The organism is Acidiphilium iwatense, assembly GCF_021556475.1.
GTDB classification, from domain to species: Bacteria; Pseudomonadota; Alphaproteobacteria; order Acetobacterales; family Acetobacteraceae; genus Acidiphilium; species Acidiphilium iwatense.
In genome coordinates this window covers 55,390-113,060 of record NZ_JAKGBZ010000007.1, presented here as the reverse complement: position 1 = coordinate 113,060, position 57,671 = coordinate 55,390, and the positions used below count along the sequence as shown (strand labels likewise).

47 protein-coding genes and 2 tRNA genes (1 of these 49 running past the window's edge) are annotated in these 57,671 nt (G+C 63.7%); 24 read left to right on the top strand and 25 right to left on the bottom strand.

Annotated features, from left to right (window positions below; genetic code table 11):
* Nucleotides 1-211: 211 nt before the first annotated feature.
* Complete coding sequence (locus tag L2A60_RS05680) at nt 212-1,744, top strand: acetolactate synthase large subunit (RefSeq protein WP_235703401.1); 1,533 nt, start codon at nt 212-214, stop codon at nt 1,742-1,744.
* A gap of 194 nt (nt 1,745-1,938) precedes the next feature.
* A complete protein-coding gene (locus tag L2A60_RS05675; RefSeq protein ID WP_235703400.1) occupies nt 1,939-3,759 on the top strand; it encodes a chloride channel protein in 1,821 nt (606 codons plus the stop codon).
* On the opposite strand, the gene L2A60_RS05670 is transcribed toward L2A60_RS05675, so the two are convergent.
* Nucleotides 3,729-4,178 carry a MerR family transcriptional regulator gene (locus L2A60_RS05670; RefSeq protein WP_235703399.1) on the bottom strand — a complete coding sequence of 150 codons (450 nt, stop codon included), beginning with the start codon at nt 4,176-4,178 and terminating at the stop codon, nt 3,729-3,731. The genes L2A60_RS05675 and L2A60_RS05670 overlap by 31 nt on opposite strands.
* 54 nt (nt 4,179-4,232) lie before the next feature.
* Between L2A60_RS05670 and L2A60_RS05665 the strand changes: the two genes are divergently transcribed.
* Complete coding sequence (locus tag L2A60_RS05665) at nt 4,233-4,637, top strand: mercuric transporter MerT family protein (RefSeq protein ID WP_329603556.1); 405 nt, start codon at nt 4,233-4,235, stop codon at nt 4,635-4,637.
* Nucleotides 4,634-4,849 (top strand): GDCCVxC domain-containing (seleno)protein, encoded by a 216-nt coding sequence (locus L2A60_RS05660; RefSeq protein ID WP_235703397.1) that lies wholly within the window; start codon nt 4,634-4,636, stop codon nt 4,847-4,849. Before L2A60_RS05665 ends, L2A60_RS05660 begins: the two co-directional genes overlap by 4 nt.
* A gap of 1 nt (nt 4,850) precedes the next feature.
* Here the strand turns inward: L2A60_RS05660 and dnaE are convergent, their stop codons facing one another.
* The 15 genes from dnaE to L2A60_RS05585 form a co-directional block, all read right to left on the bottom strand.
* Complete coding sequence (dnaE, locus tag L2A60_RS05655) at nt 4,851-8,270, bottom strand: DNA polymerase III subunit alpha (RefSeq protein WP_235703396.1); 3,420 nt, start codon at nt 8,268-8,270, stop codon at nt 4,851-4,853.
* A 25-nt stretch (nt 8,271-8,295) separates the two neighbouring features.
* A complete protein-coding gene (treY, locus tag L2A60_RS05650; protein WP_235703395.1) occupies nt 8,296-11,076 on the bottom strand; it encodes a malto-oligosyltrehalose synthase in 2,781 nt (926 codons plus the stop codon).
* Nucleotides 11,073-13,064: a 4-alpha-glucanotransferase gene (gene malQ / locus L2A60_RS05645; RefSeq protein ID WP_235703394.1), complete on the bottom strand. Its 1,992-nt coding sequence runs from the start codon at nt 13,062-13,064 to the stop codon at nt 11,073-11,075. Before malQ ends, treY begins: the two co-directional genes overlap by 4 nt.
* Nucleotides 13,061-14,800, bottom strand: a complete 1,740-nt coding sequence (treZ, locus tag L2A60_RS05640) for a malto-oligosyltrehalose trehalohydrolase (RefSeq protein ID WP_235703393.1) — start codon at nt 14,798-14,800, stop codon at nt 13,061-13,063. Before treZ ends, malQ begins: the two co-directional genes overlap by 4 nt.
* 41 nt (nt 14,801-14,841) lie before the next feature.
* On the bottom strand, nt 14,842-16,950 hold the full coding sequence (gene glgX, locus L2A60_RS05635; RefSeq protein WP_235703392.1) for a glycogen debranching protein GlgX: 2,109 nt from the start codon (nt 16,948-16,950) through the stop codon (nt 14,842-14,844).
* A complete protein-coding gene (gene glgB / locus L2A60_RS05630) occupies nt 16,950-19,118 on the bottom strand; it encodes a 1,4-alpha-glucan branching protein GlgB (RefSeq protein WP_235703391.1) in 2,169 nt (722 codons plus the stop codon). The genes glgX and glgB overlap by 1 nt, the downstream gene beginning before the upstream one ends.
* Entirely contained in the window at nt 19,105-22,431 is a 3,327-nt protein-coding gene (gene treS, locus L2A60_RS05625; protein ID WP_235703390.1) for a maltose alpha-D-glucosyltransferase, read from the bottom strand. Before treS ends, glgB begins: the two co-directional genes overlap by 14 nt.
* Entirely contained in the window at nt 22,422-25,640 is a 3,219-nt protein-coding gene (locus L2A60_RS05620) for a maltotransferase domain-containing protein (protein WP_235703389.1), read from the bottom strand. The genes treS and L2A60_RS05620 overlap by 10 nt, the downstream gene beginning before the upstream one ends.
* 205 nt (nt 25,641-25,845) lie before the next feature.
* Complete coding sequence (locus tag L2A60_RS05615) at nt 25,846-27,330, bottom strand: amidase (protein ID WP_235703388.1); 1,485 nt, start codon at nt 27,328-27,330, stop codon at nt 25,846-25,848.
* A 7-nt stretch (nt 27,331-27,337) separates the two neighbouring features.
* Nucleotides 27,338-28,273, bottom strand: coding sequence for a branched-chain amino acid ABC transporter permease (locus L2A60_RS05610; RefSeq protein WP_235703387.1), 936 nt, complete (start codon nt 28,271-28,273; stop codon nt 27,338-27,340).
* Nucleotides 28,273-29,160 carry a branched-chain amino acid ABC transporter permease gene (locus tag L2A60_RS05605; RefSeq protein WP_235703386.1) on the bottom strand — a complete coding sequence of 296 codons (888 nt, stop codon included), beginning with the start codon at nt 29,158-29,160 and terminating at the stop codon, nt 28,273-28,275. The genes L2A60_RS05610 and L2A60_RS05605 overlap by 1 nt, the downstream gene beginning before the upstream one ends.
* Nucleotides 29,161-29,173: 13 nt before the next feature.
* A complete protein-coding gene (locus L2A60_RS05600; protein WP_235703385.1) occupies nt 29,174-30,406 on the bottom strand; it encodes an ABC transporter substrate-binding protein in 1,233 nt (410 codons plus the stop codon).
* Between the two features lie 23 nt (nt 30,407-30,429).
* Entirely contained in the window at nt 30,430-31,122 is a 693-nt protein-coding gene (locus tag L2A60_RS05595; RefSeq protein ID WP_407932523.1) for an ABC transporter ATP-binding protein, read from the bottom strand.
* A 7-nt stretch (nt 31,123-31,129) separates the two neighbouring features.
* Nucleotides 31,130-31,888 (bottom strand): ABC transporter ATP-binding protein, encoded by a 759-nt coding sequence (locus L2A60_RS05590; RefSeq protein WP_235703383.1) that lies wholly within the window; start codon nt 31,886-31,888, stop codon nt 31,130-31,132.
* 161 nt (nt 31,889-32,049) lie between these two features.
* On the bottom strand, nt 32,050-33,054 hold the full coding sequence (locus L2A60_RS05585) for an NADP-dependent oxidoreductase (protein ID WP_235703382.1): 1,005 nt from the start codon (nt 33,052-33,054) through the stop codon (nt 32,050-32,052).
* 148 nt (nt 33,055-33,202) lie between these two features.
* Here L2A60_RS05585 and L2A60_RS05580 point away from each other — a divergent pair, with 148 nt between their 5' ends.
* The 3 genes from L2A60_RS05580 to L2A60_RS05570 all read left to right on the top strand — a co-directional run bounded on the left by L2A60_RS05580 (nt 33,203) and on the right by L2A60_RS05570 (nt 35,571).
* A complete protein-coding gene (locus tag L2A60_RS05580; RefSeq protein ID WP_235703381.1) occupies nt 33,203-33,613 on the top strand; it encodes a ketosteroid isomerase-related protein in 411 nt (136 codons plus the stop codon).
* A 94-nt stretch (nt 33,614-33,707) separates the two neighbouring features.
* Entirely contained in the window at nt 33,708-34,535 is an 828-nt protein-coding gene (locus tag L2A60_RS05575; protein ID WP_235703380.1) for a UDP-2,3-diacylglucosamine diphosphatase, read from the top strand.
* Nucleotides 34,519-35,571: a glycosyltransferase family 4 protein gene (locus L2A60_RS05570; RefSeq protein WP_235703379.1), complete on the top strand. Its 1,053-nt coding sequence runs from the start codon at nt 34,519-34,521 to the stop codon at nt 35,569-35,571. The genes L2A60_RS05575 and L2A60_RS05570 overlap by 17 nt, the downstream gene beginning before the upstream one ends.
* Before the next feature lie 10 nt (nt 35,572-35,581).
* Here the strand turns inward: L2A60_RS05570 and rplT are convergent, their stop codons facing one another.
* Nucleotides 35,582-35,938 (bottom strand): 50S ribosomal protein L20, encoded by a 357-nt coding sequence (rplT, locus tag L2A60_RS05565; RefSeq protein WP_235703378.1) that lies wholly within the window; start codon nt 35,936-35,938, stop codon nt 35,582-35,584.
* 12 nt (nt 35,939-35,950) lie between these two features.
* On the bottom strand, nt 35,951-36,154 hold the full coding sequence (gene rpmI, locus L2A60_RS05560) for a 50S ribosomal protein L35 (protein ID WP_235703377.1): 204 nt from the start codon (nt 36,152-36,154) through the stop codon (nt 35,951-35,953).
* A gap of 367 nt (nt 36,155-36,521) precedes the next feature.
* On the opposite strand from rpmI, the gene L2A60_RS05555 reads away from it, so the two are divergent.
* Nucleotides 36,522-39,266 (top strand): glycosyltransferase family 2 protein, encoded by a 2,745-nt coding sequence (locus L2A60_RS05555; RefSeq protein WP_235703376.1) that lies wholly within the window; start codon nt 36,522-36,524, stop codon nt 39,264-39,266.
* Between the two features lie 4 nt (nt 39,267-39,270).
* On the opposite strand, the gene L2A60_RS05550 is transcribed toward L2A60_RS05555, so the two are convergent.
* Nucleotides 39,271-39,354: transfer RNA gene (locus tag L2A60_RS05550), tRNA-Leu, on the bottom strand.
* Nucleotides 39,355-39,476: 122 nt separating this feature from the next.
* Here L2A60_RS05550 and L2A60_RS05545 point away from each other — a divergent pair.
* The 12 genes from L2A60_RS05545 (at nt 39,477) to tolB (ending at nt 49,273) form a co-directional block, all read left to right on the top strand.
* Nucleotides 39,477-39,552 (top strand) — tRNA-Asn (locus L2A60_RS05545).
* A 161-nt stretch (nt 39,553-39,713) separates the two neighbouring features.
* Nucleotides 39,714-40,901, top strand: coding sequence for an MFS transporter (locus L2A60_RS05540; protein ID WP_235703375.1), 1,188 nt, complete (start codon nt 39,714-39,716; stop codon nt 40,899-40,901).
* Nucleotides 40,902-41,051: 150 nt separating this feature from the next.
* Nucleotides 41,052-42,206 carry a glycosyltransferase gene (locus L2A60_RS05535; RefSeq protein WP_235703374.1) on the top strand — a complete coding sequence of 385 codons (1,155 nt, stop codon included), beginning with the start codon at nt 41,052-41,054 and terminating at the stop codon, nt 42,204-42,206.
* A 69-nt stretch (nt 42,207-42,275) separates the two neighbouring features.
* The gene (locus tag L2A60_RS05530; RefSeq protein ID WP_235703373.1) at nt 42,276-43,025 is read left to right on the top strand and encodes a YebC/PmpR family DNA-binding transcriptional regulator; all 750 of its coding nucleotides are present in this window, start codon (nt 42,276-42,278) and stop codon (nt 43,023-43,025) included.
* Between the two features lie 14 nt (nt 43,026-43,039).
* On the top strand, nt 43,040-43,546 hold the full coding sequence (gene ruvC, locus L2A60_RS05525) for a crossover junction endodeoxyribonuclease RuvC (protein ID WP_235703372.1): 507 nt from the start codon (nt 43,040-43,042) through the stop codon (nt 43,544-43,546).
* Nucleotides 43,543-44,154 carry a Holliday junction branch migration protein RuvA gene (gene ruvA / locus L2A60_RS05520; RefSeq protein WP_235703371.1) on the top strand — a complete coding sequence of 204 codons (612 nt, stop codon included), beginning with the start codon at nt 43,543-43,545 and terminating at the stop codon, nt 44,152-44,154. Before ruvC ends, ruvA begins: the two co-directional genes overlap by 4 nt.
* Nucleotides 44,151-45,191 (top strand): Holliday junction branch migration DNA helicase RuvB, encoded by a 1,041-nt coding sequence (ruvB, locus tag L2A60_RS05515; protein ID WP_235703370.1) that lies wholly within the window; start codon nt 44,151-44,153, stop codon nt 45,189-45,191. Before ruvA ends, ruvB begins: the two co-directional genes overlap by 4 nt.
* Before the next feature lie 5 nt (nt 45,192-45,196).
* The gene (ybgC, locus tag L2A60_RS05510) at nt 45,197-45,664 is read left to right on the top strand and encodes a tol-pal system-associated acyl-CoA thioesterase (RefSeq protein WP_235703369.1); all 468 of its coding nucleotides are present in this window, start codon (nt 45,197-45,199) and stop codon (nt 45,662-45,664) included.
* A gap of 2 nt (nt 45,665-45,666) precedes the next feature.
* Nucleotides 45,667-46,383: a protein TolQ gene (tolQ, locus tag L2A60_RS05505; RefSeq protein ID WP_235703368.1), complete on the top strand. Its 717-nt coding sequence runs from the start codon at nt 45,667-45,669 to the stop codon at nt 46,381-46,383.
* A gap of 1 nt (nt 46,384) precedes the next feature.
* Nucleotides 46,385-46,828 (top strand): protein TolR, encoded by a 444-nt coding sequence (gene tolR, locus L2A60_RS05500; RefSeq protein ID WP_235703367.1) that lies wholly within the window; start codon nt 46,385-46,387, stop codon nt 46,826-46,828.
* 35 nt (nt 46,829-46,863) lie between these two features.
* Nucleotides 46,864-47,826, top strand: coding sequence for a cell envelope integrity protein TolA (locus L2A60_RS05495; RefSeq protein ID WP_235703418.1), 963 nt, complete (start codon nt 46,864-46,866; stop codon nt 47,824-47,826).
* Between the two features lie 31 nt (nt 47,827-47,857).
* Nucleotides 47,858-49,273 (top strand): Tol-Pal system beta propeller repeat protein TolB, encoded by a 1,416-nt coding sequence (tolB, locus tag L2A60_RS05490; RefSeq protein WP_235703366.1) that lies wholly within the window; start codon nt 47,858-47,860, stop codon nt 49,271-49,273.
* 7 nt (nt 49,274-49,280) lie between these two features.
* Here tolB and L2A60_RS05485 read toward each other — a convergent pair whose 3' ends face one another.
* On the bottom strand, nt 49,281-50,123 hold the full coding sequence (locus tag L2A60_RS05485) for a lytic transglycosylase domain-containing protein (protein WP_235703365.1): 843 nt from the start codon (nt 50,121-50,123) through the stop codon (nt 49,281-49,283).
* 354 nt (nt 50,124-50,477) lie between these two features.
* Here L2A60_RS05485 and L2A60_RS05480 point away from each other — a divergent pair, with 354 nt between their 5' ends.
* From L2A60_RS05480 to L2A60_RS05465, 4 genes are read left to right on the top strand one after another with little or no spacing between them, the layout of a single operon-like run.
* Nucleotides 50,478-51,902, top strand: a complete 1,425-nt coding sequence (locus L2A60_RS05480; protein WP_235703364.1) for a lactate utilization protein B — start codon at nt 50,478-50,480, stop codon at nt 51,900-51,902.
* A complete protein-coding gene (locus tag L2A60_RS05475) occupies nt 51,899-52,609 on the top strand; it encodes a LutC/YkgG family protein (protein ID WP_235703363.1) in 711 nt (236 codons plus the stop codon). Before L2A60_RS05480 ends, L2A60_RS05475 begins: the two co-directional genes overlap by 4 nt.
* A complete protein-coding gene (locus L2A60_RS05470; RefSeq protein ID WP_235703362.1) occupies nt 52,593-53,132 on the top strand; it encodes a Smr/MutS family protein in 540 nt (179 codons plus the stop codon). The genes L2A60_RS05475 and L2A60_RS05470 overlap by 17 nt, the downstream gene beginning before the upstream one ends.
* Nucleotides 53,129-53,530, top strand: coding sequence for a helix-turn-helix domain-containing protein (locus tag L2A60_RS05465; protein ID WP_235703361.1), 402 nt, complete (start codon nt 53,129-53,131; stop codon nt 53,528-53,530). Before L2A60_RS05470 ends, L2A60_RS05465 begins: the two co-directional genes overlap by 4 nt.
* Before the next feature lie 114 nt (nt 53,531-53,644).
* Here L2A60_RS05465 and L2A60_RS05460 read toward each other — a convergent pair whose 3' ends face one another.
* The 5 genes in view from L2A60_RS05460 to L2A60_RS05440 are tightly spaced (at most 6 nt apart) and all read right to left on the bottom strand, a layout consistent with a single transcriptional unit that may run on beyond the window.
* Nucleotides 53,645-54,715 (bottom strand): threonine aldolase family protein, encoded by a 1,071-nt coding sequence (locus L2A60_RS05460; protein WP_235703360.1) that lies wholly within the window; start codon nt 54,713-54,715, stop codon nt 53,645-53,647.
* A gap of 2 nt (nt 54,716-54,717) precedes the next feature.
* The gene (locus tag L2A60_RS05455; protein WP_235703359.1) at nt 54,718-55,182 is read right to left on the bottom strand and encodes a type II toxin-antitoxin system RatA family toxin; all 465 of its coding nucleotides are present in this window, start codon (nt 55,180-55,182) and stop codon (nt 54,718-54,720) included.
* A 2-nt stretch (nt 55,183-55,184) separates the two neighbouring features.
* Nucleotides 55,185-56,156, bottom strand: a complete 972-nt coding sequence (lipA, locus tag L2A60_RS05450) for a lipoyl synthase (RefSeq protein ID WP_235703358.1) — start codon at nt 56,154-56,156, stop codon at nt 55,185-55,187.
* Between the two features lie 6 nt (nt 56,157-56,162).
* Nucleotides 56,163-57,560, bottom strand: a complete 1,398-nt coding sequence (gene lpdA, locus L2A60_RS05445; RefSeq protein WP_235703357.1) for a dihydrolipoyl dehydrogenase — start codon at nt 57,558-57,560, stop codon at nt 56,163-56,165.
* A 3-nt stretch (nt 57,561-57,563) separates the two neighbouring features.
* Nucleotides 57,564-57,671 carry the 3' portion of a GNAT family N-acetyltransferase gene (locus L2A60_RS05440; RefSeq protein ID WP_235703356.1) on the bottom strand. Its footprint extends 387 nt past the window's final position, so the window shows 108 of its 495 coding nt (coding positions 388-495); the start codon falls outside the window, past its right edge; its stop codon occupies nt 57,564-57,566.

The following is a 57,671-nucleotide window of genomic DNA, read 5'->3' as shown; positions in this document are numbered from 1 at the left end:
GGGAGCGATAGACTCGGAAACTACTCATGCCGGCGGCATGAGGATAAACAGGCCGGCCCATTATTCGGGTCGTTGGTATCATCACGGTGCTTCGCTTCAGGGAGTGGCGGTGTCGCGCGGGGCCGTGATCGCCAATCGTCCACCCTTGCCGCTTTGGGCGAGACCGGGCAGGGTTGGCGACATGGTTCAGGGCGCGGAGGGGAACAAAATCATGAACGGTGCGGAGAGTCTGGTCCATACGCTGATCGCGTGCGGCATCGACACGGTGTTCGCCAATCCGGGCACCAGCGAGATGCATTTCGTCGCCGCGCTCGACCGGATTCCGGGGATCAATTGCGTGCTGTGCCTGGACGAGACCGTGGCATCGGGCGCGGCGGACGGATATTGGCGGGTGACCGGGCGGCCGGCGGCGACCCTGTTTCATTGCGGGCCGGGGCTCGCGAACGGGCTCGCCAATCTGCACAATGCGCGGCGGGCGCGCTCGGGGATTTTGAACATCGTCGGTGATCAGGCGACCTATCACCGGCCGCTCGATGCGCCGCTGACCGCCGACACCGAGGGATGGGCGCGGCCGGTCTCGGGCTTCGTACGCACCGCCAAGAGCGCCGCGACGGTGGGCAGGGATGCCGCCGAGGCGATCGCCGCGGCGCGGAGCGGGACGATCGCCACGCTGATCCTTCCCGCCGACACCGCCTGGACCGAAGGCGGCGTGGCCGGCGAGACGTGCGAGGTCCCGGCACGGGCGATGCCGGACGATGAGGCGATCGCCTCGGCGGTGGAGGTGCTGCGCTCGGGCGAGCCGGCGATGCTGCTGCTCGGCGGGCGGACGCTGCGCGACGCAACGCTGCGGCAGGCGACGGCGATTGCCGCCGCGACCGGCTGCAAGCTGCTGTCCGAGATGTTCAACGCAAGGATGGAGCGCGGCCAGGGCCGTCCGCCGATCGAGCGGATTCCGTATTTCATCGATGCGGCGATCCATACGCTTTCGGGGATCAAGCATTTGATTCTGGTCGAGGCGAAGCCGCCGGTGGGATTTTTCGCCTATCCGGGCAAACCGGGGCGGCTGTGGCCGGAGGATTGCACGCTGCATACGCTCGCAGCGATCGACCAGGACGGCAGCGCGGCGCTGACGGCGCTGGCTCAGGCGATCGAAGGCGCGGAGCCGGAGATTCCGGCCACGCCGCGCCCCGCGCCTTCGACGGGCGCGATCGAGCCGGAGACGGTCGCGACGACGATCGCGGCACTTCTGCCCGATCAGGCCATCGTGATCGACGAGGGGATTTCGTTCGGACGCGGCTTCTCGCGCTTCACCCATGGCGCGGCGCCGCATCTGTGGCTGCAGGTGCCGGGCGGGGCGATCGGCGGCGGGCTGCCGACCGCGGTGGGCGCCGCGGTATCGGCGCCGGGGCGGCGGGTGGTCGCGATCCAGGCCGACGGCTCGGCGATGTACAGTATCGCGGCGCTATGGACGGCGGCGCGGCAGAACCTGGACATCACCGTCATTCTGCTCGCCAACCGGAAATACGCGATCCTGCTCCATGAATTCGTCGGGGTGGGCGCCAATCCGGGGCCGACCGCGCTGGGGATGCTGGATCTGGGCAACCCGGATCTCAATTTCGTGAAACTCGCCGAGGGCATGGGGGTCGCGGCGGCGCAGGCGCCGACCATGGCGCGGCTGAACGAGTTGCTGGCGTCGAGCGTGGAGCACAAGGGGCCGTTCCTGATCGAGTTGCTGACCGGGTGAGACAATGGTGTGTCCCCGATCTGCCACAGTGATCGATTCAATCGCACAGTATGTTGAGTTCGGCGATTGACCGGGGATTTTTCGTGCGGCAACAGTGATACGGCCATGATGCTGACACAGATAGACGGCATCTGACCGCCGGGCGGGCGGTCCGTCCCTCTTGAATATCGATTTCCCCGAGTCCGGGACGCGTTATGGCCAGTTCCACCGTTCGCCGCGATTCCTCGCCAGCCTTCATCCAAGCATTGCGCCGCCGGCTGAGCGCGGTGACGATCGATGCGCCGATGCATCTGCGCGCCCTGGTGCGCACCGACGAGCTGTGGCTGGCGGCGCTGGCGATCCTGGTGGGGGTGCTGGCCGGCATTGCCGTTTTCCTGATGGATTTCTTCAGCCATCATTTCCATTTCTGGTTTTTCGACCTCGCGCATCTGGGCGAGGGCCTGTCGCAGCAGGAGCATATCGAGCCGATCCGCGCGATTTTCGTGCCGATTCTGGGCGGGGCGGTGCTGGGCTCGGTTTCCTGGCTGCTGGCGAAATACCGGCCGGGCAATTTCGTCGATCCGGTCGAGGCGAACGCGCTGTATGGCGGGAAATTGTCGCTGCGCGATTCGGTGATCGTCGCGGCGCAGACGGTGATGTCGAACGGAGTCGGCGGCTCGGTGGGAATGGAGGCCGGCTATGCCCAGTTCGGCGGCGGGCTGGCGAGCTGGGTGGGGCGGCAGTTTCGGCTGCGGCGCAACGATTTGCGGATTCTGGTTGGGTGCGGCGCGGGGGCGGCGATCGGCGCCGCGTTCAACGCCCCGCTGTGCGGCGCGTTCTATGGCATCGAGCTGGTGATCGGCACCTATTCGATGACCAGCCTGCCGCTGATCATCGTCTCGACGCTTACCGGCACGCTGGTTGCCGAGAAGCTGCTGCATGGCGGGGTCAAGCCGCTCGATGTCGTGCTGCCCAATGTGGTTCCGGGCTATGCCTATCCGCTCGCGATTCTGCTGGGGGTGACGGCGGGGTTCACCGGCATCGCGATCATGCGCGGGGTGACCACGATCGAGGCAGGGTTCCGGCGCACCGGCGTGCCGATCTGGCTGCGGCCGATCCTGGGCGGGGTGGTGGTCGGGCTGCTCGGCAGCATCACGCCGAAGGTGATGGCATCGGGCAATTCATCGCTGCACACCCAGCTTGCGGTGGTCTATCCGTTCCTGCTCGCGATGGCGCTTCTGCTGATGAAATCGACCGCGTCGGCGTTCTCGATCGGGTCGGGGTTTCGCGGCGGGTTGTTTTTCGCGGCATTGTTCATGGGTTCGCTGCTCGGCCGGGCCTATGGCGATCTCGCGATCATGCTGCCCTTCGCGCATGGCGTGCCGATCGGCTTCTACGCGGTGGTGGGGATGGCGGCGCTCGCGGTCGCGATCGTCGGCGGGCCAATGACCATGACCTTCCTAGCCCTCGAAAGCACCAATAATTTCAGCATCACCGTCGCGGTGCTGGCCGCCGCGATCGCGGCGTCGCTGACGGTGCGGCGCGTCTTCGGCTATTCCTTCACCACCTGGCGCTTTCATTTGCGCGGCGAGAGCATTCGCAGTGCGGTGGATATCGGCTGGATCCATAATCTGACGGTCGGGCGGATGATGCGGCGGCCCCAGTACAGCGTGCGCGACGATACCGAGATCGCGACGTTCAAGACCGAATATCCGCTCGGGCGGACGCAATATGTCGTCGCGGTCGATGCCGAGGAGCGGTATGTCGGCCTCGCCTACCCCTCCGAGGCGCATGCGCCGGGCGAGGAAGACCCGCACACGATCCATGATTTGGTGCGACATCAGAATGATTTTCTGCTGCCGCAGGCGACGGTGAAGGAGGCGATCCGCGCCTTCGAGCGGGCGGAATGCGACGTGCTTGCGGTGCTGGACGGACCCGAGACGCGTCATGTTCTCGGCGTGCTGACCGAGCAATACGCGCTGCGCCGCTACAGCGAGGAGCTGGATCAGCGCCGGCGCGAGCTTTCGGGCGAGTAGATGAGCGGGACTCGTTGCGAAAGCACCTCGATCAACGGACAGGCTGCATCGTTTCCGAACTCGCAACGCGTGATCGTCTCGGCGAGCACATGTTCCATTGCCGCAAGATCGGCGATGCGGGCGCGAATGTCGGCGAGGCGAATTTCGGCGATCATCTGCATGTTGGCGCAGGTTTCCGAACCACTGGCGGCAAGGCGCAACAGCGCGCGAATGGCGTCGAGACCGAAGCCAAGCTCGCGGGCACGGCGGATGAAGCCGAGACGAGCGAGATCCTCCGGCCGATAAGCACGATATTTACCGTTCCGAGGCGGAGGCGCCACCAAGCCAATACGCTCGTAGTAGCGAATGGTCTCGATCGGGCAGGCGGTGCGCCTGGCCGCTTCGCTGATCGTGACATCGCCCTTGTCGTATCGAACCATGATGCCGTCTCCGTGATCGTAACGCCCCTTGAGTCTGGAGTTGCTACGGACCGTATGCTCCGCAACGGTTTTGGAAAAGGAGCCCTGATGAGCGGGACGAAATTATCAAGCCGGACGACCGACGTCGCGGGAACTGGTAGCGCGGTCCTTACCGTCGGCGGAATAATTGCCGCTTTTGGTGCCGCATCGTGTTGCGGTCTACCTTTTTTGCTGGCGACAGCGGGACTGGGTTCGGCTTGGCTGACCGGAATTGCTTTGCTCGCCGCACCGAATCGGTTGATTCTGCTGCTGGTCGCCTCAGTGTGTCTCGGCGCGGGTGCCGTGCTGTTCGCGTGGCAACAACACCCCAGAGCTTGTGAACGCGGCACGTGGTGCGCCCGGCCGCAGGTGCGCTGGCTGATGATCGTCGGATTCGTTCTGGGATTCGGGCTGCTCTATCTCGGGTATCGGTTCAGATGAACGCGATCGTGAGCGCCAGCGTCATCACCTGCCCGCATTGCGGCACGGCGAAGCGTGAAACCATGCCGAGCGACGCGTGCCAGTATTTCTACGACTGCAGCGGATGCCGCGCGCTGCTTCGGCCAAAGCCCGGCGATTGCTGCGTGTTCTGCTCTTACGGTTCGGTGCCCTGCCCGCCGGTTCAGCAGGATCGCACGGCGTGCCGCGACTGATTTACAGTTCGGCGACCTCGGCGACGCCCTGGATCATTTTCATCGCCTGGGCGAGGCGCGGCGAAACGTTGAAGCCGCCGGGCAAGGCGATGTCGAGTTTCGCGCCGGTGCCGAGGCGCGGGGCGAGCAGGATGCGGCCCTTGCCGCGGCCTTCGCGGTCGAGCAGGGCGCGGAGCGACGGCAGGGCTTCGGCGCGCTCGACCACGATGCGCAGGCCGGAGCCGGCATTGGCCGCGGCACGGTCGAGCGGTTCGGCATCGAGTGCGGTGATGCGCAGGCTTTCGCCGTCCATGCGGAGTTCGGCGGTGACGAGCAGCATGGTGCCCTCGGCGAGAAGATCGCGCGCGCGGGCGAGGATTTCGGAGAACAGCGTGACCTCAAAACCACCTGCCTGATCGGAAAGCTGCACCCAGGCCATGCGGCTGCCGGTGCGGGTGGTGCGCTCTTTGCGCCCGACCACGGCACCGGCGAGCTTGGCACGGCCGATTCCAGCACGGCCGCGCTGTTCGATCTGGTTCGACGGAATGACGCCGAGGCGTTTCAGCACCCCGGCATAGGCATCGAGCGGGTGGGCGGTGAGGTGATAGCCGATGGCCTCGGCCTCGAAGGCGAGGCGATCGAATTGCGGCCAGTCCGGCGTTTCGGGCAAATGCAGGGACTCGGGTGAGCCGGCATCGCCGAACAGGTTGATCTGGCCGGACGTGCGGCCCTCCGCCTCGCTCTGGGCGCGGCGGATCAGGGTTTCGGCACCCGCCATGACGCGCGCGCGGTTGCCATCGAGCGTGTCGAACGCGCCGGCCTTGGCGAGCTGCTCGATCTGGGCGCGGTTGAGGGATTTCGGATCGACCCGCGTTGCGAAATCGGCGAGATCGGTGAATTTGGTGCTGCCGCGAGCGGCGACGACATCGCGCATCGCCCCCTCGCCCACCCGCTTGATCGCGGCGAGGGCGTAGCGGATCGCGAGCGTGCCGTCCGGCGTGCGTTCCACGGTGAAATCCGCCGACGAGGCGTTGATGTCGGGCGGCAGAACCGGGATGCCGAGGCGCACGGCGTCCTGCTTGAGCGAGGCGAGCTTTTCGTGGTTGGCGTGCGACAGGCTCATGCAGGCAGCGATGAACACGGCGGGGTGGTTGGCGCGCAACCAGGCGGTCTGGTAGGAGACCAGGGCGTAGGCGGCGGCGTGGGATTTGTTGAAGCCGTAATCGGCGAATTTCGCCATCAAGTCGAACACTTCGACCGCCTTCGCCTCGGAAAACCCCTTGGCCTGCGCGCCGTCGACGAAGATTTTGCGCTGTGCGTCCATCTCCGAGCGAATTTTCTTGCCCATCGCGCGGCGCAGCAGATCGGCGCCGCCGAGGCTGTAGCCCGCCATGCGCTGGGCGATCTGCATGACCTGTTCCTGATAGACCAGAATGCCGTAGGTTTCCGTCAGGATGTCGTCGATCGCGGGGTCCGGCGAGTCCCAGGCCTCGCCATGCTTGCGCGCGCAATAGGCGGGGATATTGGCCATCGGGCCGGGCCGGTTGAGCGCCTGGGCGGCCACGAGGTCCTCGAAACGATCGGGGCGCATCTGGCGCAACACGTCGCGGAAGCCCTGGGTTTCGAAGGTGAACACGCCGCCGCAATCGCCCTTGGAGAGCATCTCATAGGTTTTCGCATCGTCGAGCGGAATGCGCGCGAGATCGAGTTCGATGCCGAGACCGTGCAGGAATTTTACCGCACGATCGAGAATCGTCAGGGTGGTCAGGCCGAGGAAATCGAATTTGACCAGGCCGGCGCTTTCGACATGCTTCATCGAATACTGGGTGATCAGCATGTCGGAGCGCGGGTCGCGATAGAGCGGCACCAGATCGGCGAGCGGGCGGTCGCCGATCACCACGCCCGCCGCATGGGTGCTGGCGTGGCGATAGAGGCCCTCGACCTGGACCGCGATTTCGAGCAGCCGGCGCACCGATTCATCGGAATCGCGCAGCTCGCGCAGGCGCGGTTCGGACTCGATCGCTTCGGCGAGCGGAATCGGCTTGGCCGGATTGTTAGGGGTGATTTCGGCGACCTTGTTGACCTGGCCATAGGGCATGCCGAGCACGCGGCCGACGTCGCGCACCGCGGCGCGGGCCTGGAGCTTGCCGAAGGTGATGATCTGGGCAACGCGATCGGTGCCGTATTCGCGCTTGACGTAGTCGATCACTTCGTCGCGGCGTTCCTGGCAGAAATCGATGTCGAAATCGGGCATCGAGACGCGTTCGGGGTTGAGGAAGCGCTCGAACAGCAGATTGAACGGAATCGGGTCGATATCGGTGATCGAGAGCGCGTAGGCGGCGAGCGAGCCGGCACCCGAGCCGCGGCCGGGGCCAACGGGAATTCCCTGCGATTTCGCCCATTGGATGAAATCGGCCACGATCATGAAATAGCCGGGGAAGCCCATCTGTTCGATAACGTCGAGTTCGAATTCCAGACGTTCGCGATAGAGCCTGCCGGTCGGTTCATCGGCGGTGATCGCGGCGAGGCGGAGCGCGAGCCCCTCGCGCGCCATCGCCCGGAGGGTTTCCGCCTCGGTCGCGCCGTCGCGCACTTTCGGGCAGATCGGCAGCAGCGGCTTGCGCGTGGGAGCGGCGATGGCGCAGCGGCGGGCGATTTCCAGCGTGTTGTCGCACGCCTCCGGCAAATCGGCGAACAATGCGCGCATGGCTTTCGCCGGCTTGAACCAGTGTTCCTGGGTGACGCGGCGGCGTTCGGCTTCGGAGAGCAGGCGTCCTTCAGCGATGCAGAGCAGCGCGTCGTGCGCTTCGTGCATTTCCGGCTTGGCGAAAAAGCATTCGTTGGTGGCGACGAGTGGGATGTTCGCCGCGTCGGCCAGGGCGATCAGGCCCGGTTCGATCGCTCGTTCGGCGGGCAGGCCGTGGCGTTCGAGTTCGACGGCGATCCGGTCTCCGAAGGATTCGGCGAGAGACGCGAGCAGGGATTCGGCTTCGGACCGCTGGCCTTCACCAAGCATCCGGCCGAGCGGACCGAATCGGCCGCCAGTGAGGAGCAGAAGCCCGTCATGGTGGGCGCGGAGCGTATCGAGGGTGATTTGCGGGCGGCTTCCCGGTTCGATGTCGAGAAAGCCCGCCGAGGACAGTTTCGAGAGATTATCGAATCCTTCGGCATCCTTGGCGAGCAGGACCAGGGGATCCGGCGGCAGGCGCAGCTGATCCGCGCGCGCGAGGAACAACTGGCAGCCGATGATCGGCTGCACGCCGCGCGCGATGCAGGCCTGGGAGAATTCGATGGCGCCGAACAGGTTGGAGGTATCGGCGATCGCGACGGCAGGCATCGCCTGATCCTGTGCCAGGGCGGCGATTTTGTCGGGCTTGATCGCGCCCTCGGACAAGGAATAGGCGGAGTGGACGCGGAGATGGACGAAATCGGCGTGCGGCATTTTTTTAGTTTAGCAGGATTCGCGCTCAGCCTGCCAGCACCGCAACCGGCAGAGCGGCGAACAGGGTTTTAAGCTTGAACCCATCGCCCGTGGGAGCGATCTGGCGATCGGCGAGCACGTCGCGCCACGGGGCTGTATCATCACCGCCCAGCCTCATGCGCGTATCCTGCCAGGATGCGGCGGGCACGAGAGGCGTTTCGGCGGTGCCAAGGAGCGGTATGGCGAGGCGGGCGACCGCGACGATCAGGCGCTGCGAGCCGTGGCTGCGCTGGAACGCGAGGGCGTGGACGGCGTGTTCGCCTTCGATGTCGAGCGGCATGTAATCGCCTGACTCGAACAGGGCGGGATGAGCGGCGCGGCGTGCGAGCAGGCGCGCGATGATCGCCTGTTTGATCCGCCCGTCATGCCAGGAGGCGAGCAGATCGGTGGGTTGGGATTGCGCCGCGAGAGTTTCGGCGCGGCGGGAAAAATCGACTTGGCGGCGGTTGTCGGGATCGACCAGGCTTTGATCCCAGAATTCGGCGCCCTGGTAGAGATCGGGGATACCGGGGGAGGTGTATTTCAGCACCGTCTGGGCGAGGCCGTTGATCGCACCGGCGGGGCCGATACGGCGGGCGCAGTCGGCGATTTCGCCAAGCACGGCGGTGGCCCGCGCGGCATCGAACACGCCGTCGAGAAACTGGCGGCAGGCGGCTTCGTAGGTTTCGTCGGGTGCTGCCCATTCGGAGCGGAGCTTGGCCTCGCGGATGGATTTTTCCCACCAGCCCCAGACGCGTTCCACGAAATCGCCGGCATGATCCAGCGCTGATCCGATCGGCCAAGCGGCGACGAGCGTTTGATAGAGCATCAGTTCGTCGGCCTCGGAGGGCGCACGGCCCGAATCGAGCTCGCGGACGAACGACGTGTTGAGTCGCGTCCAACGCGCTAACGCCGCCTCCCATTCCGCCGGAATTTCGGAGAGGACGGCGAGGCGCGCACGCGTGTCCTCCCCGCGCTTGTGGTCATGGGTTGCTGTGGCGAGCATGGCGCGCGGCAGGTTCGCGCGGCGCTGCGCCTGGGCGGCGTGGAACGCTGCCGGAGTCAGTGAAAACTGTGCGGGCGTACTGCCGACCTCGTTGCGGGAAAGCAAACGTCCGTAGCGATAGAACGCGGTATCCTCGACGGATTTTGCCGCGACGGGAGCGGAGAGTTGCTGAAAGCGGACCATGACGCGGCGATGCAGCGCGCGCCGGGCGATGGGTTCGCGCGCGAGTGGACGGTCGGCCAGCCAATGGCGAATTTGATGAAGCAGGTTGCGATCGGCAACGCGAAAACCGCGCAGCGCGCGCGCAAGCGCCCAGTTCATCGCCTGTTCGTCGGTGGCGGCGCTGCCGGCGGCACCAGCATAGATGCGATAGACCGGGAAATTAACCAGCAACTCGGCAAGCGCACGGCGCAAAGCGGTGAGCGTGATATCACGGGTTGCAAGATCGGCGGCGGCGAGACGATGTAGCAAGGCAGCCGTGCCATTCCATTCGCTGGTCAGATTATCGCGCAGAACCTGACGTCGCGCCTCGTGTTCCTCGTCCTCGAAATTCGGGCTGCGGCCCGAGAACCGCGCCCAGAGAGCGGCAAGCGGCTCGGCACCTTCGGGATCATGCAGGATAGCGGCGACCTCGTTCATGAAATCATAACCGGTGGTGCCGTCGGTTTGCCAATCGGCGCGCAGCCGTTCATGCGGTGCGAGGATTTTTTCGACGATGATGTAAGGTGGATCCTGTGCCGCACCCTTGGAACGATTACGACCGGCAGCCGTGAGGGCGCGGCGTAATTTACGACAATAGGCGCGCGGATCGGCGAGGCCATCGACATGGTCGATACGCACGCCGTCGATCAGGCCGCGCGCGTAAAGATCGAGGATCAACCGGTGGGATTCATCGAACACCCAGGGAATTTCGACGCGAATGCCCGCGAGCGTGTTGATGTCGAAAAAACGGCGCCAGTTGATTTCGTCGGCGGCGGCACGCCAGAAGGTCAGACGATAATTTTGCGTTTCCAGCAACGTATGGAGGCGTGCTCGGCCGGTTTCGGATGTCGCATCGTAGCGCGCCATGGCAATGGCAAGACCCGCCGCGCCATGTGGCGTGGCGAGTGCCGCGACAAGCCGGCGACGTGCCGTTTCGGCGAGTGGGCGAGCGATTTCGGGCCGATCCGCGAGATCGGCGGCGGCGGTGAAATGGGCGATGGCATCGGCAAAGCGTTTCGGCGCGGCCTGCAGAACCGTGGCGGCACCCAAAGGCGACAGCGGAAATTCGTGCTCGTGATAGACCACTGAAAGCCTGCCACTCACCGTATTACAGGCAAGATGCAGATTGCCGGATTGCAGGGCAGCGCCGTAGGATTCGCCCAGAAACGGTGCCATGACCTTGTCATGCAGCGCAGGATCGGGGGGCGTCCAATCGATGTCGAACGCATCTGCGTAGGGGCTGGCGCGGCCCCATTCCAGCACGTCCATCCACCAGCGATTGTCGGTGCCGCCTACGCCCATATGATTGGGAACGATGTCGAGAACGAGGCCCATGCGATGCGCGTTCAACGCTTCGGTGAGGCGGAGGAATCCGGATTCACCGCCCAGTTCCGAGTTGATCGTGGCGTGATCGACGATGTCGTAGCCATGGGCGGAACCTGAACGCGCTTTCAGAATCGGCGACGCATAGAGATGGCTGATGCCCAGCGCGGCCAGATAAGGGACCGTGGCAACGCCATCGTCGAAGGTAAAATCAAGATGGAATTGCAGGCGAGCCGTCGCGCGGGGCGTTGTATTCATAATGGTTTCTTCCGCGCACGATCGAGCATCGCAAGACGCGCCGCAACTCGCGGTTCGTCTAACGATGTTACGGAATCGCTTGACAAGCGGCGGCGCCAGTTTGGGTGTTCGTCAATTGTTCCAGGAATGTTCGGCTGCTGGTCGAGCGCCAATGCGTCCTCAAGGGGTAGAATGACAAGATCCGATTGCGCCATCGCAACATGAGCAATGACGGTATCGGCAATGGCATCGCCATCCTCCAAAGCGGGCATATCGCCGCTTGCCACACCGGCGTCCTTGCAGGCGGACCATAAGCATTTCCGGTCATGCGCCCGCTTTTCCGAATCCTCACCGGCAAGGCCGAGACGGTTGCGCCAGGCGATGTCGGTGCCGCGCCACCAGCCGGCAGCGGTCGGAAGGTCGTGCGTCGTCGTCATCGCCACGGTTTCTCGACGCCAATGCGCAGGGGAGGTGAAGCGATCGCCGTTCCGCTCGAACCAGAGAACGCTCATCCCGGAAATACCGTTATGTGCAAGAGATTCTCGAAAGCCACCCGGAACGGTGCCAAGATCCTCCGCAAGGATGATGCCTTGATGACGTGCCGATTCCAGCATGGCAAGGCGCCGCATGTCATCGTACGGAAAGCGTAGGTAACAACCTTCGTTCGCATCGGCACCGTCAGGAATGAGCCAGAGCCGGGCAAGACCCATGGCGTGATCGATGCGTACCCCTCCGGTGGGCTCGAGTGCAGCGCCCAACATATCGCGCAAAGCCGAAAAGCCGCTCCGGCGCAGTCCACGCGGCGAAAAGCTGGTGAGCCCCCAGTTCTGCCCGCGCCGATTAAACTCGTCGGGCGGCGCACCGACCGAAACACCACGCAGCACCTCATTGGGGCGGCTCCAGGCATCGCTGCCGGCGGGATCGACTCCCACCGCAAGATCGGCGATCAATCCGATCGCCATGCCGGACTCAATCGCTGCCGCCTGGGCGTTGCGCAGCCCGGATAACGCACGCCATTGTGCATAGAGGTGAAAAGCAATTTCATCTTGGTTCTGATCGGCGAACCGCACCACTTCGGCATTCGATGGAAACCGCAGGGCTTCGGGCCAATGACGCCAATCCCGCTCTGCGCCGGTTTTCAGTTGATGCGCCGACATCACCTCGAACAATGCGTGGCGGCGAATAACCTCGGGCGCTGCGTTCTGGAACGCCTGGAATATCGGATCATCATGGTCCCGTGCAAAAGCCTCGCGCAGTGCGCGATAACGGGCTGGGGTAGCCGTACGCCAGTCGATCAGATCGCCAGGTGTCGGCAATTCGATCGGGTAATTCACTGGCGCATAGACCGGATTGAGCGCGATGCGGCTTGACGGACTATAGGGGCTGTAATGGCCGGGATCACTGGCATAGAGGGCATGGACCGGGCTGATTGCAACCGCATCGGCGCCATGATGCCCGGCGGCACGTGCGAAATCGGCAAGAGCCGCGAAATCGCCGATGCCGCCGTCATTGTCGCGCCGAAGCCCATAGACTTGAACGGCAAGCCCCCAAGCTTTTCCCGAGCGATCCCGCTTTTGGAGAGCATTGGCAATGGTGAACGCCCGTGCGGGAGCGATTGCCAGTTCGACAATACGGTCGTTGACGTACAGCCGGTGATAACCAGGGCGGGCGATGCCGGCGATGCGGATCCGGCCATATCCAGCATCCTCGGCGAAGCCAGCGGACATCGAGCCGTCATCATAATCGATACGGATAGGAGCCGGCACGCCAGTGAGCGTTATATCGGCGTTTGACTGAGCAGTGATAAAAGCAGGCGTGGTTTGTGCCTCGACCTCGAGTTGCGTGATGCCGTCATGACAGGTTGATTCCGAGTCGGCGTCGAAGCCAAGGGCGGCGAGCAGTACGCGCAGCGTATCGGGAGTAGCGTGATGCTCAGTGCCAAAGACATCGTGCCACACGCATGAAAATCCAACTCGGTCGGCAAGTTCGAAAAGCGCCGTATCGCTCATGCGGGTTGCAGCCAGGCGATTGCCGCGCGAGGTGGCAAAACGTTGTCGGTGCCGACATCTGGCGGCGTTGCGGCGAAAACCGCCCCTGCCCCGGCCTCGCACATAAGTACGCCGATTCCGAAATTGCCGGCGATGGTCAGGATTGCGCCATTGCCAAAACGCCATGCAGCGCGGACACCACTGGTTTCAAGCGCTTCCGCTCCAATGGAGCGTGCACCGGGAATGCCAGGTACAATCGCCTGATGGCGAAGGCGAAGCAGATGGCGATAGAAGGCAAACCACTCGACCGCAGCAGAATCTTCAGCGTTGGCAGCCTGCAAAATCGACACTTCGAATGTCGTTTTGTCGTTCGGATCGGGAATCCTGAGTTGAGCCTCTTCCGACGCGAATTCCTTGAACCTGGCAAATTCACGACGGCGGCCTTGACGAACGGCTTTGGCAAGTTCGGGGTCGCGATGATCGGTGAAATAGAGAAAGGGGCGTGTTTCGCCATACTCCTCTCCCATGAAAATCAGAGGAATCTGTGGCGACAAAAGCAAAAGCAAAATCGCGGCACGCAGGGCACCATGATCGGCCAGCATCGTCAGGCGCTCGCCGAAAGCCCGGTTGCCGATCTGATCGTGATTCTGCAAAAAAGCAACGAAGGCGCTGGGCGGCAGATGAGCGCTCGGCGCACCGCGCACCGTACCGTCACGATGTGACGATGACTCGCCCTGATAGGCAAAACCTTCGCCAAGGCAACGGGCGAGTTGCCGTGCCGGATTGCGATAGTCTTCATAATAGCCACTTTGTTCGCCAGTCAGAAGAACGTGTAGGCAATGATGCGTGTCGTCGGCCCATTGCGCATCGTAAAGCGGTGAAGCGGGTGTGGCGGGCAGCAAGGTTGCATCGTTGTCGTCGTTTTCCAGCACAAGATGGATATGTCTGTCCGACGCGGTATTGGCACGGATCTCGCGCACCATAACATGAAGAAATTCGGAATCCCCGATGGCATGAACGGCATCGAATCGAAGGCCATCGAACCGAAACTCGTTCAGCCAGTAAAGAGCGTTGTCGATGAAATAGCGGCGCACCGGCTCACGACGAAAATCGATGGCACTACCCCATGGAGTTTTGATATCGTCCCGAAAAAATTGTGGCGCGAAACTATGAAAATAATTACTATCTGGACCAAAATGATTATATACTACGTCGAGAAAAACCATGGTGCCGTGACTATGGGCCGTGTCGATCATGTGCTTCAGCGCATTCGGAGCGCCGTAAGCCGTATCGGGCGCGTAAGGCAAAACGCCATCGTAGCCCCAATTTCGTACACCGGGAAAATCCGCGATCGGCATCAATTCGATCGCGGTAACCCCAAGTTTTGCAAGATCCGGTAAACTCGCCTCGATTCCAACAAAGCCGCCGCAAATACCGGGATGAATTTCGTATATGACCGTCTCGTGCCATGGCCGTCCGCGCCAGGTTTCGCATTGCCATGGGTAGGTATCGGGACCGACGAGAATGCTCGCGTCGTGAACGTCGCCATCCTGCAACCGCGAGGCCGGATCGGCGACCACAAGATCAGGCTGCACGCGAAAGCGATAGCGTGTACCGGGAGTACAAAACGCAACGGCAGTGAAGTAGCCTTTTTCATCGCGGTTCATCGCGATCGGCGGTTGTTCGTCGATTTCGAGAGCTATTGCATCGCGCGCCGGTGCCCAAAGAACGAAGCGTGCCGTGCGATCGTCGAGCATCCAAGCGCCTTGTTTTCTGGCGTGCTGTGCCGTAGGCATAATTATGTGTTCTCTTCGATTATCGCACCGAGTACGACCATGGAACGCGAGACGACCATAATCTCGTTACTGCCGAAACGGCTTCGTTCGATCTTTGGATTTGCCGTATCGGCTTCCAACGTCCAGTTCAGGACAGGTTCCGGCAAAATAAAGTTGCGATCCTCTTCGGATGCGTTCAATAACAGAAGCGTAACATCGGGGCACTCAGATTCCTTCGTTGCACGGCGTAATGCGAGCAGGCGCGCCGCAGGATCGGTCCATGTTTCACTGGTAAGTTCATTTGCCTGTTCATCGAACCAGGCGGTATCCATGATTCCGGGGGTGATCGTCTCCAGACCATGACGGAACACCGCGCTGCGCAGGCTTGGATAACGTTGCCGCAGTGCCGTAAGCGTGCCGACGAGGCGAGCCAGTTCCACGGCGCTGCCATCCTTCAGCACCGACCAGTCAAACCAGGAGATACCGTTATTTTGACAATATGCATTATTATTGCCGCGTTGGGTGCGGTTCATTTCATCGCCGCCAAGCAGCATCGGGGTGCCGTAGGAGACAAACAGGGTTGCTAGAAGCGCGCGCTTGAACCGGTCGCGGATCGCATTGATCTCGGGATTGTCAGTTTCTCCTTCGATGCCCCAATTGGCGGAGATATTGTCGCTATGGCCGTCCTGGTTGTTTTCGCCATTTTCGAAATTATGCGTTTCCGCATAGCTAACCAGATCATGCAGGGTGAAACCATCATGTGCGGTGAGGAAGTTGATCGAAGCGAATGGCTTGCGGCGGCGGCGATCGAAAAGCTCGGGTGAACCCATCAGGCGGCGTGCGATTTCGGGGCGCTGGCCAGCATCGCCACGCCAGAAGCGGCGCACACCATCACGAAACTCACCGTTCCATTCAGCGAATCCGGGCGGATGATTGCCGAGTTGATAGCCACCCGGTCCGATATCCCACGGTTCGGAAATCAGCTTGAGACGCGAGAGCAATGGGTCCTGTCGGATTGCGTCGAAAAACCCTGCGCCTGGATCGAAGCCGCCTGTTTCGCGCCCTAGAATCGTGCCGAGGTCGAAGCGGAATCCGTCGACTTGGTAGGCTGTTGCCCAGTACCGCAAACTATCCATCACCATTTGCAAGACGCGCGGGTGGGTGATGTTAAGCGTGTTACCGCAACCCGTGTCGTTGATGAAATGTCGCTCGTGGCCGGGAAACAGGCGATAGTAGCTGGCATTGTCAAGACCGCGCCAGGACAGCGTCGGTCCCATTTCGTTGCCCTCGCAGGTGTGGTTGTAAACCACGTCGAGAATAATCTCGATGCCGGCTTCGTGCAGTCGGCGCACTGCGGTACGAACCTCATTGCCGCCTTGTTCTGCATCGGCCAGATAGGTGGGTTCCGGCGCAAAAAACCCAAGAGTGGAATAACCCCAGTAGTTGCACAGTTTCCGTTCGATCAGGAAGCGGTCTTGCAGATAGGCTTGGATTGGCAGAAATTCGATTGCGGTGATTCCCAGTGCGCGCAAATGATCGATCACACGCGGTTCCTGCAATGCTGCGAAAGTGCCGCGACGTCGCTCTGGAATGTCTTCGTTCAGCTTGGTGAAACCGCGAAGATGCGCTTCGTAGATAACGGTCTCACTCCAGCCGCGATTGGGACGGCGATGATCGCCCCAAGCCGCCGAGTCACCGACGACGATCGATTTCGGCATGGCGAGCGCGCTATCGCGCCGGTCGAAAGAAAGATCGACGCGAGCGGCCCCCACCCTGTAGCCGAACAGAGTATCCGACCAATGAAGCTGTCCGAATAATGCCCTAGCATAAGGGTCCAGCAGCAACTTGTTGGGATTGAAACGGTGTCCTCGTTCCGGTTGATACGGCCCATGAGCGCGGTAGCCGTAGATCAGCCCCGGCAGAGCATCGGGCAGATAGCCGTGAAACACCTCGTCGGTGCAATCCGGCAGATCGTATCGGGCGATTTCACGCCGGCCGCCGCGATCGAAAATGCACAATTCGATACGATCCGCATTGGCCGAGAACACGGCAAAATTGATTCCCAGTCCATCCCATGTCGCTCCCAGAGGATCGGGTTGACCGGGCAGGAGTCTTGGGGGCATGATTGCCATCAGCGATCCTTGCGCAGAATAAGCACGCCGAGCGGTGGTAATGTCAGAGAAAGCGAGGCCGCCATGCCGTGGCTTGCAACGGTTTCTGCGTTGGCCCCGCCAAGATTGCCGAGATCGGAGCCGCCGTAAGTCGCGGCATCGCTGTTCAGCACCTCCACCCAATGACCCGGAGACGGCACGCCAACACGATAGGCGTGGCGCGGGACGGGTGTGAAATTGGCAACGACCAGGATCGTCTCTTCCGAATTGCCAGTTTGGCGCAGCCATGCGAATACGCTTTGGTTGCGATCGTCGCCGATAAGCCAGCGAAACCCCGATGGGTCGAAATCGGTGCAGGACAATGCAGGTTCCGCACAATAGACGCGGTTCAAATCGCGAACGAGATGGCGCACCCCCCCATGATGCGGTGCCTCAGCCTCTGGCCAGGCAAGCTGGAGGTCATGATTCCATTCGTTGGCTTGGCCGAACTCCTGACCCATGAATAGAAGTTTCTTGCCCGGCTGGGTCCACATGAAAGAGAGATAGGCGCGTAGATTGGCGAAGCGCTGCCAGTTGTCGCCGGGCATTTTTCCGAGCAACGACGATTTTCCGTAGACGACTTCGTCATGCGAGATCGGTAAAATAAACCGTTCTGAAAACGCATAGATCAGTCCGAAAGTCATGTCGTCGTGATGATAGCGGCGGTTGATCGGGTCCTGCGCGATATATCGCAGGGTATCGTGCATCCATCCCATGTTCCATTTATGGGTGAAGCCGAGGCCGCCTTTGTCTACCGGAGCGCTGACGCCGGGCCACGCTGTCGATTCCTCGGCGATCAGCATTGATCCTGGCGCGTATTCGGTGATCGCGTCTGATAATTCGAGAAGAAAGTCGATCGCTTCGAGATTTTCCCGGCCGCCGAAACGGTTTGGAATCCATTGCCCTTCGGCGCGCGAATAGTCGCGATAAAGCATCGACGCGACGGCATCGACCCTGATGCCGTCAACGTGATAGCGATCGAGCCAAAACAGAGCGCTCGCGATCAGGAAGTTGCGAACTTCGTTGCGGCCAAAATTATAGATCAACGTATTCCAGTCCTGATGAAATCCCTCGCGTGGGTCTTCATGTTCGTAGAGGGCCGTGCCGTCGAATCGAATCAAACCATAGGCGTCGGTCGGGAAATGCGCGGGAACCCAATCGAGAATGACGCCAAGCCCAGCCACGTGGCAACGATCGACGAAAAAAGCGAATTCGTCAGGCGTGCCGAGAATCGGCATTGGGGCGAATTGTGACAAGGGTTGATAACCCCAGGAACCGCCGAAAGGGTGTGCCATTATCGGCATAAATTCGATATGGGTGAAACCAAGATCGGTAACGTAGGGGATCAGCGTGTCGGCAAGTTCGCGCCAGAGGAACGGGCGCCCATCGTCATGGCGACGCCAGGATGCCACATGAACTTCGTAGATCGACAACGGTGCGTCGGAATGGGCATTGCGCCGCTGCATCCACAAGTCGTCGGTCCAGGAAAATGGCGCGTTATCGCCGACGATGGCGGCTGTGGCAGGCGGCCCTTCAAATTGCCGTGCGATCGGGTCGGCTTTCAGCAGGATCGCACCATCGCGTGTCAGGATCTCGAATTTGTATAGACTGCCGATTGCCAAGCCTGGAATGAACAGCTCCCAGACGCCAGCGCCGTGGCGCAACCGCATCGAGTGGCGCCGGCCGTCCCAGGCGTTGAAGTCGCCGATCACCGAAACACGACACGCATTCGGTGCCCAGATCGCGAAGCGCACGCCAGCGACGCCATCAATCCGCATGAAGACCGCGCCAAGACAATCGGCGAGTTTCAACTGCCGCCCCTCGCCCAGCAGATGCAGATCGAGATCGCCGAGCAAAGGCGGAAATCGATAGGAATCATCGAAAATCTGCACCGAACCGCCCCAATCGACCCGCAGGCGATAGGTATCATTCCGTGTTAGTTCGCCTTCGAAAATTCCTGCTTCATGAATACACCGCATTGTAATTGGCTTTTCGCCGGAGGATGTGAGCAGATCGACGCCGCGTGCTCCCGGCTGGATTGTCCGCACTACGACGTGACCACTAGCTTCGTGCGGGCCAAGGATTGCAAAAGGATCGCCATACCGACCGGCGGCAAGCGCATCCAGCGCGGCGCTGTCAAATGCCGGCATCGAACTCTCCTTCGGCAATCGTGGCGCAGAGATGGATCAGTCCGCCAAGGGGAATATCAAGCCACGAGGGGCGATTTGCTGTTTCGTAGCAGATTTCGTATGCGGCTTTTTCGATCAGAAACAACGATAGCAACCGATCCCACGTGCCCTCGGCAACCCATGGATGAACCGCTTCGGCAGCCACGCTCCGATAGGCGTCGGTGAAGCTTGCGCTTGACGCGACGACAAAGCGGGTCAGGATTGACTGTCGGCGCTCCCGAACACGATCAGTCGAAGCAAAGGTCGCGCGCTCAACCGAAGCTGCGGCGTAATCGAACGAGCGCAACAATCCCGCAACGTCACGCAACGGAGATGCCTTGGCCCGGCGCAGCGCAAGCGGTTTCGCCGGTTCGCCCTCGAAGTCGATGAGATAGGCATCGCCCTGAGCCGCAAGGATCTGACCAAGGTGAAAATCCCCATGAATGCGCGTTTTCAGGGTTCCAATCCCGGCCTCGCCCAATCCAGGTAAAGCTGCTTCAAGCATGCCTCGCGCGGCGATCAGTGCATCGATTTCCTCTGCAACCGCGTCCTCGACATGATCGCGCGCGCGCGCCAGAGCAGCAAAGGCAGCTCCGAGTTGATTGTGCGCGGTATTTACCCATTCTTTGGCGTCGCCTTCTGTGGCATTTAGTGGATTAAAGTCGGGCGATTCGGTTGGTGTTGCAAGAATTGCGTGCATTTCAGCCAAACGTCGACCCATTGTCGCAGCGAAAGGCAGATAGCTCGCGAGTGCGTCCGCCTCCCCTGCTTCGTCGAGCTTCGCGTGGATTGCGGTATCGACCGCACGGCCCAGCGAATCCAAAGTCCATTGCCAGGCATCGCCTTGATTGCGAACGAAGCGCTGCACGACGATCAACGTATTGTTCTGTCCGTCGGCATTCGAGCGGATGACTTCGCCAAGCAATGCAGGTGTGTTGGCGTATCCGGCCTCGGTCAAAAAGCGGCTCATTTCGGTTTCGGGGTGAAGGCCGCTCTCGATTCGGCGCAGAACCTTGATGATCGCGGCATCGCCAACGATCATCGAGCTGTTCGATTGTTCGGCCGAGAAGCGCCGGATTTCCGCATCATCGGTCAGTGGAAGATCGTCGATTTGAGTTGTCGGCAAAAACCGGATTTCGCCGTCTTTGAGCTCGATGCGCGTGCTGTCGCGAAGGTTGGCAATGATGTTGTGTGGCAGCGTATCCAGCGCAAAAGCATCGGTGAGGTAACCGACCCGGCGATGCCGCCGGATTCGTGCCAGCGCCAGTTGCTGCACCAAGGGATTTGTCGTCTCGTCATCCCAGTTAACGGAAAGCGGCACCTGATATGTTTCTTGTGTTTCCCCTGCTTCGACATTCACTTCCGCAAGGAGAAGGCCGGTCTCTTCGCTGCCGACGATATCCGCACGCCCCAGCGTTGCCGCCTTGATCTGGCGATCTTTTCCCGCAAACCAGCGGCGCCGCGCCAGGTAATTCGGCAGACTCTCGGTTTCCAGCACGCGACGCGCTTCGGTATTTAGCACATCCGACAAGCCGTTGCGCATCACGAGTGTGGCGAATTCGGGCAATGATTCTGACGGCTGGATACGCCAACTCGGCATCGTGCCTTCGCTGGCAAGGCTGAACCAGTAGAAGGCATAAGGCGGCAAAGTAAGCATGTATGGCAGTTCGCCCACCGGCGGAAATGGCGATCCGCCGAGGAGATCGACCGGAGCGCGCCCCGCCAGGGCGCTGAGATCGAGCTCGACCGCCTGCGCGGTGCGCGAGAGATTGTAGACGCAGAGAATAACCTCGTCTTCATCGTCGGACTCGGCGAACTCGCGGATATAGGCAAGGATTTTGCGATTGCCGGGATAGAGAAACCGAAGCGTGCCGCGGCCGAAGGCGCGATGGCGGCTGCGCATGGCCAGCATCCGCCGCATCCAGTTCAGCAGCGAATGCGAGTCGGCAGCCTGCGCCTCGACATTGACCGACTGATAACCATAGATCGGGTCCATGATCGGCGGCAGGACAAGTTGCGCCGGATTCACGCGAGAGAATCCGCCATTGCGGTCGGGCGACCATTGCATCGGGGTGCGCACGCCATCACGATCGCCAAGATGGATGTTATCGCCCATGCCGATTTCATCGCCATAGTAGATTACCGGGGTTCCGGGCATCGAGAGCAACAAGCCGTTCATCAGTTCGATGCGCCGCCGATCGTGTTCGAGCAAGGGCGCAAGCCGGCGGCGAATTCCGAGATTGAGCCTCGCGCGCCGGTCTCCGGCATAGGTTTCCCAGAGATAGTCGCGCTCGGAATCGGTGACCATTTCAAGCGTAAGTTCATCGTGATTGCGCAAAAACACCGCCCATTGACAGGATTCCGGGATTGCCGGCGTCTGGCGCATGATGTCGGAAATCGGGAAACGATCTTCCTGGGCGATCGCCATATACATGCGCGGCATCAGCGGAAAGTGAAACGCCATATGGCATTCATCGCCATTGCCGAAATATTGCTGGGCGTCTTCCGGCCATTGATTCGCTTCGGCAAGCAGCATCCGCCCCGGCGAGTGCCGATCCATTGCTTCGCGGATTTGCTTGAGGATCGCATGGGTCTCGGGAAGGTTTTCGTTATTCGTGCCTTCCCGTTCGACGAGATAGGGCACGGCGTCGAGCCGTAAGCCGTCGACGCCAAGGTCGAGCCAGAACCGCATGATCGCCAGGACATCATGGAGAACCCGCGGATTGTCGAAATTGAGATCGGGTTGATGGCTGTAGAAACGATGCCAGTAGTAGGCGCCGGCCACCGCATCCCATGTCCAATTCGATTTCTCGGTGTCGATGAAAATGATGCGCGTGCCATCGTATTTCTGGTCGTTGTCGGACCAGACATAGTAATTGCGTGCGGCCGAGCCCGGTTTTGCCGCGCGGGCACGCTGAAACCACGGGTGCTGGTCCGAAGTGTGGTTGATGACCAGTTCGGTAATCACGCGAATGCCGCGCTGATGCGCCGCGTCGATAAGACGACGTAGATCGGCGAGCGTGCCATATTCTTCGTGGACTGCGCGGTAGGAGCTGATGTCGTAGCCGTCGTCCCGCCTGGGCGATGGGTAGAATGGCAGAAGCCAGATCGCCGTGACTCCAAGCTCCGCGATGTAGTCCAATTTCTCCATAAGTCCGATAAAATCGCCCACACCGTCATTGTTCTTGTCGAAAAAAGACTTGACATGAACTTGGTAGATCACCGCGTCCTTATACCACAGCGGATCGTCATTCGGGGGACTCGCAGCCGATTTCATCGGGCGTTTCATGGGCATACCCGCCAGATGCAATAGGGAATTTCCCGCGGATCGAGGCTGACCATCTGGTGCTTGCCTTGCCAGGCGAACGACACGCCGCGCACCAGATCCTCGGCCTGCAAAAAAGCGTCATCCTGGAGTCCGAATCGCCAAAGCGGAAGTTCGATCGTCGCATCCTGACGGTTGAACGGATCGAACCCGATCGCGACAAGAATGACATTGGAACGATCCACATTCGATTTTTCGAAATAAAGCACCTGATCGTTGGAGGCCGGCAGGAAGGTGAGACCGAGATGGCTGTGCAAGGCCGGATTGTGGCGGCGGATGCGGTTGAGTGCCGTGATTTCTTCGATGATATTGCCCTCCCTGTCGTGATCCCATGCCCGGATCTGATATTTTTCCGAATTGAGATATTCCTCGCGGCCGGGCAGGGCTTGCGATTCGCACAGCTCGAACCCGTTATAGACGCCCCACAGGCCCGAAAGTGTGGCAGCCAGGGCTGCGCGGATCAGAAAGCCGGGGCGGCCGGATGTTTGCAGAAACACCGGATTGATGTCCGGCGTGTTGACGAAGAAATGCGGACGAAAGAAACCGTGTGGCGCCGTTTCGGTCAGCTCGATCAGATACGCCTTCAACTCCTGTGCGGTATTGCGCCAGGTAAAGTAGGTATAGGATTGCGAAAAACCGAGTTTCGCCAATCGGTACATCAATTTTGGCCTTGTGAATGCTTCCGCGAGGAAAATCACGTCCGGGTGATGGGCGCGAATGTCGCCGATCAGCCACTCCCAGAACGGCAACGGCTTGGTATGCGGGTTATCAACCCGAAAGATGCGGATGCCCTGATCGACCCAAAAAACGACCACATCGCGCAGCGCGACCCATAGCGACGGCATCGCGCCTTCGGTGTAGAAATCGACATTGACGATGTCTTCGTATTTTTTCGGCGGATTTTCCGCATATTTGATCGAGCCATCGGGCCGCCAGTCAAACCATTCGGGATGTTCGCGCAGCCAGGGGTGGTCCGGTGCGCACTGGATCGCGAAATCGAGCGCGATTTCAAGGCCATGTTCCGCCGCCGCCGCCAAGAGTTTTTGAAAATCATCGAATGTGCCAAGTTCGGGATGGATCGCGTCGTAACCGCCCTCCTCGGCGCCGATGGCATAGGGGCTGCCGGGATCGGCCGGGGTTGCGGTCAGTGCGTTGTTGCGGCCCTTGCGGTTCTTGCGGCCGATCGGGTGAATCGGCGGAAAATACAGCACGTCGAAACCCATGGCGCGGATGCGCGGCAATTGCGCGATGACATCATCGAACGTGCCGTGGCGGGATGGATCGCCGCTCTGGCTGCGCGGGAAAATTTCATACCAACTTGCAAAACCCGCTGCCTTCCGCTCGGCATCGATTTGGAACGGTGTTGCCAGTCGGCTCAGGAAGCACCGTTCCTCGCATTCGCGCATCAGCGCGATCGTTGCTGGATCGGTCAGCAACTGGCGGCGACGAGCCGGGTTATCGTCACGAAAATTAGTGAGAAGCCTGGCAAAATCATCGGCATATCTGGCTGACGCGCGATGCGCCGTCGATTCGACGAAACCGATTCCTTCGGTCAGTTCAAGATCGATCGGAACGGACGCCGCGTGTTTTTTGGTGATTTCCTCGACGAAGCCGCCAAAGCGATCGACCCAGACTTCGATCGTGAACAGATATCGCCCGAGGCGTTCGAGCTGAAAGCCGGCGAACCAGCGATCGTTGCTCAGCAGGGTCATCGGAGTACGCCACCATTCCGCTTCGTCGACGCCGCGCCAGAGTAGGTCGGCCGCGAGCACGCCGTGACCGTCGCAGATCAAATCGGCCTCGACCGTGACGTGATCGCCGACCAGACGCTTCGTCGCGAAGCGGCCATTTTCGACTGCTGGTGTGACGGCTTCGATCGCGATTCGCGGGGCGGCTACCGCGTTTTCCGCCGTCGGGCGAGAGCGTGGCGGGATGACGATCGGCGCGGAATGATTGGCACGAAGCATCGATGCCCCACCGGCGGCAAGCGTGATGGATGTGTCATTTTGGTTCGGTCGCCCGCACATATCGCCGACGGATTCGAATGCGCCGATCGCTTCGCCGAGCCAAATCCGAAGCTGGCGAAACGGGATCGCGACCTGTTGCTCCAGCGACGCGTTGAGGAGAAAAATGTTAGAAGTGCTATGGGCGGTTCCACGTGCGAGGACAACGACGTCGGATGAGGGCGGCGAGACGATCCGGGCTGGATGCTCGAACAGCCCGCGATAATGCCGGCGGCGCGCATTGATCGTGGTGATCGCCGCCGTCAGACGCGATGCGGGCATGGCCATGCCGGATGCGAAATTCATCGGCATGATCCAGGAATCGCCGAGAAAGCTTGCAAGTTCGAGCGCGCGCCGCGCCGCGGTTTCGGTTGGCACCGGAAATTCGCCGGAATGCTCGAAAGGCGGTGCCGCGAAAGCGATTATCTTGCCGACGTTGCCGATCCGATCGACATCATCGGCGAGCCAGCCGGCGCGAAAATCCCACCAGCACGCGGATGATGCGGCAAAATCGAAGCCACAGCCAGAGAGTTTGCGAATCGCCCGCGCGGTTGCGCCGAATGTCGTTGCGATGAAAATGGTGGCGGCGTCGCGGGTTTTTGCCGCGCCGATCAGCCGTTTCCAGACAGATGCCGGAACCCGATGTGCCGCCTCGCACCGGAATCCCGCGATGCCCAGCTTCTGCCATGCGGCGATGCGCGCATCCCACCAATCGACCGGCGTATCGGCCTCGGAAATGAACCGGAAATCCAGCCCGTCATCAGACGCGACGAACCAGTCGGGGTGTTCGGCCACGAGGACTGCATCGCGGTCGATCTTGTCGATCGCGATATCGAGCAGAAGCGCCATATCGAGCGTGCGGAGCAATGCGGCGAAACCCGCAAGTGCCGGATCGGCACTGGACCCGCCGCTATCATGATGCAGAACGTCAAAATCGCGCGCGTGAAAGGGGCGATCGGACATCCCGGACGCGAAGGGCGGTGCGAGCAGGATCGCCTCGAAGCCGAGCGCCGCCGCATGATTTGCGCAATCGCTCCATGCGGCCGTCCCACCGGCGAGACCCGGATGCAGATGATAAATCGACGACGGAGCCGCGCGCGGCCGCGAGGCATTCAATTCGTCCGACAGGCCGGCATCGACGCCTGTAGCGAGTGTCGTGACGAATTTGTCATCCATGCGGCATCATCCTCACGCAACCTCGGACGGCAGGTTTTCGTATCGCAACGGATTTCGGGACGATTGAACCATCGCCCCCTCATGGTCAAGCCGGACGGGGCGCTCGTCCCGGAGCGTGCTTGACCGGGATGTGGGCCGCACCGGCACTGTGTTCAAGGCGCCGGCCAGGATTGCCGGATACCGCAAGTCCGTTGCGATATCACGATTATTTCAAATTCGGCTTCCGGTTCGCCCAGGGCGATACTTGCTCAAGCTGGGCGGCGAGGCGCAGCAGCGTGTGCTCCTCGCCGAACCGTGCGGTGAACTGAACGCCGACCGGCATTCCATCCTCGCCCCAGTGCAGCGGCACCGACATTGCCGGGACGAAGGTGAGGTTGGCGAGTTGGGTGAACGGCGTGCGTTCCAGGTTCTTGTAGGCGAGCTGATCGACGATGCCGGATTTCAGGAGCAGCTTGCCGGCATGCAGGGCGGTGGTGAGTTTCGACAACGTCTGCAGCAGTTCCGGCGTTTCCAGCTCGCCGATTCTTGCGGGCCCCATCGCCGTCACCGGAGTGAGGAACAGATCGTAGCTGGCGTGAAACGCGCCGAGCGCGCGGGCGAAGCCGTTCCAATGGCTTTGCAGTTCGACATAGGCCCCCGCCGACATCGCCCGGCCGAGCAGCGCCAGGGCTCGCGTGTCGGGGTGGAAGGACGATTCAGGGATTTTCTTCCGGCGCTTGATGTCATCGACCAGCGCGGCGACATGGCCGAAATAGAGCCCCATATAGCAGCGCGACAGCAACCCGCCATCGATGTCCGGTTCGGCTTCCTCGACATGGTGGCCAAGGGATTCGAGAAGCGTCGCGGCTTTGGCGACGGCGTCGGTCATCTCCGGCGCGACCGCGCCGCCGATCGGCGAACGGGTCGAAAACCCGATGCGCAGCCGGCCGGGATCGGCGCCGACTTCCTGCGCATACGGACGCGCGGGCGGCGGGATCACGAACGGATCGCCCGGTTCGGGGCCGGCGAGCACATCGAGCATCGCCGCCGAATCGCGAACGCTGCGGGTGAGCACATGGCTGCACACCGCACCTTCCCACCCCTCGCCGTTCGCCGGACCTTCCGAGATCCGGCCGCGCGACGGTTTCAGACCGAACAACCCGCAATAGGCGGCGGGAATGCGGATCGAACCGCCGCCATCGGAGGCGCCGGCCATCGGCAGAATGCGCGCCGCGACCGCCGCCGCCGAGCCGCCGGACGAGCCGCCGGGCGTGCGATCCAAGCCCCATGGATTGCGGGTCGCGCCATGCAGGATCGTTTCGGTCGTCGCCTTCAGGCCGAGCTCGGGTGTCGCGGTCGAACCGATGATGACGAGGCCGGCGGCGAGACAGCGATCGACATAGGCCGCGTTGCGCGTGGCGATATTGTCCCTGAGCGCGACGGCGCCCAGGGTCATGCGCGAGCCCGCATAATCCTGCAGAATATCCTTGAGCAGGAACGGCACGCCGGCGAACGGTCCGGTGAGCTTGCCCGCGGCCTGCTTGTGCGCTTTATCCCGCATATCGACCGCGACGGCGTTCAGCCGCGGTTCGGCGGCGTCGATGCGCGCCAATGCGGCTTCGAGAAGTTCTCCAGCGGAGACATCACCTTTCGCGACCAGTGCGGCGAGCGCCGTGGCGTCGAACTCCTGGAGCTGGCCGGTCAATGCCATGGGGCGTTCATAGCGAGAGTTTGAGCTTGGCCGCGAATTCGCCCACGACGCCACGGCGGAACAGCAGGACGCAGGCGATGAAGATCACGCCTTGGATCACCGTAACCCAATCGCTGAAACTCGCGAGGTAGTATTGCATGGCGATGACGATCGCCGCGCCGATCAGCGGCCCGAACACCGTGCCGATGCCGCCCACCAGAACCATCAGCACCACGATCGCCGAGGTCACGTTGCCGACATCGGTCAAGGTCACGATCTTGGTGACCAGGGCGTTCAACGCGCCGGCGATGCCGGCCAGGAAGGCGGCGATGATGAAAATGATCCATTTATACTGATCGACCTTGTAGCCGAGCGAAATCGCCCGGCTCTCGTTCTCGCGGATCGCCTTGACCACCTGGCCGAACGGCGAATGGATGACCCGGTGCGCGAACAGGAAGCCGGCCAGGAAAATCACCAGCGTGAACGCATAGAGATGCAAGTCCGGCCCCAGGGCGACCATGCCGAAAAGCTTGCCGCGCGGGATGTTCTGCATGCCGTTCTCGCCGCCGGTGAAGCCCGTATCCTGCACGGCGAAGAAATTGACGAATTGCGCCAGCGCCAGCGTGATCATCGCGAAATAAATGGTCTGCCGGCGGATCGCGAGCCAGCCGAACACGACGCCGATGGCCGCCCCGGTGAGCCCGCCGAGAACGACGCCGAGTTCGGGGGTGAGATGCAGGCTCTGCACCGCGTAGCCGCCGACATAGCCGCCCATGCCGAAAAACGCCGCCTGCCCGAGCGACAGCAGGCCGATATAGCCCATCAGCAGATTGGCACCCATCGCGAACAGCGCGTAGCACATCACCTGCATCAGGAAGATCGGATAGGCGACGAAGGGTGCAGCGAGCAGAATCGCGACCATCAGCACGAATCCGGCCGATTGCGCGCGGGTGAAGCCCAGCATCACGCCGCCTTTCCGAACAGGCCGGCCGGCCGGGCCAGCAGCACGATCGCCATCACCGCGAACACTACGACGGAGGATGCCGGCGGATAGAAAACCTCGGTAAATCCTTGAATGACACCGAGGCCGAAGCCGGTGAGGATGGCACCGCCGATCGAGCCCATCCCGCCGATCACGACCACGGCAAACACCGTGTTAATCAGATCGCTGCCCATGTTGGGATTGACCGAGTAGAGTGGTGCGGCCAGCACGCCGGCGAAACCGGCGAGCGCCACGCCACCCGCGAAAGTGAGCGCGACCAGACGCGGCACATTGACGCCGAAAGCCTGCACCAGAGACGGGTTTTCCGTCGCCGCGCGCAGCAGCGCGCCGAGCCGGGTTCGCTCGATGGTGAACCAGACGGCGAAACAGACCAGCGCCGCCGCGACGATGACGAAACCGCGATAGACCGGCAGGAACATGAAGCCGAGATCAAGCGTGCCCGAGAGAATGTCCGGCCCGTTATAGCTGACCCCTGAACTGCCGAACCCGTTGGTGAACAATCCTTCGAGCACCAGGGCCAGACCGAAGGTGAGCAGAAGTCCGTAGAGAATATCGAGCTTGTAGGTGAACCGGATCAACCCGCGTTCGAGCAGAAGGCCGAAGGCACCGACGATGAGTGGCGCCGCGAACAGCGCCACCCAGTAGTCGATGCCGAGATAGTGCAGCAAACCCCAGGTGACGAAGGCGCCCACCATGAACAGCGCGCCATGGGCGAAGTTGATCACCCGCAGCAGGCCGAAAATGATCGCCAGCCCAAGCGACAGCATCGCGTAGAACGAGCCGTTGATGATGCCGAGCAGCAATTGCCCGAACAGCAATGGCGCCGGCTTGCCAAAGATCATCATCATGGCGGGCGAAGCCTTACGCCTTGACCAGCGGGCAGCCTTCGATCGCCATCGGCATGAACGCCTTGGCGGCCGGCGTGGTTTCGAGCAGGGTGTAATAATCCCAGGGGATCTTGCTCTCGCCCGGCTTTTTCACCCGGAACAGGAACGCATCGCACATGAAGCGACCGTCCGCGCGGATATAGGCCTTGCCGAACGCATCGTCGTCGGTCGGCATCTTCTTCATCGCGGCGACCAGTTCCGCGCCGTTCGCCGCCGCTTTCATGTTGTTCATTTCATGCACGGTCTTCAGGAAGTGCAGCGTGCCCGAATAACAGCCGGCCTGACCCATCGAGGGGTAGTTGTTCGGCGTGCGCGGCAGCACGCGCTTGGTGAAGGCGCGGGTGCGGTCGTTCAGGTTCCAGTAGAAACTTTCGGTCAGGATCAGATCCTGCGCGATCTCCAGCCCCATGCCGTGAACGTCGTTCAGGAAGACGAGCAGGCCGGCGATTTTCATTTTCTTGTTCAGGCCGAACTGATGCGCCTGTTTGACAGAGTTCACCGTATCCGCGCCGGCATTGGCGAGGCCGAGCACCTGGGCGCCGGACGATTGCGCCTGGATCAGGAAAGACGAGAAATCGGTGGTCTGCGGGAATGGGTAATTGACGTTGCCGAGCACCTTGCCGCCATGCTGCTTGACTACCGCTGCGGTCTGATCGTGCAGCAAATGGCCGAAGGCGTAATTGGCGGTGATGAAGAACCAGGTCTTGCCACCGGCTTTCACCATCGCACCGCCGGTCGACTGGGCGAGCATGTAGGTATCGTAGGTCCAGTGGATCGACTGCGCATTGCAGAATTTTCCGGTCAGCGAAGATCCGGCGGCTCCCGAATCGATGAAGGCGCGGTTCTTATCGTGCGCGACACCCTGGATCGCGAGGGCGACGGCGGTGTTCGGCACGTCGATCACCAGATCGACGCCCTGATCGTAGAACTGGCGGGCCAGCCCGACGCCGACATCCGGCTTGTTCTGATGATCGCCCTTCAGAACGGTGACGTCGTAGCCTTTCTGCTTGGCGCCGAAATCGGCGACCGCCTGTTTGACGCAGGCGACCGAGGTGGGGCCGCCATCGTCGCGATACGGGCCGGAGAAATCGCTGATCACCGCGATTTTCAGCGATTTTCCGGCGGCGCGGGCACGGGTGAGCGGAAAGGAAGCGGCGGCGGCACCCGTGGCGGCAGTGCCGAGCAGGGTTCGTCTTGTCAGTTTCATGGTCTGTCCTCCGGTTCTGGTCATCATATGCCGAGCCGACGGTGCAAGGAGTCGGCACGGGTGGGCAGTTCGTGATTCGGAATCATGTCCACCACCTGGCCGTGTTCGACCAGATAATGCCGGTCGGCCATACGGGATGCGAAGTGGAAATTCTGCTCGACCAGAAGCACGGTGAAGCCGCGACGTTTGATCTCGCCGATCATCCGGCCGATCTGCTGAACGATCACCGGGGCGAGCCCCTCGGTGGGTTCATCAAGGAGCAAAAGTTTGGCGCCGGTGCGCAGGATTCGTGCGATCGCCAGCATCTGCTGTTCGCCGCCCGAGAGTTTGGTCCCCGCACTCTTTGCCCGTTCCGCGAGATTGGGAAACAACGTGTGGATGTCGGCGACACTCATCCCGCCGGGTGCCACCACCGGGGGCAGCATCAGGTTTTCCTCGACCGAAAGCCCGGCGAAAATACCACGATCTTCCGGGCAGAACCCGATGCCCGCGCGCCCCGCGACATCGGGCCGGGCCGCGATCAGTTCCCTGCCGCGAAACATCACGCTGCCGGCGCGTTTCGGCACCAGCCCCATGATCGCTTTCAGCGTGGTCGATTTGCCGGCGCCGTTGCGGCCGAGCAAGGTGACGCATTCGCCCTCGCGCACCTCGAAATCCATGCCGTGCAGCACGTGGCTTTCGTCATACCAGGCGTTGAGGCCCCGGACATTCAGCATCGACGCGTCAGACATCCTGATGGTCCGTGCCGAGATAGGCGGTGACGACGGCTTCGTTGGCGGACACGCTGGCATAATCGCCCTCGGCGAGCACGCGGCCGCGTGCGAGCACGGTGATCCGGTCCGACAGGCCGGAAACGACCGACAAATTATGCTCCACCATCAGGATGGTGCGCCCGGCGCGGATCTTGCGGATCAGCGCGACGATGCGCCCGACATCGGCTTCGGTCATGCCGGCGGTGGGTTCGTCGAGCAGCATCAGGCGCGGTTCCAGTGCGAGCGTGGTGGCAATTTCAAGCGCGCGTTTGCGGCCATAGGACAAAGCTACGGCCGGCACACCCGCACTGTCCGACAGACCGACATCGTCCAGGAGTGCCAGTGCGCGATCGTTGAAGCGAATCAGCACGCGCTCGCCGCGCCAGAAATCGAAATTGCCGCCACGCGCCCGCGCGAGCGCGATGCGGACATTCTCCAGCGCCGTCATGTGGCCGAATACCGCCGAAATCTGGAAGCTGCGCACCATGCCGCGCCGTGCGACACCGGCGGGTGACAATTGCGTGATATCCTGGCCTTCGAATGCGATACGGCCGGCGCTCGGCTGGAGGAATTTGGTCAGCAGGTTGAAGCAGGTGGTCTTGCCAGCGCCGTTCGGGCCGATCAGGGCATGGATGCTGCCGTTTTCGACATTCAGATCGACGCCCTGGACGGCCATAAAGCCGCGAAATCCCTTGGACAGGCCTTGCGCTTCAAGAACGTAATCGCTCATCGGGCAAATTCGGAACGGTCATTCATGCGCGGATCGACGCACTCCCCTTTCAAGGCGTTGGCTCCCCGGCAGCACGATCATGGCTGCGTGTTCATTATAGTTTAATCATGGTGACATACCGGTGGCGGCGGCGCAATGGCGCGCCCACCGCCGGTCTGCTGTCAGACTTTCAAGATCAGCTTACCGAAATTCTCGCCGGTGAACAGCTTGAGCAGGGTTTCGGGGAACGTCTCGATCCCATCGGCGATGTCTTCCCGGCTCCTGAGCTTTCCCTCCCGCATCCAGCCGGCGATGTCGCGGGCGGCCTCGGCGTAGCGATCGGCATAGTCGAAAACGATCATGCCCTGCATCCGCGCGCGGTTGACCAGGAGCGAGAGGTAGTTGGCGGGACCTTTGACCGGCGTCGTGTTGTTGTATTGCGAGATCGCGCCGCAAATCACCACGCGGGCGCGCAGATTGATCTGAGCCAGGCAGTCGTCGAGGATCTGGCCGCCGACATTGTCGAAATACACGTCGATGCCCTTGGGGCAATGCTCGCGCAGCTTGGCCGGCACGGCCTCGGATTTGTAGTCGATCGCGGTGTCGAAGCCGAGTTCGTCCACCAGATAGCGGCATTTTGCCGCCCCGCCGGCGATGCCGACCGCCCGGCAACCCTTGATCCTGGCGATCTGGCCGACCAGCGCGCCGACCGCGCCGGCAGCGCCCGAGACCACCACGGTTTCGCCGGGTTTCGGCTCGCCGACGGCGAGCAGACCGAAATAGGCGGTCATGCCGGTCATGCCGAGGGCGGAGAGGAACAGCGGCTTGGGCGCGAGGCTGGGATCGACCTTGAAGCAGTCCTTCGCGGCAACGGTCGCGACGCTCTGGACACCGAGCTGGCCGCTTACCGTATCGCCCGGCGCGAAGCCCGGAGCCTTACTCTCGATGACGGTGCCGAGACCAAGGGCGCGCATCACCTCACCGAGCCTGACCGGCGGGATGTAGGATTTGCCCTCGTTCATCCAGCCACGCATCGCCGGGTCGAGCGAGAGATATTCGACCCCGACCATGATTTCGCCGGATTCCGGCGGACGCGGCCTATCGGTGCGGAACTCGAAATCCTCGCGCTTGACCATGCCCGCCGGGCGGCGGGCGAGGCGGAACTGGCGGTTTTCGGACTGGTTCATGGTTTCGCTCCTCCATTGACCTATAGGGTAGGCACAGCAAGGCATTCCGGGCAAGGCCGTTGGAAGTGCCGCGCGATTTTTCGCGGCACTCTTGAATCGCGCGGCGAATCGCGGAACTGTGAGGGCTTATGAGCCTACGGGGAAAACGATGCCGACCAACGCCAAAAACCTGATCGAATCCTATTACGCCGCGTTCAATGCGGGGCAGCCGCGGGCGATGCTCGACCTGCTGACCGATGACGTGATCCACGACATCAACCAGGGCGCGCGGGAGACCGGGCGCGACAAATTCGCCGCCTTCCTCGATCACATGAACATCTCCTATCGCGAGCGGCTGACCGATATCGTGGTGATGCCGGGCGCGGACGGCACGCGCGCCGCCGCTGAGTTCGTGGTGCATGGCGAATATCTGAAAACCGATCCCGGCCTGCCCGAGGCGCGCGGCCAGCGCTACGTTCTGCCGGCCGGCGCGTTCTTCGACATAAGCGACGGGCGGATCGCGCGGGTCACCAACTACTACAATCTCCAGGACTGGCTGAGGCAGGTCGGAGCCGGGTAACCCGGCACAGAGCGTCATGAATTTGTAAAACGCCAGATCCTGTCATCAGAGTTTCATTAGGCGCGGCACGAAACGATCGCGTATCGGACGCGTCATGACAGCTCCGGCCGCCATAACGCGCTATCGCAGCGTGTTCATCTCCGACACCCATCTCGGCATGCGCGGCTGCCGTGCCGATTTTCTCGCGGATTTCCTGCGCCGGAACGCGGCCGAGCACATCTTTCTGGTGGGCGACATCATCGATGGCTGGCGGCTCCGGCGCGGTTGGTACTGGGACCGGCACCACGACGAGGTGCTTGCCTTGATCCTGCGCCACGCCCGCAACGGCGCGGCGATCACCTACGTGCCGGGCAACCATGATGAAATCGTGCGGCGCTATCTGCCGCTCGGGCTGGAGATGGCGGGCATCCGCTTCGCCGCCGAAGCCGAGCACGTCACCGCCGCCGGCAAGCGGCTTCTGGTGATCCACGGCGATCAGTTCGACTCCGTGGTGCGCTACGCGAAGATTCTGGCCTTGCTCGGCGACTGGGCCTACACGGCGGCGCTGGTGCTCAACCGGTATTTCAACATCGCCCGCGCGCGGTTCGGCTACCCTTACTGGTCGCTTTCCGCCTATCTCAAGCGGCGGGTCAAGGAAGCGGTGAAGGCGATCGACCGTTTCGAGACCGCGCTCGCCGCCGATGCCGCCCAGCGCGGGTTCGACGGGGTGGTGTGCGGCCACATCCATCATGCCGAGATGCGCATGGTCGGGGAGGTTCTGTACGTCAACGATGGCGACTGGGTGGAGAGCTGCACCGCCCTGGTCGAGCATTGGGACGGGCGGCTCGAACTGATCGACTGGGCGGCGCGCAACCGGCTGTCGTTCCTGGCGCCGCGCAAGGCCGGGGCGGAGCGGGACGCATTGGATGCGGCACCTGCCTGACCCCGCACGCATCCTCATCGTCACCGATGCCTGGCACAAGCAGGTCAACGGCGTGGTCCGCACCCTGTCGATGCTGGCGGAACAGCTGGAGGCGCTGGGCCAGACAGTGATGGTGATCGGGCCGGATCGGTTCCGCACCCTGCCCTGCCCGAGCTACCCGGAAATCCGCCTGGCTTTGTGCCCGCGCAGGCGGCTTGCCGCCCTGGTCGCGGAGTTCGCGCCGGATGCGTTGCATATCGCGACCGAAGGGCCGCTCGGCATTGCCGCGGCGCGGCTGGCGCGGCGGGCGGGATGGCAGTTCACCACCGCCTATCACACAAGGTTCCCCGATTATCTGGCGGCGCGGATCGCGCTGCCGCGGCGCCTCGCCTATGCTTGGCTGCGGCGGTTTCACGGCCAGGGTTCCGGCACCATGGTGGCGACGCGCTCGCTCGCCGCCGAACTGCAAGCCCGCGGATTTGGCAATACGCGCCTGTGGTCGCGCGGCGTCGATGCGGCGCTGTTCCACCCCGGCCGCGCCGGGCCCCTGCCCTATGAGCGGCCGATTTTCCTCTCGGTCGGCCGGCTGGCGGTGGAGAAGAATCTGACCGCGTTTCTCGATCTCGACCTGCCGGGAACCAGGCTGGTGGTCGGCGGCGGCCCGGAGCGCGCTCGGCTGGAACGGCGCCATTCGGGGCCGCGCACCCGCTTCCTCGGCGCGCTGCACGGCGCCGAACTCGCCGCGATCTTCGCGAGCGCGGATGCGTTCGTGTTCCCGAGCCGGACCGATACGTTCGGCCTGGTTCTGCTGGAGGCGCTCGCCGCCGGAACGCCAGTCGCGGCCTTCCCGGTTGCCGGACCGCGCGATGTCATCGGCGCTGCAGCCGAGCCGGTCGGCGTGCTCGACGACGATTTGCACAAGGCCGCACTCGGTGCACTGGCGATCGACCGGCGCGCGTGCCGGAGATTCGCCGAGCAATTCTCCTGGCAGGCTTGCGCTTCGCTGTTTCTGGACCATCTGGTGCCGATACGGTCGCCCGTATTGGCACCAGCCTGATGTCACACTTTCACCCGCGCGCGGCTTTCGCGGCCTCGACGATGGCGGCGAAGCCCGCAGCGTCGTCGAACGCCATCGCGGCGAGAACCTTGCGGTCAAGCTCGATATTCGCCTGTTTCAGCGCAGCGATGAACTGGCTGTAGGTCATGCCGTGCTCGCGCACCGCCGCGTTGATCCGCTGAATCCAGAGTGCGCGGAATTCGCGCTTCTTCACCCTGCGGTCACGATAGGCGTATTGCAGCGACTTTTCCAGGCGCTCCAGCGCGATGCGGTAGCTGGAAGAGGAGCGGCCGACGAAGCCTTTGGATTGTTTCAGAACTTTTTTGTGCCGAGCGTGGGTGGTCACACCCCGTTTGACGCGTGCCATGCTGCGCTCTCCTCAATCCAGACCGTAGGGGGCCCATTGCTTGACGGTTTTGCCGTCCTGCTCGGGCAGGGCCATCATGCCCCGATTGGTGCGCTTCATTTTCTGCGAGCGATTGATCAGCCCGTGGCGCTTGTTGCCGTGACCGGCCATGACCTTGCCGGTGGCGGTGATCTTGAACCGCTTTTTTACTGACGATTTCGTCTTCATTTTCGGCATTTCATACTCCTCGATGTCCGTGCCCGAAGCGCGGGTGCGCCCAAGGTGCGCGTTGTGCGGCCGGGCATGCCAATGGGCCCGGTCTCGCGACGCGATCGCGCTGGAAGTCGCGGCCTATACGCAGAACCGCGGGGAAAGGCAACAGGGGGGTTCCGGCACGCCGATCGGCCGAGCCCGGTACTCGCATCGAGAGAATCGCAAACAAAAACAAATTTCAAAAAAAATTCAGAGAAAAAATCCCAAAAATAAACGCATTGAATTACGATGAAATTAATTGAACCCTCGGAAATTTCAATTTATTGCATCGCGACACGCCCGCGTAATGCCGTTGCGCGGATGGGACAATCACAGATGGCAGGGCAACTCTATGGCGAAACGCGCTTTTTCGCAGCAATCCGACCGCGTTGCCAAAGCGCCTTCCGGCCCGGTCCGGCCCGGCCGGATGATTCTCGGCTTCCTGGACCGGATCGAGGATGCAACGCTGGCCGGCTGGGCCCTCGACCCGACCCGGCCGGACCGGCCGCTCGCGATGCGGGTGATCATCGACGGACAGATCGTCGAGGTGCTGACCTGCGACGTCAACCGGCCGGATGTCGCGACCCTCAACCTGCCCTCCACCCGAGTCGGCTTCGAATACATGATCCCGCTCCGGTTCCAGGACGGGCTGCGCCACGTGCTCTCGTTCGCGACGCTGGACGGCGATCCGATCCATCTGCCGGGACGCGGCGGCATCGTGCTGCCGGAGCTGCATTTCTGCCTGACCAGCCGCATGCACATCGACGGCGTGCTCGACGGTCTGGTCGACGGCATGATCCAGGGCTGGGTGCTGCGGATCGACGAGCGCAGCAGAACCAAGACCGGCGGCGTGCGGGTGCTGATCTCGACCAAAGGCCAGCCGATCGCAGAGCTGACCGCCGACGAATTCCGCGCCGACGTGGCCGAAGCGCTCGGCGCCGATCCGGCCTGCGGATTTTCCTATGCGGTGCCGCCGGAGCTGCGCCACGGCAAGAGCGTGGTGCTCGATTTCCACGCTATGCCGGAGCGCCAGAAGCTGCGCGGCAGCCCGCTGGAAATCGCGATCCCGACCGATGCGGAGCGGACCCGCATCGCCAATCTGATCGACCGCGCCGACGAATTGTTCCGCTACGCCTATCATCTGCGCCGCGAGCTGAAGGCGGCGCTGCCGGCCGAACGCCTGTCGCTCGGCGATTATCCGGCCTGGGCGCGGCAGAATGCGCCACTGGTGCTGCCCCGCGCCGAGGCGCGCTACGGCGCGATCGAGGGCGAGCCCCTGGTTTCGGTGCTGTGCCCGGTCTATCGGCCCGATCACGGCGAATTTCTCGCCGCAATCGATTCGGTGCGGGCGCAGACCTGGCAGAACTGGGAACTCATTCTGGTCGACGATGCGAGCCGCGACGACGCGCTGACCGAGACGCTGGAAAAGCTCGCCGCCCTCGACCCGCGCATCCGCGTCTTCGCCCAGGCGAAGAACGGCGGCATCGCCGAGGCGACCAACCGCGCGCTGGCCGAAGCCTGCGGCGGGTTCGTCGTCTTCTTCGATCATGACGATATGCTGGAGCCGTTCGCGCTGGAGGTGATGCTGCGCGCCCAGTCGGCGACCGGCACGAGATTGCTCTATTCCGACGAGGACAAGATCGACCGCAACGGGCATGTTTCCGAGCCGAATTTCAAGCCGGATTTCAACTACCGCTTCCTGCTCGATCTCAATTACATCTGCCATCTTGTGCTGGCCGAGACCGCGCTGGTGCGCGCGGCGGGCGGGCTCGACCCGCGCTTCGACGGCGCCCAGGATCACGACCTTCTGCTCCGCCTTTCCGAGCGGCTATTGCCACACGAAATCCACCACGTGCCGGAAATCCTGTATCACTGGCGGATCACGCCGAAATCGACGGCGGGCTCCGGCGCGAGCGCCAAGCCGCGCGCGGCGCTGGCCGGCGAGGTCGCGGTGGCCGAGCACCTCAGGCGCCGCAACCTGCCCGCGAAGGTGGAGCGGCGCGGCGCGCTGACCTGCTATCGGACCAGTTTCCGGCTGAACGACGATCCGGGCGTGTCGATCCTGATTCCGTTCCGAAACCACATCGACCTGACGCGCCAATGCGTCGAGGCGATCCGTAAGCATAGCGGGGGGATGAAAATAGAGATCATTCTGCTCGACAACTGGTCGCAGGGCGCGGATGCGGAGGCATTCTGCGCCGAACAGGGCAATCTGCCGGGCACCAAGGTCATTCGGATCGCCGAGCCGTTCAACTACTCGATGATCAACAATCGCGGCGTGGCGGCGGTGAAGCATCCGTTCCTCCTGTTCATGAACAACGACGTGATCGTGAGTGATCCGAACTGGCTGCGCACCATGCTGAACGAGGCGCTGGCCGATCCGCGGATCGGCGCGGTCGGCGCGAAGCTGCTCTACCCCAACGGCACAGTGCAGCACGCGGGCGTGGTGCTGGGTGTCGGCGGGGTTGCCGACCATGCGTTCCGCGGCCTGCCCGGCACGGCGCCCGGCTATATCGCCCATGCGATCGCGGCGCGCGAGGTCGCCGCCGTCACCGCTGCCTGCATGCTGGTGCGGCGCGCGGCGTTCGACGCGGCGGGCGGGTTCGACGCGGCGGAACTCGGTATCGCGTTCAACGATGTCGATCTTTGCGTCAAGATCAGGGAGGCGGGATACCGGATCGTCTTCACGCCTGACGTGGTCTGCGAACATCGCGAGAGCATGAGCCGGGGCGACGATCTCGACGAGGACAAATTGTCGCGTTTCATGCGCGAGAACGAGGCGATGCGCGACCGCTGGGACCATGTTCTGCCGCACGACCCGTTCTACAACCGGCATTTCGCGCGCGAGGGCGGGCTGTATCGCGATCTGCGCCGGCTCGATCCGCAGGACGAAATGCGGCTCGCGCGCCCGACGCCGACCCCCTATCCGATCGCGCCGGTCCGGCCGGGAGCGGCGGCGAAACCTTCACCGAAGGACCGGGCTGCGCGGAAGGCGAACGGCAAGAAGCCCGTGGGCATGAGCAAGAAGATCGCCGCGTCCAAGCTGCCGCCGATGCGCGAGAAGGCGCGCCCGCGCCGGATGACGATACAAGATTAGGACATGGTGCGAGAGGGGGGACTCGAACCCCCATGTCTTGCGACGCGCGATTTTGAGTCGCGTGCGTCTACCATTCCGCCACTCTCGCTTCCGATCGCGCCTTAGCATAGGCCGCGCGCCGCCCCAAGAGCGCATGGGTCGCGGATGGCCGATATCGGTTTCCCGCCTGTTGCCATCGCCGGTCCGCTTGGCTAAGACGCGGTTCACGGTTCCCGGATAGCTCAGCTGGTAGAGCAAGCGGCTGTTAACCGCTGGGTCGTAGGTTCGAGTCCTACTCCGGGAGCCAGTTTTCCGCCCGCGCCTATCGCTTCAGGCCGCCATCCGCTTCAAATAAACAATTTAGTGTGGTTTTTGGTTCTGAAGTTCCTACGTATTCGCGGTGGTGATTTTAGGAACTTCGGAACCACCACACTAGAATCATACGTTTGCTAGTGTCCCCCTGAAATCATGGGCTTCATTTTCGCGGTCCTGGTGATCGACTCGCTCGGCTTCGGTCTGATCGCGCCGATCCTGCCTGCCCTGGTCCAGAAACTCGCCGATGTGCCGCCCTCGCACGCGGCCTTGTGGGTGGGCGTGCTCAGCATGACCTTCGCGGCGGCCCAGTTTTTCGCGGCCCCGGTGCTCGGCCAGTTGAGCGACCGATTCGGCCGGCGCAAGCTGATCCTGATTTCCTTATCCGGCAGCGCGGCGAATTACCTGCTTCTTGCCGCGGCACCCACCATCGGCTGGCTGTTCATCGGCAGGATGATCGCGGGCGCCACCGCCGGGAATGTCTCGGCGGCGAGCGCCTATATCGCCGACATCACCCCGCCGGAGCAGCGGGCGCAGCGGTTCGGCATGATCGGTGCGGCCTTCGGCCTCGGTTTCATGGCGGGCCCGATGCTGGGCGGATTTCTGGGCGCGATCGATCTGCGCCTGCCGTTTGTGATCGCGGCTTGTCTCGTCGCGCTGAACGTATTGTATGGCGTATTCGTCTTGCCGGAATCATTGCCGCCCGAGCGGCGACGGGAATTGCGGCTGCGCGATGCGACCCCGCTGGGCGCGATGCGCGTTCTGGCGGCGGCACCGCGGCTCTGGCGCCTCGCCGCCGCATGGAGCGTGCGCTGGTTCGGACTTGGCGCGCTGCAGGCGGTTTTCGTGCTGTACGCCGAACTCCGGTTCGGCTGGGGACCGCGCCAGAACGGCGTATTTTTCACCGCCGTGGGAATTGCCTCCTCGATCGTGCAATTCGGCCTGGTCAAGCACGCCGTGGGATGGTTCGGCGAACGCGGTACCGCGCTGATCGGCTTTTGCTGCAACGCGGCCGGCTATCTGATCTTCGGCCTGGCCGCTGCCCCAGCCTGGATGTTCGCCGGAGTGATCTTCATCGCGCTCGGCTCGATCGCGAATCCGGCGATTCGCAGCATGCTGTCGCGTGCGATTCCGGCGGATCAGCAGGGGCGGATGAATGGCGCGCTGTCCTCGATCGAGGGACTGACCGCGATCGTGGCGCCGCTGGCCGGTGCGGCAGTGTTCGACGCGTTCAGCCGCGATGTTCCCTGGCGGCTGCCCGGCGCGCCGTTCGTGATGGTCGCGGCGATGCTGGTCGCCGCCGCATGGCTGGTCGCAACATCGCAACCGGCCAAGGCGACATAGGAACGCTCAAAACGTCTCAAAACGAGGCGAAATCAATATATTTGACACATACTCGAAATATTTTCGAGCGCCTCTTGAAATCATTCGATATTCGGCTTTTGATCGGCCGCCGGGGCGGAAATTTTCGCGCCATTACCCACATGATGGATCATGTCGATAAGCGTTCATCTCGACCGGGCTGACCGAGCCGGCCCGACCCAAGTGACCGAAACGGGACGGTCACAGGTGGAGCGTGCTCCGTCCGCACCGTTGCGCGTGCTGATGGCCACGCGCTACGGGCGGCTGGGGGCGAGCAGCCGTCTGCGGCTTCTGCAATATGCGCCGAGGCTGGCGGAATTCGGCATCGCCTGCACCGCGCGACCGTTCCTGTCGGATGGCTATATCCGCGCGCTGTATGAAGGCGGGTCGCGCGTGAAGCCGGTTCTCGCCGCCTATGGCCGGGCGGCGGGGCTGCGTGCCGCGATCCGAAACCATGATCTCGTCTGGATCGAGAAGGAATTGCTGCCGTTCCTGCCGGCAGTGCTGGAACGCGCCTTGCTCGGCGAGAAAAATTTCATTCTCGATTTCGACGATGCCTGGTTCCTGCGCTACGGCGGCGGGGGCAACCGGCTGGTGCGCACTTTGCTCGGCGGCAAATTCCCCGCTTTGCTGCGGCGCGCCTCGCTCACCATCGTCGCCAACGAGACGCTGCGCGACTGGGCGATCGGCGCCGGGGCACGCAACGTATTGCTGCTGCCCACCGTGGTCGATCTGGACCATTATCCGATCGCCGGGGAGCCGGGCGGGCCGTTCACCGTCGGCTGGATCGGCACGCCGGTCACCGCACCCTATCTCGCCAGCATCGCCGGGCCGCTGCGCACGCTCGCCGCCGAGGCGCCGCTGGAACTGCTGGTGATCGGGGCACCCGGTTTCGCGATCGACGGCGTGACCTGCCGGCATATGCCCTGGAGCGAGGCGACCGAAGCGCACCTGATCGGCCAGTGCCATGTCGGCATCATGCCGCTGCCCGACGATGCCTGGGCGCGCGGCAAATCCGGCTATAAGCTCGTGCAATACATGGCCGCCGGCCGCGCACCGATCGGCAGCCCGATCGGCGCCAACCGGGCCATCGTGCAGGACGGCGTCACCGGATTTCTGGCGGGGGATGCAGCCGCGTGGTGCGACCGGCTGCGCCGGCTGCGCGACGATGTTCCGCTCCGCCGCGCCATGGGCGTCGCCGCGCGCGAGCGCGCCGCCGAACATTACGCGCTCCAGGCGACCGCGCCGCGGCTTGCCGCGGCGATCCGCGCCATCGTCACCTCCTGACATCGGGCACGAGCGCTGCTATGGCTCCGGTCTTTCTGATGACCGACAACTGAAAACCGACGACTGAACATGGCCGGACATTCGCAATTCAAGAACATCATGCACCGCAAGGGCGCGCAGGATGCGCGCCGGGCGCGGCAATTCGCCAAGCTGATCCGCGAGATCACGGTTTCGGCACGGCAGGGACTGCCCGACCCCGCCGCCAATCCGCGCCTGCGCGCCGCCTGCGCCGCCGCGCGCCAGGCCAACATGCCGCGCGACACGATCGAACGGGCGATCAAGAAAGCCAGCGGCGGCGGCAGCGGCGACGATTTCGCCGAGGTGCGCTACGAGGGCTACGGGCCTTCGGGGATCGCCATCATCGTCGAGGCGCTGACCGATAACCGCAACCGCACCGCCTCCGACATCCGCGCCGCGTTCTCCAAGCATGGCGGCGCGCTGGGCGAGAGCAATTCGGTCGCCTTCCTGTTCGGTCGCCTCGGCGTGGTGCGCTATCCCGCCGATGCCGCGAGTGCCGACGATATGCTCGAAGCCGCGATCGAGGCCGGCGCCGACGATGTCGAAAGCGGCGCCGACGGCCATGAAATCACCTGCGCGGTGGATGCGTTTTTCGCGGTGCGCGACGCGCTGGAGCAGAAATTCGGCGAGCCCGAGACCGCGAAACTCGATTGGCGGCCTTCGACCAGCATCGCGCTGGGCGAGGATGCCGCGCGCGCGGTGCTCAAGCTGATCGACGCGCTCGACGACAGCGACGACGTGCAGAACGTCTACGCGAATTTCGAAATTCCCGAGCCGGTGATGCAGGCGCTCTCCGCCTGATCTATAGTGCGGAAATGCCGATTCGCCCGCTGCGCATATTGGGGCTCGATCCGGGCCTGCGGTTCACCGGCTTCGGCATCATCGAAGCCGATGGCAACCGGCTGCGCCACATCGCCGACGGAGTGATCGGCACCGACGGCGATGCCTCGGTGCCCGAGCGGCTGCGCGCGCTGGACGCGGCATTGAACCGCCTGCTTACCGACTTCATGCCCGATCACGCCGCCGTCGAGGAGACCTATGTAAACCGCAACGCGACCGCGACGCTCAAGCTCGGCTACGCGCGCGGCGTGGTGCTGCTGGCGCCGGCGCGGGCGGGCGTGCCGGTTGCCGAATATGGCGCGAAAACCGTCAAGCGTTCGGTGGTCGGCACCGGAGCTGCCGAGAAATCCCAGGTCGCGCTAATGGTGCGGCGGCTGCTGCCGGGGGCGGCGATCACCCGCGCCGATGCCGCCGATGCGCTGGCGGTGGCGATCTGTCATGCCCATCACCTCGCAACCGCGACAAGGATTCCCGCCGCATGATCGGCCGGCTCACCGGCGTCGCGGACTCGATCGAGGATGGCCGCTGTTTGATCGAGGTGAACGGCGTCGGCTATGTGGTGTTTCTCTCCGCGCGCAGCCTCGCCGCCCTGCCCGCACCGCCGGCGCGGGCGAGCGTTCTGGTCGAAACCCAGGTGCGCGAGGATGCGATCACCCTTTACGGGTTCATCGATCAGGCGGAGCGCGACTGGTTCCGGCTGCTCACCACCATCCAGGGCGTGGGATCGAAAGTGGCGCTCGCTTTGCTCTCGGCGCTGCCGCCGGACCGGCTCGCCGCGGCCATCGCCTCGGGCGACCGCGCTTCGGTCACGCGCGCGCCGGGGGTGGGACCGAAACTCGCGGCACGGCTGATCGCCGAATTGCGCGAGCGCGTGCTGGCGATGCCGGTCGGGGCGGTGAGCGGCCTCAACGCGATTCCGGTGGCGGCCGCACCGTCCGGTGCGACTGGCGATGCATTATCGGCGCTGATCAATCTCGGCTACCGGCGCGGCGAGGCCGAGCAGGCGCTCGCCGCCTCCATCGCGGCACTCGGTGCCGAGGCGGCGCTCGACGCGCTGATCCGTGACGGACTGCGCAGGCTGGCGCGATGAGCGAAATCGACGATCAGCGCCTAGTCTCCGGCGGCCGCGACGCGGAGGACGGCCCGGAAGCCTCGCTCCGGCCGCAAACTCTCGGAGAATTCACCGGCCAGCAAGCCAGCCGAGACAATCTTGCGATATTCATCGAAGCGGCACGCGGGCGCGGCGATCCGCTCGACCACGTGCTGCTGCACGGGCCACCCGGCCTCGGCAAGACGACACTGGCGCAGATCATCGCGCGCGAAATGGGTGTCGGGTTCCGCGCGACTTCGGGCCCGATCATCCAGCGCGCCGGCGACCTCGCGGCGATCCTGACCAATCTGCAACCGAGGGACGTTCTGTTCATCGACGAGATTCACCGCCTGCAACCCGCCATCGAGGAAGTGCTCTATCCCGCGATGGAGGATTTCGTGCTCGACCTGATCATCGGCGAAGGGCCGGGGGCGCGCTCAGTGCGGATCGATCTGCCGCGCTTCACCCTGATCGGGGCGACGACCCGGTCCGGCCTGCTCGCCAACCCGCTGCGCGACCGGTTCGGCATTCCGCTGCGGCTGATTTTCTATACCCCGGAAGAATTGACTCGAATTGTAACGCGGGCGGCGGCGCTGCTGGATATGGATCTCACGTCCGATGGGGCCGCCGAAATCGCCCGGCGCTCACGCGGCACGCCGCGCATCGCCGGCCGGCTGACCCGCCGGGTGCGAGACTTCGCCGCCGTCGCCGGCACGGTGACGGTGGATCGCAAGGCGGCGGATGCGGCGCTGAACCGGCTCGATGTCGATCAGCGCGGGCTCGATGCGATGGACCGGCGCTATCTGCGCCGCATCGCCGAGCATCACAATGGCGGGCCGGTCGGAGTGGAAACCCTGGCCGCGGCCCTGTCGGAGCCGCGCGACACGCTGGAGGATGTGGTCGAACCCTATCTGATCCAGGAAGGATTTCTCACCCGCACCTCGCGCGGGCGGATGCTCGGGCGCGAGGTCTGGGCACATCTCGGTCTCGCACCGCCGCCCGCGCCGGGCGGCCAGCAGGATCTGGCGTTCGAGTGACCGGCATGGACACTGGCATCGTCGCGGGCGGGGTTCATCGCTTTGGGCTGCGCATCTATTTCGAGGATACCGACGCGGGCGGCATCGTCTATCACGCCAATTATCTGCGCTATGCCGAGCGCGGCCGGTCCGAGGCGCTGCGCGCGCTAGGCGTGCCACACGCGGAAATGATCCGCACGCATGGCAGGATGTTCGTGGTGCGCCGCGCCGAAATCGACTATGAGCGGCCCGCGCGACTCGACGATCGGCTGATCGTGGCGACTCACGTCAAGGGGATCGCTGCGGCGCGGGTGACGCTGGAGCAGGTGATCTGGCGCGAGGCGGCGGCGCTGGCGCGGGTCCATCTCGTGCTGGCCTGCATCGACGCCGCGACGGGACGGCCCGCGCGCCTGCCGGGGCCGGTGCGCGACGCGCTCGTGCGGATGCGGGCGGATGAAATCGCAGGCGGCGCTATCGCCGTGGAAGGGGTTTGAACGTGGATCAGGCTGTCAACGCCGCGGGGCTCGCAGCGCCCGGAGCCAATCTGTCACTGCTGGGCCTGTTTCTGCAGGCGAGTTTCGTCGTGCAACTGGTCATGGTGCTGCTGATCGCCGCCAGCGTGTGGGTCTGGGCGATCATCATCGAGAAATCCATCACCATCCGCCGGGTCAATCGCGACGCCGATGCCTTCGAGGACAAATTCTGGTCCGGCCGCAGCCTCGACGAGCTCTACGAGCAGGAAGGCTCCGAGCCCGGCCACCCGATGGCCGCCGTATTCGGCGCCGCGATGGGCGAATGGCGGCGATCCGCGCGGATCGCGGGCGCCGATGTCAGCCGGAGCAGCGTGAACGAGCGGGTCGATCGCGCCATGGGCGTGACCACCATGCGCGAGATGGAACGGCTCGAACGCTACATGGTGTTCCTCGCCTCGATCGGCGCGGTCGCCCCGTTCATCGGCCTGTTCGGCACGGTCTGGGGCATCATGCACTCGTTCTCGGCGATCGCGGCGATGCACAACACCAATCTCGCCGTGGTGGCTCCCGGCATCGCCGAGGCTCTGTTCGCCACCGCGATCGGCCTGGTCGCCGCGATTCCCGCCGTGCTCGCCTACAACAAGCTTTCGACCGACCTTTCGCGCGTCGCCGCCCGGCTCGAAGCCTTCGGCGCGGAGTTCAGCGCGATCCTGTCGCGCCAGTCCGAAGAGCGCGCCTGACATGGCCGGCGGTCTGCTCGACAACAAGCGCGGCAACCGGCGCAGCCGCTACCGTCCGATGGCGGAAATCAACGTGACCCCGCTGGTCGACGTGATGCTGGTGCTGCTGATCATTTTCATGATCACCGCGCCGCTGATCACCTCCGGCGTCAACGTCAACCTGCCGCACGCCAACGCCAAGCCGGTCAATACCGACGCGACGCCGATCACCATCACGGTGAATGCGGCGGGCGACGTCTATCTGCAGAATTCGAAAGTGGCCCTGGATAATCTGGTGGCGACCCTGCGGCAGATCGCCAAGAACAACACCGACCGGCGCGTGTTCGTGCGCGGCGATACCAGCGTCTCCTACGGCACCATGCTGAGAGTGATGGCGACCATCACCGATGGCGGGTTCGACAAGGTCGCCCTGCTCGCCCAGCAGCCCACCCCGTCGCGGCGCTGACCATGATCTCGGCGGAGCGCTGAAAGACCGTGGCCATGGAACCGCGATTGCGGCGAAGCGCAATCGTTTCGGCGGCAGTGCATCTCGCGATCATTCTGCTCGCGATCCTCGCCCTGCCGACGGAAAAGCTGAACGCGCCGCCATCGGCCGCGGTCGATGTCACGATCATCGGGCCCCATGTGCCGCAGCAGGCGCTGCACAAAGGGAAAGTGCCGGCGCCGGCCAATACGCGCACGGTCCATAAGGCGCATCTGGCCAAGACCAAGCCGAAACCGCAGCCGAAGATCGCGCCACCCCCGCCGCCACCGCCGCCGCCGCCAGCGCCGCACGAGGAACCGAAACTGCCGCGCCCGCCGGCACCCGCGCCACCGCCGCCGCCGCCCACACATGCGCCGACGCCGCTGCCCACGCCGCCGCCGCCACCGCCGCATCCGCCCCAGAAGAAAACCGAGGTGAAGCCGGCGAAGAAACTGCCGCTGCCGCCCAAGAAACAGCCGCCGACGCCGGCGCAGAAAAGCCCGACCAGCCAGAAGCACGTGGTCAAGACGCCGGCGCCGATGAGCCAGTCGGTGCTGAACACCATCGCCAAGCTGCGTTCGCTGGAAAAGCAGAAAAAGGCGCCGACCGCGCGCTACAACCCGAAACAGGGCGGCGCGCCGCAAGGCGGCGGCACGCGGATGAGCACGGCGAATTCCGGCCTGTCGGCGGCGGACCGCAACGCGATCGGCAGCGAGGTGCAGCCATGCTGGGGGATCGACGCGGGCGCGCCCGGCGTTTCGCATTTCAGCGTGCTGCTGCAGGTGGTGACTGACGCTTCCGGCGTGGTACGCGAAGCGCGCGTGGCCTCGCAGGATCAGGGCAAGCTGGGCGACCCGATTTTCGCCGCCTACGCGCAGCGCGCGGTCGATGCGGTGAAGAACTATCAATGTGCCAAGCTGCCGCTGCCGCCCTATATGCTGGGCTCGGTTCACACCTTCATTTTCCGATTCACGCCATGAAATTGCCGATATCCTTGAACAGAGGTGCTCGATGACGACAAATCGCCCAACGCCTTTCCCACACCCGCGCCTGCCGGACACGCTGGTCGAGCGGCTGCCCGCCATCTCGCGCCGATTCATGATCGGCGCCGGTGCGGCCGGGCTGATCCTGCCGCGATTCGCGCGTGCGCAAACCGCGCCTTCCGGCAACGGTCCGAGCAACGCGATCAATGTCTCGGGCGCGCATAATGCGCCGATCCCGATCGCTCTGCCGGCTTTCACCAATGCGAGTGCCGGCACGTCCGTGGTCGGCGACCAGATCGCCCAGGTCATTACGTCGGATCTCGATCATTGCGGGCTGTTCCGCTCGATCGACCAGACCAGCTTCGTGCCGAATTCGCTCGCGAACGGCGTGCCGGTCTGGAACAACTGGAGCATTCTCGGCGCGCAGGCGCTGGTGACCGGCAATGTGACCGACCAGGGCGGCGGGCAAGTGCGCGTCGAATATCGGCTCTGGGGCATCGCCCAGCAGAAGCAGTTGCAGGGCACCGCCTATACCACGACGGCAAATAACTGGCGGCGCATCGCCCATATCATCGCCGACGACATCTATCAGCAACTGATCGGCGAAAAAGGCTATTTCGACACCCGTGTCGCCTATATTTCGGTATCCGGCCCGCCGACCAGCCCGACGCGGCGCATGGCGATCATGGATTACGACGGCGCGAACACAAGGTTCCTGACCTCCGGGCGCTGGATGGCCTTGTCGCCGCAGTTCAACCCGACGCGCCAGCAGCTCGCCTTCGTCAGCTTCGAGAGCAACCGGCCGCGCGTCTTCCTGTTCGACCTGCAAAGCGGCGCGCGCAGCATGGTCGGTGATTTCGGCGAAATGAGCATCGGCCCGCGCTTCAGCCCGGACGGAGCATCCCTGCTACTGTCGGTCACACGCGGCGGAGGGGCGATGATCGTGCGCTACGATCTGGGCAGCCGGCGGATAACCCAGTTGACCGACGCGAATTCGATCAACGTGACCCCGTCCTACAGCCCGGACGGTTCGAAAATCGTGTTCAATTCGGACCGCGACGGATCGGGCGATCAGCAATTGTTCGTCATGGGCGCGGATGGCTCGAACGTGCAGCGGATTTCCTACGGCAGCGGCCGCTACGCGGAACCGGACTGGTCGCCGACCGGCGATATGATCGCTTTCACAAAGCTTGGTTCGGGCGGATTCGGCATCGGCGTGATGAAGCCGGACGGGTCGGGCGAACGCATCCTGTCGCAAGGCTATCTCGAAGAAGGTGCGAGCTTCTGTCCGAACGGACGGGTGATCATGTTCTATCGCCAGACGCCGCTGCGGGTAGGCAACGTGTCCCATCTGGTGACGATCGGCACCGACGGGTTCAACGAGCGCATCACCCCCACACCGACCAACGCCACCGATCCGTCCTGGGGACCGCTGCTGTCTTGAGGGTGCTTCATTTGGCACCCGTGATCGGGATCGGCGCGGCGCGATAGGCGGCGAGACCGCGCGCCCCGATTCCGCCGATCGGGGCGGCGCGTGAGCTTGGCATCGCGATCGGGATGATCTGGCCGTGACCGTGCAATGCGGAAAACTGGAACCCGCCGGCGCCATAATGGCGCAACGCGATCGCACCGGGCGGTGGCGATTTCCCGACGGTATCGGGCACGACCACAGGCTTCGGAATGGCCGATACGGCGGGGATGAGCGAGGGCGCGGACGCGCTACCCTGCCACGCGGCGAGCACCTTCTGCTCGTAGGGCTGGCCGAGCGCGGGAGTTTCGGAGTGATAGGCGGCGATAGCCGGAGGCCAGCCGCCGAGACGGGATTTCAGCCGTCGCAGGAATTGCGCGCCGTAAAGGGCGTTCGCCGCCGGGTCGAGCGCTTGCGCCAGTGTCGCGAAGGCGCCGGGATGATGCTGCAGATTGATCTGCATGCAGCCGAGATCGATCGACGCAACGCCCTGGCGCTGGAATGCCGAGGCCGCCGCGATCGCCGCCGCCTCGGTCGGGTAGAAATGCCCGTTACCGTCGGCGTCGATGGTCCAGGGCCAGGGTTCCAGCCGGTCGGTTTCCGGGTCGCGCCGCCCGCTTTCGACCGTCGCGATGGCATTGAGCAATCCGGCCGGGGTATTCGCGATCCGCTGGGCCATGCCGATCGCGGCGGCGCAGAGCGCGGACGGATCGGTCACCGGCGCGAGAGCCGGCACGATCCCGGACGGCAGGGCCATGGCGGCGCCCCCGGACATCAGCCAGAGCACCGTGAGCAGCGCGAGGCCGCGAAAGCCCTTCCGTGACATGCGCCGAATTATCCGCTCGACAGGTTAATACTGGGTAATTTTTCGCCGAAAATCCTGCCGATGAGCGGCAAAATACGGAAATTGCAGGGAGATATGCGCGCATGGAACGCGATGCTGCACTGCAAAAAAGTTCTTGCGCCGGGCAGGGCGCGCAGCTATATAGGTCAGGCAACAGCGACTTGTTCGCTTGTTTGCTTTCTTGGACGTTTCCTCCCTAAACTTGGCGGCGCGCGAGCGTCGCCATTTTTTTTGATGGCGGAAATAATCCGCCAGCTCATCGGCCGATCCGGCCGCCGCGCATTCCCTTCGCCACCGGCCCGCATTACAGTCGGGAGATATCATCCGGAGGCGCCAATGCTCAACACCAGTCCCGCATTCAAGGAAAACGCCCGGCGCGCGATGGACGATGCGGGGCTGCAAAAGGCGCTCGACCGGGCAAAGAAACCCTTTGCCGCCGTGCGCGCCGCCGCCGTCGCGCGCCTGCCCGAGTTCGAGGCGCTGCGCGAGACCGCGAAGGGCATCAAGAACCACACTCTCGCCCATCTCGATTTCTATCTCGAACATTATGCCGCACGGGTCGAGGCGCAGGGCGGCGCGGTACATTGGTGCCGCACCCCGGAGGACGCGCGCACGGCAGTGCTCGATATCTGCCGCAAGGCGGGGGCGAAAACCGTCACCAAGGGCAAGTCGATGATCTCCGAGGAGATCGGCCTGAACGAATTCCTGGAGAAACAGGGAATCGAGCCGGTCGAGACCGATCTCGGCGAATATATCCTGCAGCTTCGCCACGAGGCTCCGAGCCATATCATCGGGCCGGCGTTTCACCTCAACCGCGAGGATTGGGAGGAAAGCTTCCGCGTCGCCCATACCCATCTGCCCGCCGACCGGGTGTTCCACGAGAAGCGCGACATTCAGGCCGAGGCGCGCGCCGTGCTGCGGGAAAAATTCACCGCCGCCGATGTCGGCATCACCGGGGCGAATTTCCTGATCGCCGAAACCGGAACCTCGGTGATCGTGACCAACGAGGGCAATGGCGACCTCACGCAAACCCTGCCGCGCGTGCATATCGTGCTAGCGAGCCTGGAAAAACTGGTCCCCACCGTCGAGGATACGCTGTCCTTGCTGCGGGTGCTCGCGCGCTCGGCCACCGGCCAGGAATTTTCGGTCTACACCACGTTTTCGACCGGGCCGAAGCGGGCCGATGACCTGGACGGACCGGGCGAATATCACGTCATCCTGCTCGACAACGGCCGCGCGAACATGGTGGGCACCGAATTCCAGGACATGCTGCGCTGCATTCGCTGCTCGGCCTGCATGAATCATTGCCCAGTCTATCTCACGGTCGGCGGCCATGCCTATGGCTCGATGTATTCCGGGCCGATGGGCAGTGTGCTCACCCCGGCGCTGTTCGGCGCCGAGCAGGCTCATCTGCTGCCCAACGCCTCGACCTTCTGCGGCAAATGCGAGAGCGTCTGCCCGATGAAAATCCCGCTTACCGGCATGATGCGCCACTGGCGGGAACGCGAGTTCGAGCGGCATCTCGCCCCGGCGACCGCGCGCACCGGGCTCGGGGTCTGGGGATTTTTCGTCCGCCGGCCGGCCCTGTATCGCGCGGCGACGCGCGCCGCCGCCTGGGGTCTCGGCCTCGCCGGGCGCCGGCGGCGCGGGCATTTCGCCAGACTTCCGCTCGCCGGCGCCTGGACCCGCGAGCGGGACATGCCGGCGCCGGAGGGCGAAACCTTCTTCGCCCGCTACGGGCGGGAGCAGCGCGGACGATGAGTGCCAGCAACAGGGAAAGGCGGGACGCGATCCTCGCCACGATCCGGTGCGGCCTTAAGCGCGGCGCCCTGCCCGAGGATCAGGCGATGATGCTCAGGGCGCGGCTCGCCGCCCATCCGCGCCAGGCCATCCCCGCGCGGGTCGATCTGGATCATGACGGCCTGATCGAGCTGTTCGTCGCCAATGCGACGCGGGAATACGCGACGATCGACCGGATCGCGGACCGGAGCGAATTGCCCGAAGCGATCGCTTCCTATCTGCGGACCCAGAACCTGCCGATGGAGCTGATCATCGCGCCCGATCCGGCATTGCAAGCGGTCGATTGGGCCGGAACCGCACTGCTGACCGCAAGGTTCGGCCGTGCCGCGCCCGCCGACATGGTGTCGGTGCAGGAGGGTTTCGCCGGCATCGCCGAAACCGGCACGCTGATGCTGCCGTCTGGCGCGCGGACGCCGACCACGCTCAACTTGCTGCCGGACACCGAGATCGTCGTGCTCGATGCGGCGCAAATCGTCGGCCCCTACGAGGACGCGTTCGACCGGCTACGCGTGGCTGGGGACATGCCGCGCAACGTGATGTTGGTCACCGGCCCGTCGCGTTCGGCGGATATCGAGCGCACGCTGGAACTGGGCGCCCATGGCCCGCGCCGGCTGCACATCGTGCTGGTCGGGCCCCACGGGAGCGGCTTGGATGGCGCGATCGCGTAAACCGATCCCGGAAGCCGAGCAGGAGCTTTGGGCGCGCTATCTGCGCGGCGTGCAGCCATTGCAGGGAATGCCCGTTCCGCCGGAGATCGAGGCGGCGGCGCCATCCGAACCGAAACCGGCCGCGCCTTCGCAGCGCACCGCGCGCCCCATTCCCAAGACGCCGCGTGCGGCGCCGATCGCCATCGGTACGGCACCGTCCGGGCTCGACCGCGCGACCTGGACGCGGTTCCGCACCGGCAGGATCGCGCCGGACCGCACGCTCGACCTGCACGGCATGACGGCGGCGAACGCCCATCTGGCGGTCACCGCGCTGATCGCTGGGGCTGCGGGGCAAGGACTGCGCTGTGTCGAGATCGTCACCGGCCATGGCCGCCGGAGCGGCGGCGAAGGCGGCGTACTGCGGCGCGAGGTGCCGCTTTGGCTGAATGCGCCGGGACTGCGGGCGATGATCCTCGCGATCTGCCACCCGCACGTCGCCAACGAAGGCGCGCTGCTGGTGCTACTGCGGCGGCAGCGGCCATGACGCCGTTCGGGGCGCGGCTGCGGGCGCTGCGCGCGGAACGCGGAATCACGCTGCGGGCGATGGCGGCGGCGATCGAGGTGTCGCCCGCCTATCTCTCGGCGCTGGAACATGGTCGGCGCGGCGCGCCCTCGGCCGGGCTGGTGCAGCAGATCTGTGGCACGTTCGGCCTGATCTGGGACGAAGCGCACGATCTCGCCGATCTCGCGCGCATTTCAAAGCCGCGCATCGGCCTGAACGCGGCGGGCCTGACCCCGGAGCAGACCGCCTTGGCCAATCGTTTCGCACGGCAATTGCGCCATCTGCCGCCCGAGGCGGTGGCCGCGATCCATGCCCTGCTGGATGCGACCGAGCCGCCGCCGAAGCCGCGCCTGCGCCGCAAGGCGGGCGCGGCGGGTTGATGCCCCGCCGCGGAGCGGCAAATCAAGTAGAGCGTGATGACTTTCAGTCATCACGCTCTACTCTTTGTTTGGGCGAGCAATTTCATGGCTTTGTGGATCGCTGCGCGATTCCAATTAAAGCCATATTGCTCTAATCGCGGCGAAAGCCATGATCGTCTCGTCGATATCGGCGCGCGTGATGTCGAGATGGGTGCAGAGGCGCAGCCGGGTGCGGCCCATCACCGAGACCATGATTCCCTGGGCACGCAGCGCATCCGCCCAGCCGGCGGGGTCGCGGCCACTCGCGGCGACATCGGCATAGACGAGGTTGGTTTCCGGCGTCTCGACCGTGAGACCGGGGATGCGCGACAGGCCCTCGGCAAGGCGCTTCGCATTGGCATGATCCTCCGCCAGCCGGTCGACATGATGATCGAGCGCGTAGAGGCAGCCGGCGGCGCAGATGCCGGCCTGACGCAGCGACCCACCCAGGCGCTGCTTCCAGCGCCAGGCGCGGCCGATCATGTCCGCCGAGCCGGCGAGGACGGCGCCGAGCGGCGCGCCGAGACCCTTGGTGAAGTCGATCCATACCGTGTCGAACCCGGCAGTGAAATCGCTTGCCTTAATGCCGGACGCGACCACCGCGTTCATCAGCCGCGCGCCGTCCATATGGGTCGCCATGCCGTGGTCGCGGGCGACCGCCGCAAGACTGTGCAGCGTATCGAGAGCCCACACCGCGCCGCCGCCCAGATTGGAGGTTTGCTCGATGGCAAGCAGGGTTTGCGGGGCGGAATAGCGGGACGGGCTACGCAGCACCGAGCGCAAATCGTCCACCGTGAACATCCCGCGCGGACCGGAGAGGCCAAGCACGCGTGCACCGGCCAGGGCCCAGGGCGCACCGCCCTCGGCTTCGATGATATGGGCGGTTTCGTGCGCGATGATCTCGTCACCCGGCCGGCAATGGGTGAGAATCGCGACCGAATTGCACATCGCCCCGGACGGCAGGAACATCGCCGCTTCCTTGCCGAGCAGCACGGCCACGCGGGCGCAGAGCGCGTTGACCGTGGGATCGAGGCTCAGTTGCTCGTCGCCCACCTCGGCATCGAGCATCGCCGCGCGCATCGCCCGCGTCGGCCGCGTCTGGGTGTCGGAATAGAGGTTGACCCGCACCGATGGGGCAGCCGGATCGGGCGGGATCGGAGCGTACATGGTTATCCTTTGACGGGAGCGGGAGCCGAAGCCGATGTTGCGCCGTAGATGTCGCGCGCGCGCTTGAGGAAGGCGTTGACCATGCGATGCACCGCTTCGGTGAACACAACACCGATCGCCTTTTGCAGGATGAAGCTGCTGAATTCGAAATCGACGTAGAAATCGATCACCGTGCCACCTTCGTCGGGGATAAAACGCCATTCGTTGCGCAGATACTTGAACGGACCGTTCTCGTAATGGACAAGGATGCGTTCCGGCGCGTCCAGGGTCACCCGCGACGTGAAGCTTTCCCGGAACGGGCCGAAACCGATGGTCAGATCGGCGACGAGGTTGTTTTCCTTTTGCGAGCGGATGCGCGCGCCAATGCACCAGGGCAGGAATTGCGGATATTTCGCCACGTCGGCGACCAGCGCGAACATCTGGTCGGGTCGATAGGGAACCAGCTTGCGTTCGGAATATTTCGGCACGATCAGGCGGCGAGCCGCGCGGCCCGAGCAGTCCGCAAGGCGGCGAAATCGGCATCCGCGTGGTAGGACGAGCGGGTCAGTGGCGTCGCCGACACCATCAGGAATCCCTTGGCGCGCGCCATCGCGGCCAGTTCGGCGAATTCATCGGGCGGGACGAAACGCTCGACCGCCGCGTGTTTCACGGAAGGTTGCAGATATTGCCCGATGGTCAGGAAATCGACATCGGCGATGCGCAGATCGTCCATCACCTGGCCGATTTCGGCGCGGGTTTCGCCAAGCCCGACCATCATCCCGGATTTGGTGAAGATCGTCGGGTCGATCTGCTTGACCCGATCGAGCAGGCGCAGCGACTGGAAATACCGCGCGCCGGGCCGGATCGTGGGGTAGAGGCGCGGGACGGTTTCGAGGTTGTGGTTGAACACGTCGGGACGCGCTTCGGTCACGGTCTCGGCAGCACCCGGCTTGCGCAGGAAATCCGGCGTCAGAATCTCGATGGTGGTGCCGGGCGAGGCGGCGCGGATCGCGCCGATCACCCCGGCAAAATGCGCCGCCCCGCCATCATCCAGGTCGTCGCGATCGACCGAAGTGATCACCACATGGCGCAGGCCAAGCTTGGCCACCGCATCGGCGACGCGCGCGGGCTCGTCGACGGCGAGCGGGTTGGGCATGCCGGTCGCGACATTGCAGAACGCGCAGGCGCGGGTGCAGATCTCGCCCATGATCATCATGGTCGCGTGGCGCTGCGACCAGCATTCGCCGATATTCGGGCAAGCGGCTTCCTCGCACACGGTGGCGAGATTGCCGGCGCGCATCAGCGCGCGGGTTTCGTGATAGACTGGATGGGTCGGCGCCTTCACCCTGATCCAGGCGGGTTTGCGCTGGATCGGGTTATCCGCCCGATGCTGCTTTTCCGGGTGCCTGACCCGTTCGCCGGTTGACGGACCACTGGCCCGATGGTCGATCTCGACTCGCATGATGGGTCAGAAGTGTATCGCGCGGCCGTAGGCGTCAAGCACCGATTCGTGCATCGCCTCGCTCACCGTCGGGTGCGGGAACACCGTGTGCATCAGCTCCGCCTCGGTGGTTTCCAGGGTGCGCGCGATCGCGTAGCCCTGGATCAGCTCGGTCACTTCGGCGCCGGCCATGTGGGCGCCGAGCAATTCGCCGGTTTCGGCGTCGAACACGGTTTTGACCATGCCTTCCGGTTCGCCCATCGCGATCGCTTTGCCATTGCCGATGAACGGAAAGCGCCCAACCCTGATCTTGCGGCCAGTCTCCTTGGCTTTCGCCTCGGTCATGCCCACCGAGGCGACCTGCGGCCGGCAATAGGTGCAGCCGGGGATATTGCCGGTATCGAACGGATGCGGATCGAGCCCGGCGATTTTCTCGATGCAGACGATCCCTTCGTGGCTGGCCTTGTGCGCGAGCCAGGGCGGCCCGGTGAGATCGCCGATCGCATAGACGCCCGGCTCGCCGGTGCGGCCGAAGCCATCGACCACGACATGGGTGCGTTCGACCTTCACTTTCGTGCCATCGAGGCCGAGATTTTCGACATTGCCGACGATGCCGACCGCCGAAATCACCCGCCCGGCGGTGATTTTCTGTTCCTTGCCGCCGATTTCGACGCTGACGGTGACCGAATCCTTGCTCTTTTCGGCGGATTTCACCACCACGCCGGTCAGCAGCTTGATGCCCTGCTTTTCGAACTGCTTGTGCATGAAGGCGGAGATTTCCTCGTCCTCCACCGGCAGAATTCGCGGCAGGGCTTCGATGACCGTCACCTCCGCGCCCATGTTGCGATAGAAGCTCGCGAATTCGATGCCGATCGCCCCGGAACCGATCACCACCAGGGATTTCGGCATGAGATCCGGCACCATCGCTTCCTTGTATGTCCAGATCAGCTTGCCGTCCGGCTCCACGCCGGGCAGCACGCGGGCACGCGCGCCGGTCGCCAGGATGATGTGGGGCGCCTTCAGCGTCGCGACCGGCTTGCCGTCCTTCTCGACCGCGAGCGTGTTCTTGCCCGCGAGCCTGGCCGCACCGTCGAACACCGTGACCTTGTTCTTCTTGAGCAGATGGGCGACGCCGGAGGATAGTTGCTTGGCCACTGCGCGCGAACGTTTCACCACCTTGGCGAGATCGAAGCCGATATTGTCCGCCTTGAACCCGAACTCGTCGAGATGATGCAGCAGATGGTTGATTTCGGACGATCGCAGCAGCGCCTTGGTGGGAATGCAGCCCCAGTTGAGGCAGATGCCACCGAGATGCTCGCGCTCGACCACCGCAACCTTCATCTTCAGTTGCGCCGCGCGGATCGCGATGACGTAGCCGCCGGGGCCGCCGCCCACCACCGCCACGTCGAAATTCTGCTCTGCCATGGGTCAGTTCTCCTGAGCGAGACGGCCAAGCGCCTCGCCATGCAGCCGGTAGCGGGTCCACTCGTCGAGCGGTTCGGCGCCAAGGCTTTGGTAAAAGGTGATTGCCGGCGC

Excerpts from the sequence above, each read along its gene's own strand:
- L2A60_RS05570 (WP_235703379.1), top strand. The coding sequence starts at position 34,519 with ATGCGGCACCTGCCTGACCCCGCACGCATCCTCATCGTCACCGATGCC.
- L2A60_RS05480 (WP_235703364.1), top strand. The coding sequence starts at position 50,478 with ATGCTCAACACCAGTCCCGCATTCAAGGAAAACGCCCGGCGCGCGATG.
- L2A60_RS05535 (WP_235703374.1), top strand. The coding sequence starts at position 41,052 with ATGTCGATAAGCGTTCATCTCGACCGGGCTGACCGAGCCGGCCCGACC.
- L2A60_RS05530 (WP_235703373.1), top strand. The coding sequence starts at position 42,276 with ATGGCCGGACATTCGCAATTCAAGAACATCATGCACCGCAAGGGCGCG.
- L2A60_RS05590 (WP_235703383.1), bottom strand. The coding sequence starts at position 31,888 with ATGAGCGATTACGTTCTTGAAGCGCAAGGCCTGTCCAAGGGATTTCGC.
- treS (WP_235703390.1), bottom strand. The coding sequence starts at position 22,431 with ATGCCCATGAAACGCCCGATGAAATCGGCTGCGAGTCCCCCGAATGAC.
- lpdA (WP_235703357.1), bottom strand. The coding sequence starts at position 57,560 with ATGGCAGAGCAGAATTTCGACGTGGCGGTGGTGGGCGGCGGCCCCGGC.
- treZ (WP_235703393.1), bottom strand. The coding sequence starts at position 14,800 with ATGCTCGACGATCGCACGGCACGCTTCGTTCTTTGGGCACCGGCGCGC.
- tolB (WP_235703366.1), top strand. The coding sequence starts at position 47,858 with ATGACGACAAATCGCCCAACGCCTTTCCCACACCCGCGCCTGCCGGAC.
- L2A60_RS05465 (WP_235703361.1), top strand. The coding sequence starts at position 53,129 with ATGACGCCGTTCGGGGCGCGGCTGCGGGCGCTGCGCGCGGAACGCGGA.
- L2A60_RS05670 (WP_235703399.1), bottom strand. The coding sequence starts at position 4,178 with ATGGTTCGATACGACAAGGGCGATGTCACGATCAGCGAAGCGGCCAGG.
- ybgC (WP_235703369.1), top strand. The coding sequence starts at position 45,197 with ATGGACACTGGCATCGTCGCGGGCGGGGTTCATCGCTTTGGGCTGCGC.
- malQ (WP_235703394.1), bottom strand. The coding sequence starts at position 13,064 with ATGAGCGATACGGCGCTTTTCGAACTTGCCGACCGAGTTGGATTTTCA.
- L2A60_RS05475 (WP_235703363.1), top strand. The coding sequence starts at position 51,899 with ATGAGTGCCAGCAACAGGGAAAGGCGGGACGCGATCCTCGCCACGATC.
- L2A60_RS05585 (WP_235703382.1), bottom strand. The coding sequence starts at position 33,054 with ATGAACCAGTCCGAAAACCGCCAGTTCCGCCTCGCCCGCCGCCCGGCG.
- L2A60_RS05540 (WP_235703375.1), top strand. The coding sequence starts at position 39,714 with ATGGGCTTCATTTTCGCGGTCCTGGTGATCGACTCGCTCGGCTTCGGT.
- L2A60_RS05575 (WP_235703380.1), top strand. The coding sequence starts at position 33,708 with ATGACAGCTCCGGCCGCCATAACGCGCTATCGCAGCGTGTTCATCTCC.
- rpmI (WP_235703377.1), bottom strand. The coding sequence starts at position 36,154 with ATGCCGAAAATGAAGACGAAATCGTCAGTAAAAAAGCGGTTCAAGATC.
- L2A60_RS05620 (WP_235703389.1), bottom strand. The coding sequence starts at position 25,640 with ATGGATGACAAATTCGTCACGACACTCGCTACAGGCGTCGATGCCGGC.
- dnaE (WP_235703396.1), bottom strand. The coding sequence starts at position 8,270 with ATGCCGCACGCCGATTTCGTCCATCTCCGCGTCCACTCCGCCTATTCC.
- L2A60_RS05660 (WP_235703397.1), top strand. The coding sequence starts at position 4,634 with ATGAACGCGATCGTGAGCGCCAGCGTCATCACCTGCCCGCATTGCGGC.
- L2A60_RS05680 (WP_235703401.1), top strand. The coding sequence starts at position 212 with ATGAACGGTGCGGAGAGTCTGGTCCATACGCTGATCGCGTGCGGCATC.
- L2A60_RS05460 (WP_235703360.1), bottom strand. The coding sequence starts at position 54,715 with ATGTACGCTCCGATCCCGCCCGATCCGGCTGCCCCATCGGTGCGGGTC.
- L2A60_RS05495 (WP_235703418.1), top strand. The coding sequence starts at position 46,864 with ATGGAACCGCGATTGCGGCGAAGCGCAATCGTTTCGGCGGCAGTGCAT.
- lipA (WP_235703358.1), bottom strand. The coding sequence starts at position 56,156 with ATGCGAGTCGAGATCGACCATCGGGCCAGTGGTCCGTCAACCGGCGAA.
- glgX (WP_235703392.1), bottom strand. The coding sequence starts at position 16,950 with ATGGCAATCATGCCCCCAAGACTCCTGCCCGGTCAACCCGATCCTCTG.
- L2A60_RS05595 (WP_407932523.1), bottom strand. The coding sequence starts at position 31,122 with ATGCTGAATGTCCGGGGCCTCAACGCCTGGTATGACGAAAGCCACGTG.
- ruvC (WP_235703372.1), top strand. The coding sequence starts at position 43,040 with ATGCCGATTCGCCCGCTGCGCATATTGGGGCTCGATCCGGGCCTGCGG.
- treY (WP_235703395.1), bottom strand. The coding sequence starts at position 11,076 with ATGAATACAACGCCCCGCGCGACGGCTCGCCTGCAATTCCATCTTGAT.
- L2A60_RS05675 (WP_235703400.1), top strand. The coding sequence starts at position 1,939 with ATGGCCAGTTCCACCGTTCGCCGCGATTCCTCGCCAGCCTTCATCCAA.
- L2A60_RS05665 (WP_329603556.1), top strand. The coding sequence starts at position 4,233 with ATGCTCCGCAACGGTTTTGGAAAAGGAGCCCTGATGAGCGGGACGAAA.
- L2A60_RS05610 (WP_235703387.1), bottom strand. The coding sequence starts at position 28,273 with ATGCTGGGCTTCACCCGCGCGCAATCGGCCGGATTCGTGCTGATGGTC.
- tolR (WP_235703367.1), top strand. The coding sequence starts at position 46,385 with ATGGCCGGCGGTCTGCTCGACAACAAGCGCGGCAACCGGCGCAGCCGC.
- L2A60_RS05615 (WP_235703388.1), bottom strand. The coding sequence starts at position 27,330 with ATGGCATTGACCGGCCAGCTCCAGGAGTTCGACGCCACGGCGCTCGCC.
- L2A60_RS05485 (WP_235703365.1), bottom strand. The coding sequence starts at position 50,123 with ATGTCACGGAAGGGCTTTCGCGGCCTCGCGCTGCTCACGGTGCTCTGG.
- L2A60_RS05600 (WP_235703385.1), bottom strand. The coding sequence starts at position 30,406 with ATGAAACTGACAAGACGAACCCTGCTCGGCACTGCCGCCACGGGTGCC.
- L2A60_RS05555 (WP_235703376.1), top strand. The coding sequence starts at position 36,522 with ATGGCGAAACGCGCTTTTTCGCAGCAATCCGACCGCGTTGCCAAAGCG.
- glgB (WP_235703391.1), bottom strand. The coding sequence starts at position 19,118 with ATGCCGGCATTTGACAGCGCCGCGCTGGATGCGCTTGCCGCCGGTCGG.
- ruvB (WP_235703370.1), top strand. The coding sequence starts at position 44,151 with ATGAGCGAAATCGACGATCAGCGCCTAGTCTCCGGCGGCCGCGACGCG.
- L2A60_RS05605 (WP_235703386.1), bottom strand. The coding sequence starts at position 29,160 with ATGATGATGATCTTTGGCAAGCCGGCGCCATTGCTGTTCGGGCAATTG.
- rplT (WP_235703378.1), bottom strand. The coding sequence starts at position 35,938 with ATGGCACGCGTCAAACGGGGTGTGACCACCCACGCTCGGCACAAAAAA.
- L2A60_RS05470 (WP_235703362.1), top strand. The coding sequence starts at position 52,593 with ATGGCGCGATCGCGTAAACCGATCCCGGAAGCCGAGCAGGAGCTTTGG.
- L2A60_RS05580 (WP_235703381.1), top strand. The coding sequence starts at position 33,203 with ATGCCGACCAACGCCAAAAACCTGATCGAATCCTATTACGCCGCGTTC.
- ruvA (WP_235703371.1), top strand. The coding sequence starts at position 43,543 with ATGATCGGCCGGCTCACCGGCGTCGCGGACTCGATCGAGGATGGCCGC.